The following is a 55,727-nucleotide window of genomic DNA, read 5'->3' on the forward strand; positions in this document are numbered from 1 at the left end:
CGATGACCGCGCCCCCCGCCGGTTCGACCGCGATGACCGCGCCCCCCGCCGGTTCGACCGCGACGACCGCCCGACCCGCTCGTACGACCGCGACGACCGCGACGACCGCGGGCCCCGCCGCCGCGAGTTCGACCGTCCCGGTTTCCGCGACTCCGAGCGTCGCCCGTCGTCGTTCTACCCCGCGAACGACCGCAACGACCGCAACGACCGCAACGACCGCGCCGACCGGTTCCAGCCGGCCGACGACGTCGTGCTCGAGCGCCTCGAGGCCGACGCCATTGCGGCCGAGGCGGTCGACGGCATCCGCTTCGCCGACCTCGGTCTCGGCGGCAACATCGTCCGCGCGCTGAGCGACCTCGGCGCCGAGTCGCCGTTCCCGATCCAGGCCGCGACCATCCCGGTCGTGCTCGAGGGCCGCGACGTCCTCGGCCGCGGCCGCACCGGCTCGGGCAAGACCATCGCGTTCGGCGCGCCGACCGTCGAGCGCCTCATGCAGGACTGGGCCGCCTCGGGCAAGTCGGGCGGCAAGCGCCAGATGGGCCGCAAGCCCCGCGCGCTGATCCTCGCCCCGACCCGCGAGCTCGCCCTGCAGATCGACCGCACCGTGCAGCCGCTCGCCCAGAGCGTCGGCCTCTTCACGACGCAGATCTACGGCGGCGTCCCGCAGGGCCGCCAGGTCGGCGCGCTGCAGCGCGGCGTCGACATCGTCATCGGCACGCCCGGACGTATCGAGGACCTCATCGAGCAGGGCCGCCTCGACCTCTCCGAGGTCAAGGTCACCGTCCTCGACGAAGCCGACCACATGTGCGACCTCGGGTTCCTCGAGCCCGTGCAGCGCATCCTCCGCCGCACCCCTGAGGGCAGCCAGCGGCTCCTGTTCTCGGCGACGCTCGACACCGGCGTGGCCGCGCTCGTCGACGAGTTCCTCGTCGACCCGGCCGTGCACGAGGTCGCGGGCGAAGACCAGGCGTCGAGCACGATCGAGCACCGCGTGTTCGTCATCGACAACCGCGACAAGCGCGACATCGTGGCGAGCCTCGCCGACCGCAACGGCAAGACGCTGATCTTCTCGCGGACCCGCGCGTTCGCGGAGGACCTCACGATGCACCTCGAGGACGCCGGCATCTTCGCCGTCGCCCTGCACGGCGACCTCAACCAGGCCAAGCGCACGCGCAACCTGCAGCAGCTCACGAGCGGCCGGGTCGACGTGCTCGTCGCGACGGATGTCGCCGCCCGCGGCATCCACGTCGACGACATCGACCTCGTCATCCAGGCCGACGCGCCCGACGAGTACAAGACGTACCTGCACCGTGCCGGCCGCACCGGCCGCGCCGGTCGCGAGGGCCGCGTCGTCACCCTGATCCCCCGCAATCGCCAGCGCCGCCTCGCGGACCTCCTCGGCCGCGCCGAGATCGAGGTCGACTTCGAGGACGTGCGCCTCGGCGACGAACTGCTCGCCGACCTCGGCCCGATCCGCACGGCGGCCCCCGCCGCCTCCGCGTCGGCCGACGAGGACGCGCCCGTCGCGTAACGCCGCCCCCGCGGCATCCGCCTGCCCCCACTGACGAAGGCCCCGACCACCCGGTCGGGGCCTTCGTCGTCCTCGCGGCAGAGATGCTCTTCTCAGGATGGCGCGCCGGGCCGCCGCGCGATCGCCGGCGTGTTCTCCTGAGAAGGGTGCGATACGGCCGAACGTTCCTGAGAACGGTGTCGAGGAGCTGAGTGGTGCGGGCTCGACTGGCGATCGAGGCATTGCTCCGGCATACTTACTGACTGAACGGTCGGTTGTGAATGCAGCCGGAACGGATGACGCGGACGCCGCCCGGCGGCGTGCGACGGTCCCGACAGCGCGGTCAGGAGAAGAGCATGGCGGAGGCGTATCTCGTCGGCGGGGTGCGGACCCCGGTGGGTCGGTACGGAGGCGCGCTCGCGAGCGTGCGGCCCGACGACCTCGCGAGTCTCGTCGTCGGCGAGGCGATCCGCCGCGCCGGGCTCGAGCTCGACGCGATCGAGGAGGGCGCGATCGACGAGGTCATCCTCGGCGCCGCGAACCAGGCCGGTGAGGACAACCGCAACGTCGCCCGCATGTCGGTGCTCCTCGCCGGGCTCCCCGACTCGGTGCCCGGCATCACCGTGAACCGCCTCTGCGCCTCGGGCATGTCGGCCATCACGATGGCCGCGCAGGCGATCCGCGCGGGCGACGCCGACCTCATCGTCGCGGGCGGCGTCGAGTCGATGACCCGCGCGCCCTGGGTGCAGGCCAAGCCCGAGAAGCCGTGGGCGAAGCCCGGCGAGGCGTACGACACGTCGATCGGCTGGCGCTTCCCGAACGCGAAGCTCCTCGCCCGCGACAAGGCCACGTTCTCGATGCCCGAGACGGCCGAAGAGGTCGCGCGCATCGACGGCATCACGCGCGAGGACGCCGACGCGTTCGCGCTCCGCAGTCAGCAGCGTGCCGCCGCCGCGATCGACGCGGGCCGCTTCGAGGCCGAGATCGTCGGCGTGCCGACCGCGCGCGGCGAGGTGCTCGTCGACGAGGGCCCGCGCCGCGACACCTCGCTCGAGGTGCTCGCCGGACTCCGCCCGGTCGTGAAGGGCGGCAGCGTGGTCACCGCCGGCAACTCCAGCTCGCTGAACGACGGCGCGAGCGCGATCGTCGTCGCGAGCGCCTCGGCCGTCGAGCGCTACGGGCTCACGCCGCGCGCGCGGGTCGTCGTCGGCGCGTCCGCCGGACTCGCGCCCGAGATCATGGGCCTCGGCCCCGTCCCTGCGACCGAGAAGGCCCTCGAGCGTTCGGGCGTCTCGCTCGACGACATCGGCTCGATCGAGCTCAACGAGGCGTTCGCGACGCAGTCGCTCGCCTCGATGCGCCGACTCGGACTCGACCCCGAGCGGGTCAACGCCGATGGCGGCGCGATCGCCCTGGGGCATCCGCTCGGCTCGTCGGGGGCGCGACTCGTCGTCACCCTGCTCGGCCGCATGGAGCGCGAGGGCTCGCGCTACGGCCTCGCGACGATGTGCGTCGGCGTCGGCCAGGGCAGCGCCCTGATCGTCGAGGGCGTGCGATGAGCGCGCCGGATGTCGCAGTCTCGCCGGACGCGCCGGAGCCGCTGCTCGTCGAGCGCCGCGACGATCGCGTCATCGCAACCCTGAACCGGCCCGACAAGCGGAACGCGATCGACCAGGCCACGATCGATGCGATCCACGCGCTGTGCGCGGAGCTCGAGGACGAGCCGCGCATCCTGATCATCACGGGCACCGACGGGGTGTTCGCGTCGGGCGCCGACATCGCGCAGATGCGCGAGCGCACGGCCGCCGACGCGCGGGCGGGCATCAACGCGAACGCGTTCGTCCGCATCAACGAGCTGCCGATGCCCGTCATCGCCGCGGTCGACGGGTGGGCGCTCGGCGGCGGCGCCGAGCTGGCGTTCGCCGCCGACATCCGCATCGCGACGCCCGACGCGAAGTTCGGCAATCCCGAGACCGGCCTCGGCATCATCCCGGCCGCGGGCGCGACCTGGCGGCTGAAGGAGATCGTCGGCGAGGCGCGAGCTGCAGAGCTGCTCCTCACCGGCCGCATCCTCGACGCGGCCGAGGCGCTCTCGATCGGGCTCGTCACGGCCGTGCACCCGACGGCCGACCTCCTCGCGGAGGCCCACGCGATCGCCGATCGCATCGCGAAGAACGACCCCGCCGCGACCATGGCGACCAAGCGCGTCATGCGCGCGCCGCGCGCCGACCACCCCCACGTCGACCTCGAGGAGCAGGCCGTGCTCTTCGAGAGCCCCGAGAAGCACCGCCGCATGACCGAGTTCCTCGAGCGGCGTTCGGCGAAGAGGAGCGCGAAGTGATGCAGTCGAACGAGCCGGATCTCGAGACGCGCGCGGAGCGCGCTCCTCGATCACCGGGCGCACCCGAGCGGGTCGGCGTCCTCGGCGGCGGCCGCATGGGTGCGGGCATCGCGCACGCGTTCCTGCTCGCAGGCTCGCGCGTCACCGTCGTCGAGCGCGATGCGGATGCCGCCGAGGCGGCCCGCACGCGCGTGCTCGACTCCGTCGCGGCATCCGTGGCCCGCGGCACGACCGACGAGACCGCCGACGCGCTCGCCGAGCGCTTCGACGTCGCGACCGACGTCGCCGACTTCGCCGGCGCCGACCTGGTCGTCGAGGCGGTCCCGGAGGACCTCGGCCTGAAGGTCGACGCGCTCACCCGCGTCGAGGCCGTGCTGGGGGCGGATGCCGCGCTCGCGTCGAACACGTCGTCGATCTCGATCGACGAGCTCGCCGGGCGGCTCGACCGACCGGAGCGGTTCCTCGGCCTGCACTTCTTCAACCCCGTGCCCGCGTCGGCGCTCGTCGAGATCGTGCGCGGCACCTCGACCGACGGGGCGCTCGTCGAAGAGGCGCGCGGCTGGGTCGAGGCGATCGGCAAGGCCCCGATCGTCGTGCACGACGCGCCCGGCTTCGCGTCGAGCCGGCTCGGCGTCGCCCTCGGGCTCGAGGCGATCCGCATGCTCGAGGAGGGCGTGGCCTCCGCGGAGGACATCGACACCGCGATGGTGCTCGGCTACAAGCACCCCGTGGGCCCGCTGCGGCTCACCGACCTCGTCGGACTCGACGTGCGGCTCGGCATCGCCGAGTACCTCGCGGGCGAGCTCGGCGACCGATTCGAACCGCCCGCACTGCTCCGCCGCATGGTCGCGGAGGGCAAGCTCGGTCGCAAGACCGGCGAGGGCTTCCACCTGTGGGACGCGCAGTGAGTCTCGATACGGCGCTGGCGCGCCTACTCGACCACCGGAACGTCCCCACCACCGAACTTCGATGAAGGAGACCCACATGACCGGCATCCTGCCCAGCTACGTCCGCGACGCGTGGTGGACGCCCGACGCGTCGGCCGAGGCATCCGCCACCGAGGTGCGCGACGCGTCGACCGGCGAGGTCGTCGCGCGCGTCTCGACCGAGGGCCTCGACCTCGGCGCCGTGCTCGAGCACGCCCGCACCGTCGGGCAGCGCTCGCTCGGCGAGCTGACGTTCCACCAGCGCGCGGTGCTGCTGAAGCAGATGGCCCTCGTGCTCACCGAGCGCAAGGCCGAGCTCTACGAGCTCTCTTCACGTACCGGCGCGACGAAGCGCGACTCGTGGGTCGACATCGACGGCGGCATCGGCGTGCTCTTCACCTACTCGTCGAAGGGCCGCCGCGAGCTGCCGAATGCGAAGGTCGTCGTCGACGGCCCCGTCGAGCCGCTGTCGAAGGACGGCTCGTTCATCGGCCGGCACGTCTACACGCGCCTGCCCGGCGTCGCCGTGCAGATCAACGCGTTCAACTTCCCCGTCTGGGGTTCGCTCGAGAAGTTCGCGCCCGCGTTCCTCGCCGGCGTGCCGACGGTCGTGAAGCCCGCGACGCCGACCGGCTACCTCGCTGAGGCGTATGTGCGGATCCTCGTCGAGTCGGGCCTCCTGCCGGCCGGATCGCTGCAGCTCGTGTCGGGCAGCGTGCCCGACCTGTTCGACCACCTGCGCGTCGGCGACCTCGTCGCGTTCACGGGGTCGGCGTCGACGGCCGAGCGCCTGCGCGCGCACGACTCGGTGCAGACCGGCGGCGTGCGGTTCACGAGCGAGACCGATTCGATCAACGCCTCGGTGCTCGGCACCGACGCGGTGCCAGGTACGCCCGAGTTCGACGCCTACGTCGCGCAGCTCGTCGTCGAGATGACCTCGAAGGCCGGCCAGAAGTGCACGGCCATCCGCCGGGCGATCGTGCCCGCGGCATCCGTTGACGCGCTCGTCGACGCCGTGCGCGCGCGCCTCGCCGAGAAGGTCGTCGTCGGCGACCCGCGCACCGAGGGCGTCACGATGGGCCCGCTCGCCTCGCTCGCGCAGCGCGATGAGGTGCTCCGCCAGGTGCGTCGGCTGCAGGAGGCCGGCGGCCAGCTCGTGATCGGCTCGACCGACGCGCCCGAGGGCGTCGACGCCGACGGCGCATTCGTTGCGCCCATGCTGCTCTCCTTCACGGATGCCACGGCCGAGGCGGTGCACGAGGTCGAGGCGTTCGGCCCCGTGGCATCCGTCATCGCCTACGACACCATCGACCAGGCGGTCGACCTCGTCGCACGCGGCGGCGGTTCGCTCGTGACGAGCGTCGCCACGCATGATCCGGACGTCGCGGTCGCACTCGCGTCCGGCATCGCCGCGATGAACGGCCGCCTCCTCTTCCTCGACCGCGACGACGCGCGCACGTCGACCGGCCACGGCTCGCCCGTGCCGCACCTCGTGCACGGCGGCCCCGGCCGCGCCGGCGGCGGCGAGGAGCTCGGCGGCATCCGCGCCGTGTACCACCACATGCAGCGGACCGCCGTGCAGGGCTCGCCCGCGATGCTCACCGCGCTCACGGGCGTGTGGCACTCGGGCGCCGCGGCGCGGCCGTACGCGGAGTCGGGCGACGTGCACCCGTTCCGCAAGTCGCTCGCGGAGCTGCGGATCGGCGACCAGGTCGCGTCGCCCTCGCGCACCGTGACGCTGGAGGACATCGAGACGTTCGCGAACTTCACCGGCGACACGTTCTACGCGCACATGGACGAGGCGGCCGCAGCGGCGAACCCGTTCTTCCCGGGTCGCGTGGCGCACGGGTACCTGCTCGTCTCCTGGGCTGCGGGCCTCTTCGTCGACGCCGCGCCCGGACCGGTGCTCGCGAACTCGGGCCTCGAGAACCTGCGCTTCATCACGCCGGTCTCGCCCGGCGACGAGATCCGCGTCGAGCTCACGGCCAAGCAGATCACCCCGCGCGAAACCGACGAGTACGGCGAGGTGCGCTGGGACGCCGTGCTGAAGAACCAGCACGACGAGCTCGTCGCGACGTACGACGTGCTGACGCTCGTCGCGAAGGAGCGGGTGCCGGTTCCGGTCGGATAGGGCCGCTCGCCGCTCGCCGCTCGCCGCTCGCCGCTCGCTGGTTGCGGGTCGCCGTCGCCGGTTGCGGGTTGCGGGTCGCCGGGTTGCCGGTTGTCGGCCCGGTGGTCGGCGCGCCGCGGCGTTGCGCACGGTCGGCGCGCTCTGGGCGAGGTCGATCCGCCTCGACGGTTGCGCTCTGCATGACTCCTGAAAATAAGGACACTCGCCAGAGGGCGGAGTTCCCGGGGTCGCCCGCGCGCGCCTGCGACGGCCCCGTCCTTCGTTTCAGGAGTATCTCGACGCGTCAGCGGTCCTCCGATGAGTCGCTCGGTGGTCGAGGAGCATTCGACAGAGGAGCCGCGTATCGGGACCCGTGCGGGGTCTCGATACGCTCGCTGCGCTCGCTTCTCGACCGCCGAGGGTTCGGTGGGGCCTGGTGGTCGAGTAGCAGCCGACGGAGGAGGCCGCGTATCGAGACCGGTGCGGGTCTCGATACGCTCGCTGCGCTCGCTACTCGACCACCGGGGGTTCGGTGGGGCCTGGTGGTCGAGTAGCAGCCGACGGAGGAGGCCGCGTATCGAGACCGGAGCGGGGTCTCGCTGCGCTCGCTTCTCGGCCTCCGGGGCTCAGCCGCGGAGCGCGAGCGCGAACGGCAGCACGTCGGTCGCGCCGGAGCGACGGAGTTCGCGCGCGGCGACCGTGAGCGTCCAGCGACTGTCGGCGAGGTCGTCGACGAGCAGCACGCCGCCGACGGGCACGTCGAGGCCGTCGGCCGAGAAGCGGTTCCAGACTCCGGCGAGCCGGAACGCGCTGTTGCCGCCCGGGCCGCCGGTCGGCCCGCCGTCGACGGGGGCGAGTTCGCCGAGGTAGGGCAGACGGCCGACCTCGGCGAGGCCGCGCGCGAGGGAGCCGACGAGCTGCGGGTGCGAGCGCGAGGGCACGGATGCCACGGCCACGGGCCGCTCCGCCCAGCCCCACTCGGCGAGCACGCGCACGCACGCGTCGAGCACGCGCGGCGGCAACGGCGCGTCCGGGGCGTTCGGTGCGAAGAGCTCGCGCAGCGTCGAGCCCCAGCCGAGGTCGGTCAGCCGCGCGAGCGCGCGACCCTCGCCGGCCTGCTCGCCGGCCGGGATGCGCCCCTTCACAGGCACGCCGAGCCGATCGGCGCCGGTCGGCCACGCGCGGCGCGGTTCGATCGGCACGCCGACCCGATCGAGCGCGCTCGCGGCCGCGGCCGCGGCATCCGCGTCGACCTCGCCCGGATACCAGGCGCCCGCGCACCGGTCGCAGCGACCGCACGGCGCGGCCGTGTCGTCGTCGAGGGAGCGCTGCAGGAACGCCATGCGGCATCCGTCGGTCTGCTCGTACTCGAGCATGTGGCGCTGCTCGGCCTCGCGCTCCTCGGCGATGCGGCGATAGCGCTCGGCGTCGTAGCTCCACGGCTCGCCGGTCGCGACCCAGCCGCCCTGCACGCGGCGAACCGCGCCGTCGACGTCGAGCACCTTGAGCAGCAACTCGAGCGGGGTTCGCCGGATGTCGACGCGCGCCTCGAGCGCCGGCGTCGAGAGCGGCACGTCGGAGAGCTCGTCGATGACGCGGCGGGCGCGCTCCTCGTCGGGCATGGATGCGGTCGCGAAGTAGTGCCAGATCGCCGGGTCCTCGCGGCCGGGGAGCAGGAGCACGTCGGCGTTCTCGCTCGCGCGCCCAGCGCGGCCGACCTGCTGGTAGTACGCGACCGGCGACAACGGCGCGCCGAGGTGCACGACGAAGCCGAGGTCGGGCTTGTCGAAGCCCATGCCGAGCGCGCTCGTCGCGATGAGCGCCTTGACCTCGTTGCGCTTCAGCAGCCCCTCGGACTCCTCGCGCTCGTCGGGGTCGGTCTGACCCGTGTAGGCGCGGACGTCGTGGCCGCGCTCGCGGAGCACCCGTGCGGTGTCGACGGCCGCCGACACCGTCAGCGCGTAGACGATGCCCGAGCCCGGGAGGTCGTCGAGGTGGTCGATCAGCCACGCGAGCCGGCCCGTCGAGTCGGGCAGGCGCAGCACGCCGAGCCGCAACGAGGACCGGGCCAGCGGCCCGCGGATCGTGAGCACGTCGGTGCCCAGCTGCTCCGCGACATCCGCTACGACTCGACTGTTCGCGGTCGCCGTCGTCGCGAGCACCGGCACACCGGCGGGGATCTCGGCGATGAGGTCGCGCAGGCGTCGGTAGTCGGGCCGGAAGTCATGGCCCCAATCGCTGATGCAGTGCGCCTCGTCGACCACGAGCATGCCGAGCCGGCGCACGAGCGACGGCAGCTGCTGCTCGCGGAACGACGGGTTGTTCAGGCGCTCGGGTGAGACGAGCAACACGTCGACCTCGTCCGCGTCGAGGCGCGCGAGCACCTCCTGCCACTCGTGCGCGTTCGCCGAGTTGATCGAGACGGCCCGCACACCCGCGCGCTCGGCGGCCGCGACCTGGTCGCGCATGAGTGCGAGGAGCGGCGAGACCAGGATCGTCGGGCCGCCGCCCCTGCGCCGGAGCAGCAGCGTCGCGACGAAGTACACGGCCGACTTGCCCCACCCCGTGCGCTGCACGACGAGGGCGCGACGGCGGCCGGCCACCAGCGCCTCGATCGCCTCGAACTGGCCGTCGTGGAACTCGGCGTCGTCGCGGCCGACGAGCTCGCGGAGCGCGGCGAGCGCCTCGGCGCGGAGGTCGGGGTCGAGGTCGGTCGCGCGGTCGGTCGCGCCGTCGGCTGCGAGGCCAGGCGCGCGGTCGGCGACGTCGTCGGGGTCGGGGGAGGGCATGCATCCAGCCTCGCGCATGCGGCCGACAGTCGCCGCACTCGGCCGCGGCGGGACGCTTGACGCGCAAAATGTGAGTCACTAACATTATCGCGTGACCATCGACACGAACCGTCGCCCCTCGAAGCGCGAGCGCACGCTCGCCGCGCTCGTCGAGCACGGCCTCGACCTGTTCGAGCGCCAGGGCTACGACCAGACGACCGTCGCGCAGATCGCGCGGGCGGCGGGCGTCACCGAGATGACGTTCTTCCGGTACTTCCCTGCGAAGGAGCACCTGCTCCTCGACGACCCGTACGACCCGCAGCTCACCGCCGCCGTCGCCGCGCAACCGCGCGACCTTCCGCCGTTCCTGCGGGCCGCACGCGGCATCCGTGCGGCCTGGCGTGCGCTGCCCGAGCCCGAGACGCCGAGCATCCGCCGCCGCGTCCGCATCGCCGCGGGCACGCCCTCGCTCCGCGGGGCCATGTGGCGCAACACCGGCAACACTGAACGCGCGATCGTCGAGCAGCTCGTCGCCGACGGCGCGAGCCCCGACGAGGCGCGGGTCGCCGCAGCATCCGTTCTCGCCGCCCTCGTCGCCGGCCTCTTCCTCTGGGCCGAACAGGAGCGGACCACGCTCGCCGACGCGATCGAGCGCGCGCTCGACGTCATCGAGGTGGGCGCATGAGCGCCGCACTCCGCTTCGAGGCCAGCAGCCTCGCCCGCAACTTCCGCGGTGGCGCGGGCGTGCATGGCATCGACCTCGATGTCGCCGCGGGCGAGATCCACGCGCTCGTCGGCCTGAACGGCGCCGGCAAGACCACGATCATGCGGCTGCTGCTCGGTATGCTGCGACCCGACGCCGGCGCCGTGCGCGTGTGCGGCGTCGAGGTGGGCCGAGCGGATGCCGCGACCTGGTCGCGCGTCGGCCAGCTCGTCGAGCACCCGCTCGCCTACGCCGAGCTCACCGGCCGCGCGAACCTCGAGGTCGCGGCGCGGCTGCACGGCCTCGACCGGGCGCAGGGCGGTGCGGCGGTCGACCGGGCCATCGAGGAGTTCGACCTCGGTCGCTACGCCGGCGTCCGTGCGAGCCGGCTCTCGCTCGGCAACCGCCAGCGCGTTGGCATCGCGGGGGCGCTGCTGCACGAGCCCGAGGCGATCGTGCTCGACGAGCCGACGAACGGGCTCGACCCGGCGGGAGTCATCGTCCTGCGCGAGTCGCTGCTGCGCCGCGCGGCGGCGGGAGCCGGCATCCTCGTCTCGAGCCACCACCTCGACGAGGTCGCGCGCGTCGCCGACCGCATCACGGTCGTCAACGACGGTCGGGTCATCGGATCGCTCGATCCGGGCGGGTTCGACCTCGAGCGCGCGTTCTTCGCGCTCGTCCACGGCGACGACGAGACGCGGAGGGCGGCGGCATGAACGGGGTGCGCACGGGCGGGCGCGGCGGCCCGAGCGGGGTGCGCACGGGCACAGGACGCTGCGGCGTCGGCCCGGTCGGGCCCGGCCCGTTCGCCGCGCGGGGTGCCGGCCTCGGATTCACCCGCTGCCTCGTCGGCCTCCGCGCGGGCGTCGCCGTCGAGGCGCGCAAGGCGATGGCCTCGCGCGTGATGGCCTCGACCACGCTGCTCCTCGTCGTCGGCGTGGGCGTGCTCGCCCTCGGCATGCTGCTGGCCGCGGCATCCGGCGACGAACAGGTGCTCGCCAAGCTCGGCCCGCTCGCGGGCGCGCCGGGGTGGACCGGCCTCGTCGGCGTCGTACTCCAGATCACCGCGGCGGCAGGCGTGCTCGCGTTCGGCGTCGCCCTCAGTTGGATGCTCGGCCGCGAGTTCGCCGACGGCACCGTCGCAGCGCTCTTCGGCCTCCCGGTGTCGCGGCCCGCGATCGCGCTCGGCAAGCTCGTCGTCTACCTCGCCTGGTCGGTGGTCGTCGCGGTCGCACTCACGGGCGTCATCGCGATCGTCGGGTTCGCGATGGGTTTCGGGGCGACGGATGCCGCGGGCGTCCGCGCGCTCGCCCGGATCCCGGTGCTCGTGGTGCTCTCCGCGCTCATCGCCGTGCCGGCCGGATGGGTCGCGACCATCGGGCGGGGTCTGCTGCCCGGGATCGCCGCGACCGTCGGGATCATCGTGGTCGCCCAGGTCTCGGCGATCGCCGATGTGGGCGTATGGGTGCCGCTCGTCGCGCCCGCGCTCTGGGCGATCGCGCCCGACGCGGTGCCGGCGGCCGCGCTGCTCATCGTGCCGACGGTGCCGCTCGCGTTCGGCGCGCTGTGCGCGCTCGCGTGGTCGCGGCTGCAGCTGGATCGCTGAGGCGGCGGCTGCGCTGCCGGCGTCGCGCGGCGCCTCGCGACATCCGACGAACTTGACCGCGCCCGCGTCGCCGGTCACGCTGGACCGCATGCCCCACCAGCACCCGCTCCACGCCGACGTCGACGTGCCGTGCCTCTGCTGCGGGAGCGTGCAGCGCTTCCGGTTCGCGTCGGCGTCCGACCAGGTGGTGTGCGGGCACTGCCGATCGCACCTCGGCCCCGAGCGGGCGGAGCAGCGCGACCGCGAGCACATCGCGCTGTGGTGCGGCATCCTCGAGGCGCACGATTCCGACGCGCGCGACGCGGCCGCGGAGGCGTCGGCCGCCGCGGGGGAGGCGGCCGAACTCGTGGCCCGACTCACCGCGGAGCGTGACCAGTTGCGGGCGGGCGCCATCGACACCGCGAGCGAGGTCGGCGCGGCGCTCCAGGACCAGCTTCGCGACGACCGCGTGCGGCGCGCCGAGCGCGCGACCCAGCTCACCGCGAAGCGCGTCGACACGGCGATGGTCGCACTCTGGCGACTGCAGGCGTTCCACCACCCCGATCCGAAGAAGCCGGGATCGTGCGTGTGCGGCCGCACGCTGCCGACCTGCGGCGAGAGCCGGGTCCTCGAGGCCGTGCGGCAGGAGATGCGCGACTGGGAGCGGCGCAACCTCGAGCTTCTCCGCGCCGGCAAGCGGCACGGGCTGCCGCCCGAGCATCCCGAGGTCGGCGCGGCCGGCCCGGCGGGCGGTGGCGCAGGCGGTCGCTGAGCGCGGGCGACCGGCAGGGTCCGGGCGACGGCGTGGGTTGTCGTCACGATCGGCGGGTGCCGGGCGGGCCCCGACCCGCCGATCGTGACGACGACCGGAACGGGACGGTCGGCGATCAGGGGCGCGGAGCGCCGGGCCGGCGGGAACGCGACGTCGGCGACGGCACGGGTCCCCGGTCGTCCGAACGGACCCGGCGAGTCGCGTCAGGTCGCCGGGGTCGCCGCCCCTTCGCCGGCCCACGCGATCGCGTCGTCGAGGTGCGCGAGGGGGAACGCCTTGAACTGCCCCGGCACCAGCCCGCCGAACGCGACCGCGATCCCGATGAGCACGTCGCGGTCGGTCACGAGCGCCGCGCGGTCCCAGAGTGACAGCGGTCGGCCGATGAGTTTCGCGTCCTCGACCATCGCACCGAGCGAGTAGTGGTCGAACTCCTCGCCGAGGACGATCACGAAGTCGAGCTTGCCCGTCGTCTCGATCGCGGCATCCATCGCCGGATCGAGCACCTCGCGGTAGTCACCCGCGGTCACGGTCCCCACCGCACGGAAGCCGATCACACCCTCGGGCAGGCCGTCGAGCAGTTCGATCATCGGGTCCCCCTTCTCCCGGCGCCAGTCTGGCAGCGGGTCGGGGCGGATGTCACGGCTCGCGTGCGGCATGGATCCGCGTCGCCCGCGGGGCGGGTGCACTCGGTCGCAACCCATCGACGGTCCGACCGCCGCGGCCGGCCGGCTGGCACGCGGCGCGGCGTGGCCGGGCGGCGCCGGGTCGTCGTCACGATCGGCGGGTGCCGGGCCGGCGTGACCCGCCTTTCGTGACGACGACCCGGATGGCGAGCGGCGAGCCGCGTGGCGCGGATGGCGCTCGGCGGCGATCAGGGGCGCGGAGCGCCGGCGGGCACACGCAGGCCGTCGAGCGCGACGGCCACGACGTCGTCGGCCAGCCGCGCGGCATCCTCACGGCCGCCGGGCCGGTACCACTCGACGATCGAGTTGATCATGCCGAACAGCAGGCGCTCGACGATGCGCACGTCGATGTCTGAGCGGAGCGACCCCTCGGTCTGCGCCTCCGCGACGAGCGCCGTGACCCGCTTGTCGAACGCGCGCCGGCGCGCGAGCGCGCGCCGCTCGACCTCGGTGTTGCCGCGCACGCGCAGCAGCAGCGTCACGTACGGGAGCTGGTCGACGAGCACGCGGACCGCGCCGCGGAGCACCCCGTCGAGCCGGTCGGCGGCGCTGCCGCCCGCGGCCTCGGTCTCGTCGAGCACGCCCTCGAGCGAGCCCAGCGCCTGGTCGAGTGCGCGGTCGAGGATCTCGTCCTTCGAGCTGAAGTGGTGGTAGATCGCCGACTTCGAGAGGCCCAGGCGGTCGGCGAGCACGCCCATCGAGGTCGCGTCGTAGCCGTACTCGTTGAAGGCGGCCACGGCGACCTCGAGGATGCCCTGCTGGTCGTATCCCGGGCGGCCTCGTCGGAGCGTGGAGTTCGGTGACATCCGCTTCAGTCTGTCAGGGCCGGGTCTCGATACGGCGCTGGCGCGCCTACTCGACCACCGAGGGGGTGCGGCGCTGGCGCGCCTGCTCGACCACCGAGGGGGTGCGGCGCTGGCGCGCCTGCTCGACCACCGAGGCGGTGCGGCGCCGGCGCACCTGCTCGACCACCCAGGCCGCGCATCACTGCGGCTCGCGCAGGTCGTAGACGCGCTTGTACTTGCCCTCGCTGCGCGGCAGCGTGCCGGGCTCCTCGAGCCGCACGGTCACCGACGAGCCGATGAACTCCTTGATGCGGCCGGCGAGCACGACGGTCGCCGCCCGGCACGCCTCGACCTCGAGGTCGGGGTGGCGCTCGATGCGGACCGTGAGGTCGTCCATGTGCCCGGTGCGCGTGAGCTCGAGGATGAAGTGCGGCGTCAGGTGCTCGATGCCGAGCACGAGCTCCTCGATCTGCGTCGGGAAGAGGTTCACGCCGCGCAGGATGATCATGTCGTCGTTGCGACCGGTGATCTTCTCGATGCGGCGCATGCCGGGTCGAGCGGTGCCGGGCAGCAGGCGGGTCAGGTCGCGCGTGCGGTAGCGGATGACCGGGAACGCCTCCTTCGTCAGCGAGGTGAAGACGAGTTCGCCCTTCTCGCCGTCGGCCACCGGTTCGCCGGTCTCGCCGTCGATGACCTCGGGGAGGAAGTGGTCCTCCCAGACGTGCGGGCCGTCCTTCGTCTCGACGCACTCGTTGGCGACACCGGGGCCCATGACCTCGCTGAGGCCGAAGATGTCGACGGCGTCGATGCCCATGCGCTCCTCGATGCGGCGGCGCATCTCGTTCGTCCACGGCTCGGCGCCGAGGATCGCGACCTTGAGCGACGTCGAGCGCGGGTCGATGCCCGCCTCCTCCATCGCGTCGGCGATCGTGAGCAGGTAGCTCGGCGTGCACATGATGGCGTCGGGCTCGAAGTCGCGGATGAGCTGAACCTGGCGCGCGGTCTGGCCGCCCGACATCGGGATGACGGTCGCGCCGAGCTTCTCGATGCCGGCGTGCGCGCCGAGGCCGCCGGTGAACAGCCCGTAGCCGTACGCGTTGTGCACCTTCATGCCGGGGCGCACACCGGAGGCGCGCAGGCACCGGGCGACGAGCGTCGCCCACCGGTCGAGGTCGTCGCGCGTGTAGCCGACGACGGTCGGGCGACCGGTCGTGCCGGACGAGGCGTGGATGCGCGCGACCTGCTCCATCGGCACGGCGAACATGCCGAACGGGTAGGTCTGCCGCAGGTCGTCCTTGGTCGTGAAGGGGAGCTTCGCGACATCCGCCAGCGTCTGGATGTCGTCGGGGTGCACGCCGTGCTCGTCGAACTTGCGGCGGTAGAGGGGCACGTTCTCGTAGGCGTGGCGCACGGTCCACTGCAGCCGCTCGAGCTGGAGGGCCTCGATCTCGGCGCGGCTCATGCGCTCCTCGGGGTCGAGCTGGTCGAGCGCGGCGGGCACGAGGCCTGAGATCGTGGGCTTGAGGCTGGGGGACTGCGGAAGGGTCGTCGTCGACACGGGAGGTTCCTATCGATCGTGGTGGTCTCGATACGCGGGCTTCGCCTGCTACTCGACCACCGAACGTCAGATGGTGCGGTTGGTGGAGATCGAGCGGCCGCGGAACTCGGCGACGGCGTCGCCCTGCTCGTCGACGACCGTGACGTCGTAAAGGCCCGTGCGACCGCTGCGGGCGCGGCGCACGGCGGTCGCGGTGAGCGTCTGCCCGGCGACCGTGGACTTCAGGAAGGTGATGTCGGCGCCCGCGGCCACGGTGACCCGGTGGTCCTCGTTGCAGGCGATCGCGAAGGCCGTGTCGGCCAGCGTGAAGACGAGTCCGCCGTGGGTGATGGCGAAGCCGTTGGTCATGTCCTCCCGCACGCGCATCGACACGACGGCGTGCCCGGGGTCGTCGCGTTCGACGACCATGCCGAGCATCGCCGAGGCGAGGTCGCGCTGCATCATCTCGCGGTTGAGGCGATCGGATGCCGCGGCATCCGCCTGCTCGTCGGCCGGTCGGTCGCCGCCCTGGCGTTCGGTCGCGACATCCGTCATGCGCTGCTCCTCATCGAGTGCGGGGGAGTCGCCGGCGGCCCTGATTGCCCCGGCGCAGAACCTCAGCATATACTAACTGAACGATCGGTTGGTAAAGTGTTCGACACCGCACCCTCCGGTCCCGAGAGCATTGGAGTCGACGATGACCGCACCCGCCGACCTGACCGTGGTCGAGAACGAAGCCGCGCAGGCGCGCTTCGACGACCTCATCGCGCAGGACTCGCGCATCGAGCCGCGCGACTGGATGCCCGACGCGTACCGCAAGACGCTGATCCGCCAGATCAGCCAGCACGCGCACTCCGAGATCATCGGCATGCAGCCCGAGTCGAACTGGATCTCGCGGGCGCCGAGCCTCAAGCGCAAGGCCATCCTTTTGGCCAAGGTGCAAGACGAAGCCGGCCACGGCCTCTACCTGTACTCGGCCGCGCAGACGCTCGGCATCGGCCGCGAGGAGATGATGCAGCAGCTCATCGAGGGCCGCGCGCGCTACTCGTCGATCTTCAACTACACGACGCCGACCTGGGCCGACATGGGCGCGATCGGATGGCTCGTGGACGGTGCCGCGATCTGCAACCAGGTGCCGCTGTGCCGCGCCTCCTACGGCCCGTACGGCCGCGCGATGGTGCGCATCTGCAAGGAGGAGTCGTTCCACCAGCGCCAGGGCTTCGAGATCCTGCTCGAGCTCATGCAGGGAACCGAGGCGCAGCGCGAGATGGCGCAGGACGCCGTGAACCGCTGGTACTGGCCCTCGCTCATGATGTTCGGGCCGCCCGACGACGAGTCGCCGAACTCGGCGCAGTCGATGGCGTGGAACATCAAGCGCTTCTCCAACGACGACCTGCGCCAGCGCTTCGTCGGCATGCTCGTGCCGCAGGCCGAGGTGCTCGGCGTCACGCTCCCCGACCCGAACCTCGCCTGGAACGAGGAGCGCCAGGCGTACGACATGAGCGAGATCGACTGGACCGAGTTCCACGAGGTGCTCGCCGGTCGCGGCCCCGCGAACGCCGAGCGCCTGCGCCGCCGCCGCGAGGCCCACGAGGAGGGCGCCTGGGTGCGCGAGGCCGCGGCCGAGTACGCCCGCAAGCAGGCCCTGAAGCAGCAGTCCGCCGCATGACGACGTGCGGTGGTCGAGTAGCGCCGCCGAAGGCGACGCGTATCGAGACCGAAGGAGATCATCGATGAGCACCCCCGGCGAGACCGGCACCGAGGCCTGGCCCCTGTGGGAGGTCTTCGTGCGCGCCAACCGCGGACTGAGCCACGTGCACGTCGGGTCGCTGCACGCGCCCGACGCCGACATGGCCGTGCGAAACGCCCGCGACCTGTACACCCGGCGCAACGAGGGCGTGTCGATCTGGGTCGTGCCCGCCGACGCGGTCACGACGAGCGACCCCGACGCGAAGGGCGCGTTCTTCGAGAGCCCCGCGGGCAAGAACTACCGGCACGCGGTGTACTACACGAAGTCCGAAGGGGTGAAGCACCTGTGAGCGCCGAGACGCCCGATCTCGATACGCGGCCTTCGGCTGCTACTCGATCACCGGAGGATCCGCACGGCGAGACCGACCCGCACGGCGACGTCACGGTCGACCGCGTCGCGCTCGCCGAGGAGCTCGCCGGCGAGGCGGCCGGCGCCGGCCACGCGGCATCCGCCGACGTCGCCGCCTACGCGCTCGGCCTCGGCGACGACGCGCTCGTGCTCGCCCAGCGCCTCGGCGACTGGATCACGCGCGCGCCCGAGCTCGAGGAGGACGTCGCGCTCGGCAACATCGCGCTCGACCTGCTCGGGCACGCGCGTTCGCTGCTGCACTACGCGGGCACGTACGACGGCCGCAGCGAGGACGACCTCGCGTACTTCCGCGACGAGCCCGAGTTCCGCAACGCCTGGCTGTTCGAGCAGCCGAACGGCGACTTCGCGCACACCATCGCCCGCCAGCTGGTGGCGTCGACGTACCTCGTCGAGCTCTACCGACGCCTCGAGGGGTCGACGGATGCCACGCTCGCGGCGATCGCGGCGAAGGCGTCGAAGGAGGTCGACTACCACCGCGACCACGCGATCCAGTGGACCCTCCGCCTCGCGGGCGGCACCGACGAGTCGCGCCGCCGCATGCTCCGCGCGGTCGAGCAGACCTGGCCGTACGTCGACGAGCTGTTCCGCGACGACGAGGTCGTCGCCCGGCTCGCCGAGGAGGGCATCGCGCCGCTGCCGTCGTCGCTCCGCGAGACGTTCGACGCCGTGATCGACCAGGTGTTCGCCGAGGCCGAGCTGGCCCGTCCTGAGGGCCGCACCGCGTTCACCGTCGACGGCCGCGGCCGCGAGGGGAAGCACACCGAGCACCTCGGACCGCTGCTCGCCGAGATGCAGGTGCTCGCCCGCGTGCACCCGGGAGCGTCGTGGTGACCGGCGCGCGCGAGGCATCCGTCGCCCGACCCGTGCCGAGCGACCCGGCCGCGCGCGCGGCCTGGGACGTCGCCGCGACCGTGACCGACCCCGAGGTCCCCGTGCTCACGATCGAAGACCTCGGAGTGCTGCGCTCGGTCGCCGTCGACGACGATGGCGGCGTGCACGTCGAGCTCACGCCCACGTATAGCGGATGCCCCGCGATGGACGCCATGCGCGACGACGTCGTGCTCGCGCTCACGCACGCGGGCTACGACGACGTCGACGTGCGGATGGTGCTCGCGCCCGCGTGGACCACCGACTGGATGAGCGAGTCCGGGAAGGACAAGCTCCGGAAGTACGGCATCCAGGCGCCATCGGGCCACGCGCCCGTGCGCGACGCCGGGCCGATCCGCCTGCAGATGGCGGTCAAGTGCCCGCGCTGCGACTCCCTGAACACCCGCGAACTCGCCCGCTTCGGCTCGACCTCGTGCAAGGCGCTCTACGAGTGCCGCGACTGCCTCGAGCCCTTCGACTACTTCAAGGTGCTCTGATGGCCGCGATCAACCTGGGCTCCACGACGACCGGTGGTCGAGTAGGGGCGCAGCCCCGTACCGAGACCCGCGACGCCGCCGGCACCCCCGCCGGCACGCTCGACGCGGATGCCGCGATCGCCGACGCGTTCCTGCAGAGCGCGGTCGGCGGCGACACCGCCCCGAAGCGCCGCCGCGCGCGCTTCCACTCGCTCGAGGTCGCCGAGGTGCGTCCGCTGACGGACGACTCGGTCGAGGTCACCTTCGCGGTGCCCGACGAGCTCGCCGACGACTACGCCTACCTGCCCGGCCAGTACGTCGCGCTGCGGCGCGATTTCGACGGGCACGAGCTGCGCCGGTCGTACTCGATCTGCCGGCCGCCCGTGCGCGGCAGCGTGTCGGTCGCGATCAAGCGCGACCTCGGCGGACGGTTCTCGACGTGGGCGAACAGCGAACTCGCCGCGGGCGACCGCATCGACGTGATGAGCCCGCAGGGCACGTTCACCTCGGGGCTCGACTCGCTCGACGGCAAGCACGTCGTCGGCATCGCCGCCGGATCGGGCATCACGCCGCTCATGGCACTCGCGCACACCGTGCTCGCCCGATCGGATGACGCGCGCTTCACGCTCGTCTACACGAACCGGTCGACGCGCGACGTGATGTTCCTCGAGGAGCTCGCCGAGCTGAAGGACCGCTACCCGGCCCGGCTCGCGCTGCACCACGTGCTCTCGCGCGAGCAGCGCACCGCGCCGCTGCTCTCGGGCCGCATCGACGCCGAGAAGCTCGAGCGCATGCTCGACGCGCTCATCCCGCCGTCGACGGTCGACGAGTGGTTCCTGTGCGGGCCGTTCGAGCTCGTGCAGCTCGCGCGCGACACGCTCGAGGCCCGCGACGTGCCGGTCGGCCGGGTCCGGTACGAGCTGTTCACGACCGACGCCGACCGGGCGACCGAGCCGCGCCACGGCCGACCCGTCACGGTCGAGCGCGGCGAGCCGACCGTCGCGATCGAGTTCACGCTCGACGGCCTCTCGTCGACCGTTGAGAGCCCGGTCAGCGCGAACGAGTCGATCCTCAACGCGGCGCTTCGCGTGCGCTCCGACGTCCCGTTCGCCTGTGCGGGAGGCGTCTGCGGCACGTGCCGCGCGCGCGTCGTCGACGGCAGCGTCAACATGACCGAGAACTACGCGCTCGAGCCCGAGGAGCTCGAACGCGGATACGTGCTCACCTGCCAGTCGCACGCGACATCCGACCGCGTCGTGGTCGACTACGACGTGTGAGCACCTGACCCACCGCCCGATGCGCGCTTTCGCGACGAGTGCGCAGGCCCGAAGTCGCGCACTCGTCGCGATACCGCGCACTCGATGAGGAGATGAAGACGGATGATCGAGCTCGAGATCCACGACGGCGTGGCCGAGATCACGCTGAACGCCCCCGCCAAGCTCAACGCGCTCGGCGAGGCGGCGCTCGCCGAGCTCGGCGAGGCCTACGACCAGGCGGAGTACACGAACGTGCGCGCCCTGGTGCTCCGCGGCGAGGGCCGTGCGTTCTGCGCCGGGCGCGACATCGCGGGCGTCGACCCGCGCGATGACGACGTGCAGGGCTACCTCGGCGGGCGCGTCGAGCCGTTGCTGAAGCGGATGTCGCGCTTCCCGGCGCCCACGTTCGCCGTCGCGCACGGCGCGTGCCTGGGCGTCGGCCTCGGCCTCCTCATCGCGAGCGACATCGTCTACGTCGCCGACACCGCGAAGGTCGGCTCGCCGTTCAAGAACCTCGGCGCGACGCTCGACTCCGGCGGCCACGCGCTCTTCGTCGAGCGCCTCGGCGCGCACCGCACGATGGACCTCATCGTCACCGGGCGGCTGATGTCGGGCAGCGAGGCGGTCGCCGCGGGCCTTTTCTCGCAGGTGTTCCCCGCCGACGAGGTGCTCGAGGCGACCCGCGCAGCGGCGCGGGAGGCGGCATCCGGCCCCACCCAGGCGTTCATCGCCTCGAAGCGGCTCGTCGCCGACCTGCGCGACCACCGGCACGGGCTGTGGGCGTCGATGTCCGACGAGAACCGCGCGCAGGCCGCGCTCTGCGACACGGACGACTACCGCGAGGGCTTCGCGGCGTTCCAGGAGAAGCGCGCGCCGCAGTTCACGGGTCGCGGCTGAGCGTCGGCGCCCGAAGCACGGCCGGATGGGGTCTCAGGCCGACGCGCGGACCAGGTCGGCGATCGCCGACGGCGTCCACCGGGGCCGTGCGCCGGTGAGCGCGGCGAGGTACCGCCCGACGATCGCGGGCGGCCAGCCCCGGGACTCGCGCAGGCCGGTCGCCATCGTCCGCAGGTAGGCGGCGGACGGCGCGGCGACGTCGCGGTCCTGGTCTCCGGTGAGGGTCACCATGGGGATGCCTCGGCGCGCGCCCACGCGGACCAGGGTGCGGTACCGGCCTCGGTCCGAGGCGAAGACGCCCGGTCGCCGGATGCATCCGGTCGAGCTCGATCGCGTGCTCGACCGGCATCCGCGTCTCCTGCGCCACGACGTCGGCGAGCTGGCCGACCGTCAGCAGGTAGGCACGACCGGCGACGCTGCCGCGGGCGTGCGGCTCGAAGGTCGCCATCCCGCTGCCCCACACGCGGGAGCGGCCCCCGAAGAACACCCCACCCGGCACGTCGACGGGCCGGTCCTCGGCGGGCTCCGTGCGGTCGCGGCACCCGACGTACGTGCGGGCGCCGCCCTCGGGTCGGCCCCCGGTCAGGTAGCAGCGGAACCGAGTGGCGGACAGGTTCGACCCGTAGGCGACGTACCAGACGCGATCCACGGTTCCTCCATCGGCACGGAGCGTGCCTCGGGTCGACATTGTGCGCGCCCGTGCCGCTGGCCGCAACGGGGGTCAGCGAGACGCGTCAGCGCGACGGATCCTCGTGCGCGCCGTCGTCCTCCTCCTCGTGCTCGGCGATGTCGCGGCCGAGGTCGTCCTCGATGAGGAGGTCGCGGCGCAGGGCGTCGGTGCGGTAGGCGGCGCGGCCGAGCATGTGCGCGGTCATCGGCTGGGTGAGCAGCTGGAACGTCATGATGAGCACGACCGTCGAGACCACGCCCCACGCCGGCACGCGCAGCGTGATCGCGAGCAGCACGACCGCGAGGCCGAGCACCTGCGGCTTGGTCGCCGCGTGCAGGCGGGTCAGCACGTCGGGGAAGCGCAGCGCGCCGACACCCGCGGCCATCGACAGGAACCCGCTCAGCAGGATGAGCGCCCCGATGCCGATCTCGGCGGGGGTCACGAGCGGTCCTCCTTCCCGATGAACCGTGCGATCGCGATCGACCCGACGATCGCGAAGAGCGCGAGGACGAGGAGCACGACCAGCGTGTCGGTGTGCCGGTTGATCGCCATCTCGGCGGCCAGCCCGCACATCGCGATCGCGAGGAGGACGTCGGTCGCGAGGGCGCGGTCGAGGATGGTGGGGCCGCGGATGATCCGGACGATCGCGGCGATCGCGCCGATGCCGAACATCACGCCGGCGAGGATGCCCATGACGGCCAGTGCGCTCATGCGTCGTCCTCCCGTTCGGCGATCTCCTCCGGCTCGGGGCGCGTGGCGTCGAGCTTCCGCCCGGTTGCCCGACGGTGCCGTCGCGCCGCGCGCACGGCCTCGGCCTGCTCGTGCGTGCCGATGGCGAGCACGATCCGCTCCTCCGTGCCGAGCACCTCGCGCCGCACGCGCTCGAGGTCGGCGGTGGTGCGGGTGCCGAGGGCGTGCAGGTAGAGCAGCCCGCGCTCCCGGTCGATGTCGACCACGACCGTGCCGGGCACGACCGTGATCGCCTCGGCCGTGAGCGTCGTCACCAGGTCGGAGCGCGTGAGGAGCTGCACCGCGATGATCGCATTCATCGGCGTCCACCCCGGCCAGATCGCGCGCGCCGCGACCTGCACCGATGCGACCGTCACGTCGAACATCATGCGGAGGCCGAGCAGCAGCCCGCGCCACGGGTTGAACCGGCCGCTGAGGAGCACGGGCGGCAGGTAGAGCATCCGCGTCACGGCGATCGCGAGGATCACGCCCGTGGTGACGGTGAGCACGTCGACGTGGTCCCAGAGGAAGATCCACAGTGCGACGAGGCCGATGAGCAGGGGCAGCTGCCGCCACACCGCCTGCCACCGGGTGAGGTCCTCGGGTCGGGTCGGCCGGGGCGGGGCCGGTGGGGCCGGCGAGGCGCCGGTGCCCGCGGCCGTCGTGGCCGGGTCGCTCGCGGCATCCGTCATCGCACACCCCCCGGGAAGACGATCGAGACGTACACGCTCGCGTCGCGCAGGTTCTCGGCCGCGCGGCTCGAGAGCTCGAACAGCGGACCCGCGAAGACCGTGAGGGCGAGGGTCAGCGCGACGAGCGCGGCGGTGGCCGCCAGCATGAGCACGGGCGTCGTGCGGGTCGCGACGACCGTGGCGCCCGCGGGGGCCTCCTGCACCGAGTCGATGAGTCGCGAGCGGTACCCCTCGAGCTCGGCCTTCGGTCGCCAGAACGCGAGGTTCCAGAAGCGCGCCAGCGCGTAGAGCGTCACGAGGGAGGTCGCGGCGCCGATCGCGACGACCGTCCAGATGAGCCAGTCGGGGCCCGGCGAGGAGGTGCCGAGGGTCTCGGTCGCGGGGGTTCCGCCCGCGGCATCCGCCCCCGAGACGAACAGGCCCACCTTGCCGAGGAAGCCGGAGAACGGCGGGATGCCGCCGAGGTTCATCGCCGGCACGAAGAACAGCACGGCGAGCATCGGCGACGCGCGCCGGAGCCCGCCGAGGCGCGTGATCGACGTCGACCCGCCGAAGCGCTCGATGAGGCCGGTCGTGAGGAAGAGCGTCGTCTGCACGCTGATGTGGTGGATGACGTAGTAGATCGTCGCGGCGAGGCCGGCGACGCTCGCGAGCCCGATGCCGAAGATCATGTAGCCGATGTGGCTCACGAGCGTGAACGAGAGCAGGCGCTTGATGTCGGCCTGCGTGAGCGCACCGAGGATGCCGACCGCGAGCGTGAGCCCGCCGATCACGAGGAACAGCGTCGACAGGTCGGACTCGGGGAAGAGCACCGTCTCGGTGCGGATGATCGCGTAGACGCCGACCTTCGTGAGCAGGCCCGCGAACACGGCCGTGACGGGGGCGGGGGCGGTCGGGTACGAGTCGGGCAGCCAGAACGACAGCGGGAAGACCGCGGCCTTGATGCCGAACGCGATGAGCAGGAGCAGGTGCAGGATCAGCTGGACGTCCTGCGGCAGCTCGGCCAGGCGCACCGACAGCTGCGCGATGTTCGCCGTGCCCGTCGCGCCGTACACGAGCGCGATCGCGCTGAGGAAGAACAGCGACGACACGAGGCTCACGATGATGTACGTCACGCCCGCCCGGATGCGCTCGCCCGTGCCGCCGAGCGTCAGCAGCACGTAGCTCGCCGACAGCAGGATCTCGAAGCCGACGTAGAGGTTGAAGAGGTCGCCCGCGATGAACGCGTTGAACACGCCCGCCGACAGGATCAGGTAGGTCGGGTGGAAGATCGAGACCGGCGTCTCGCGGTGCTGGTCGGCGATGCCCTGGCCGACGGCGTAGACGAGCACGCCGAGCAGCATCAGCGCCGAGATGATGATCATGATCGCCGACAGCCGGTCGACGACGAGCACGATGCCGAACGGCGGCGGCCACGCCCCCACGGCGACGGCGATGCCCGAGCCCGACGCATCGACCTGCGCGAGCAGCACCGCCGCGATCGCCGCGACCGCGGCGAGCACCGCCGTGCTCACCGCCATCTGCGCGCGCTGGCGGCGGCCGAGCATGAGCGCCACGGCCGCGCCGAGGAGCGGCAGCAGCACCATCAGGGGCACGAGCGCGTCGGTCATGCGCGACCCCCGTCCTCGTCGCTCGCGTCGAGGACGGCCTGCACCGCGCGGTCGTCCTCCTCGGAGCTGCGGTAGAGGTCGGCGGTCTCCTCGGCGTCTTCGGCCATCTCGTCCTCGTCGCCGATGAGATCGCCGCGCTCGCCGAGCTGCGCGAGCCACCAGCTGCGGTAGATGAGCGCGAGCATGAACGCGGTGATGCCGAGGTTGATCACGATCGCGGTGAGCACGAACGCCTGCGGCAGCGGGTCGGACATCGCCTCGGGGTCGACGCCGTCGCCGAGGATCGGGGCGAGCCCCGGCATCCCGCCCATGACGAACATGAACAGGTTCACGCCGTTGCCGACGAGCAGGAATCCGATGAGCACGCGCGTGAGGCTGCGCTCGAGCATGACGGTGATGCCGGTGCCGAAGAGCACCGCGGCGACGATCACGAGCGTGAGGGAGGCGGTCATGCGCGCACCTCCGCGGGGTCGGCCGGTACGGCGTCGGGGCCGGCCTCGTCGATCTGGCGGTCGATCTCGGCGCCGAGCGTGCGCAGGATGTCGAGTACGAGTCCGACGACCACGAGGTAGACGCCGATGTCGAAGAGGGTCGACGTGCCGATCGACAGGGTGCCGAGCACGGGCACGTCGGTCTCGAACCACGACGACTCGAACACGGTGAGGCCGAAGACGAGCGAGGATGCCGCGGTGCCGGCGGCCACGAAGAGGCCCGTGCCGAGCAGCACGCCGGCGTCGACGGGAGCGGCCTCGCCGAGTTCGTAGCGACCGCCGGCGAGGTAGCGCGCGACGAGGGCGAGCCCGGCGAGGAGCCCGCCCGCGAAGCCGCCGCCGGGCGCGTTGTGGCCGACGAACAGGAGGAACACCGAGACCACGATGGCCGGGTGGAAGAGGAGCCGCACGAGCACCTCGATGAGGATCGAGCGGTTGCGCGGCGACAGGGTGCGGCCGGCGATGAGCCAGGTCTGGCGGGTCGCGGCGGCCTCGGCGGCGGCGTCGGTCTCGTGCTCGACCTCGGCGAGCCGGCGGCGTGCCGCGCGCATGCTGTCGGCGGGCTCGGGCACCGGGCGGAGGCGGCGGCGCCGGTCGACGTCCCCGAGGCGCGGCGCACCGCCCTGGCGGCCCGAGACGAAGATGAGGCTCGCCACGCCCGTCGCGACCGCGACGAGCACCGAGATCTCGCCGAGCGTGTCCCAGGCGCGGATGTCGACGAGCAGCGCGTTCACGAGGTTCTTCGCGTGCGCCTCCTCGGCGAGGGCGGGCAGTCCTCCGGCGATGGTCGGCTGCACGCGCGACCCGAGTGCGACCACGCCGACGACGGCCATGACGATGCCGGCGAGGGCGCCGAGCACGATGCGCAGCGGCGCCCGGACGACCGCGCGACGCACCGTCACCTGTCGCGGAAGGCGCCGGAGGACGAGCACGACGACGACGATCGTGATCGTCTCGACGAGCGCCTGCGTGAGCGCGAGGTCGGGCGCGCCGCCCATGCCGAAGACCAGCACCATGCCGTAGCCGGTCGCTCCCACGAGCAGCACGGCCGTCAGGCGCTGGCGCACGACGACGGCCGCCGAGGCGGCGACGATCATGGCGAGACCGATCACGGGCTGCGCCCAGCCGTCGGCGAGGCGGATGCCCGTGGGCCACGTGCCGTTCGCCGCGGCCGCGCCGCCGAGGCCGAGGATGAACACCGCGACGATCACGGCGAGGTAGCCGGGAAGGCCGCCGGACTGGATGAGCGTGGTGACCCGCGCCGCCCCGCGGTCGACCGCGCCGACGAGGCGGATGTATCCGCGCCCGGCGTCGATCGTGTCGGGCACCGCGGCCTGCGCGTGGGCGACGGCCTCGCGCTGCCAGACGAGCAGCGTGCCGACGCCGAAGACGAGCGCCGAGATCGCGAGCGCCGGCTCGAGGCCGTGCCAGAGCCCGAGGTGGTACTCGGTCGGTCCGGGCAGGGCGGTCGCGTACGCGTCGAGCAGGGGCTCCACGAGCGGGAGCGCGAACGCGGTCGCGAGCGAGGCGGCGGCGAGGACGCCGGGCGCGAGCGACATCATGGCGGGTTCGCGGTGCAGCGGCGTCGGCTCGGAATCGCGGCGCGAGCCGAACGCACCCCACACGAACCGCGCGCTGTAGGCGAAGGTGAGCATCGAGCCCAGCACGGCCGCCGCGAGCGCGACCCACGCCCAGGTCGCGTCGGGCCCGCCGGCGGCGCCGGCCTCGAGCTGCGCCGTGAACACCGCCTCCTTCGCCACGAAGCCGAGCAGCGGCGGCAGGCCCGCCATGGAGGCGGCCGCGATCGTCGCGAACGCCGCGAGCCATGGCATCCGTCGCGCGAGTCCCGAGAGCTTCCGCTTGTCGCGCGTGCCCGCGGCGTGGTCGACGATGCCGACCGTGAGGAACAGCGCCGCCTTGAAGAGCGCGTGCGCGAGCAGCAGCGCGGTGCCGGCGAGGGCCGCATCGCGCGTGCCCTGGCCGACCACGAGGATCAGGAACCCGAGCTGGCTCACGGTGCCGTAGGCGAGCAGCAGCTTGAGGTCGGTCTGCCGGAGTGCTCGCCATCCGCCCACCAGCATCGTGAACCCGCCGATGCCGATGACGATCGGATGCCACACCGCGAGCTCCGCGTAGCCGGGCGCGAGCACGGCGACGAGGTACACGCCCGCCTTCACCATCGCGGCCGCGTGCAGGTAGGCCGACACGGGCGTCGGGGCCGCCATCGCGGCCGGGAGCCAGAAGTGGAACGGCACGAGCGCGCTCTTCGAGATCGCGCCGACGAGGACCAGCGCGACGCCGACCTCGGCCGCTGCGCCGGTGACCGGGTCGGCGACGAGCTCGGCGAGCGAGGTGGTGCCGCCCGCGACCGTGAGGATCACGAGGCCGACGAGCATCGCGAGGCCGCCGAACGTGGTGACCGTGAGCGCCTGCAGCGCGGCGCCGCGCGCCTCGCGCTTGGCCGCGTCGTGGCCGATCAGGAGGTACGAGAGCACGCTCGTGGCCTCCCAGAACGTGAACAGCACGAACACGTCGTCGGAGGTGACGAGGCCGAGCATGACGCCCGCGAATCCGAGCAGCAGGGCCGCGAAGCGGCCGAGCGACGGTTCGTCGTCGCGGAAGTACCAGGTGCAGTAGAGCAGCACGAGCGCGCCGATGCCGGTGACGATCAGCGCGAGCAGGAGCGAGAGGGGATCGAGCCGGAACGAGAGCGCGATGTCGAGCGCGCGGATCCACTCGATGCGCTCGGTCACGACCTCGCCGCCCGCCACGGCCGGCACGAACGTCAGCAGCCAGGCGAACACGACGGTCGGCACGAGCGCGATGACCGGGAAGATGCGGCGACCCATCACCCCTGCGGCGAACGGCGTGACCAGGGCCACCGCGGCGAACGCCAGCAGGGAGAGGATCATCCGTGCTCCCCCCGCGTGCGTCTCGACCGTCCGTCCAGTCTAGGCGAGCCGCAGGACGGGCCCCGGCCCGGGGCCGCGCCTCGACGGGGTGCGCACGGCGGGCGGATGCCTCGTCGCGACGGGGCTGCGAGGATGGGGCGCATGCCGATCCTCATCGACCCGGTCGAGCTCGCCGCGCGCCTCGACGCCGAGCGCGACGAACCCTCCGGCTCGCCCCGCACGCGGGTGCTCGACGTCCGATGGACGCTCGCCGAGCCCGACGGCAGCGGCGCATACCGCACGGGGCATGTTCCCGGGGCCGTGTACGTCGACCTCGACACGGAGCTCGCCGACCATTCCGCGGCGGGGGAGGGGCGGCATCCGCTCCCCACCGAGGCGGCGTTCGAGCGCGCGATGCGACGCTGGGGCCTTCGCGACGGCGACGCGGCGGTCGTCGTCGACGACGCGGCCGGGATGTCCGCGGCCCGCGCCTGGTGGCTCCTCCGGCACGCGGGGTTCGGCGACGTCCGGATCCTCGACGGCGGACTCGGCGCCTGGCGCGCGGCCGGCCTGCCCCTCGAGCAGGGCGACGTCGTGCCGCAGCCGGGCGACGCGAGCGCGCACTTCGGCGCGATGCCCGTGATCGACCTCGACGAGGCCGACGCGCTCGGTGCGGCCGACCGCGGCGTGCTGCTCGACGCGCGCGCCGGCGAGCGCTACCGCGGCGAGGTGGAGCCGATCGACCCCAGGGCCGGGCACATCCCCGGCGCCGTCTCGGCGCCGACGGCCGGGAACCTCGACGCAGACGGGCGGTTCCGTCCGGCCGACGCGCTCCGCGCGCGGTTCGCGGCGCTCGGCGTCGACGCCGAGCACCCGGTCGCGGCCTACTGCGGGTCGGGCGTCACCGCCGCGCACGCGGTCGCCGCACTCGAGATCGCGGGCGTCGAGGCGGCGCTGTACCCGGGGTCGTTCAGCCAGTGGTCGAACCACGCCGAGCGGCCGGTCGCGCTCGGGGCGTCGCCCGACGGCGAGGACGGCCGACCCTAGCCCGCAGCGGGCTCGGGCTCCGCCGTCTCCGGCCGGTGGCCGATCCCGATGAGCGTCGTGATGTCGACGGATGCGACGTCGCGCTCGCCGACCGCCGCGAGGTACCGCTCGCGCACGCCGTCGACCGCCTCGTCGTCGAGGTCGCCGAGCATCGCGCGCATCCCGGTCCCGACCACGAGCGCCCACGCCACGTCCGGCGTGAGCTCGAGATGCCGGGGCACGGCCTCCGCACGCACGTCGACGAGCCCCCGCTCGGCGAGCCAGTGCGCGAACCCGCCCGCGGTGCCGGCGCCCGGCATCACCGGACCGTCGTCCTCGTCGAAGGCCGGAACGCGCGGGTCCTCCGCGGGCAGCGCCGACGCGAGCAGTTCGGGCAGCGGCTCGAACGCGCCATCCGCCCAGACCGTCACGGCGACCCGCCCGCCCGGGCGGGCGCACTGCACGAGGTGCTCGAGGCCCGCGGCGACGTCGTCGAAGAAGAACACGCCCAGGACGCACTGCACGACGTCGTAGCCCGTGTACGGCCAGGTCGTCGCGTCGGCCTCGTGGACCCGCAGCCACGGCATGTGCGCGCCCGCGCGCTCGCGGAGGGTCGTGAGCATCGCCTCGGAGCGGTCGACCGCATCGACCAGCCCGCCCGGCCCGACGAGCTCGGCGGTCGGCAGGGCCGACGCGCCCGCGCCGGCGCACGCGTCGAGCACGCGCTCGTCGAATCGCGGCGCGGCGCGCAGCACCGTCGCTCGCGAGATCGGATCCCACAGCACCTCGTCGAGCTCCGTGAACGTCGGCGCCGCGTCCGTGAACACGGCCGCGACGTCGGGCTCCGCCCCTGCTTCCCCCATGTGCACATTGTGACCCGCACCGGCGCTTTCGTGAAGACTCAGGGAATCGAGACATCCGGCATGCAGACTTGTGGTTCACGTCTGCTTTCGAATCTGAAACGAGTACCCCTCCATGAATCGTGCCCTGCGTCGTGGCGCGCCCATCGCACTCGCCTCCGTGACCGCCCTGCTCCTGGCCGGATGCGCCGCCGGCGGCGAGACGCCCGAGCCCACGTCGACGGATGCCGCGGCCGCGTGCCTCGAGGTCGAGGCCGGCGAGCAGAGCGACGCCATCGAGGTCTCGGGCGACTTCGGCGGCACCCCGACGGCGACCTTCGAGGCGCCGCTCGAGGCCGAGGAGCTCCAGCGGACGATCGTGACCGAGGGCGACGGAGACCCGACCGCTCCCGGCGACCAGGTCAGCGCCCAGGTGACCGCGTTCTCGGGCAGCACCGGCGAGCAGCTCTTCTCGCAGCCGGCGACCCTCGAGCTCGTCGAGGGCACCCTGTACGACGGCTTCCGCGCAGGCGCCGACTGCGTGCCGGTCGGATCGCGCGTCGTCACCGTCGCACCCGCGTCGTCGATCTACGGCGACGAGGGCAACGAGGGCATCGGCGTCGCGCCGGGCGAGACGCTCGTGATCGTGACCGACGTGCAGGAGCTCGTCGAGCTGCCCGTGCCCGGCGAATGGACCGAGGACGTCCCGACCGTCGAGTACGACGCCGACGGCGCCCCGACCGTGACGATCCCCGACGCCGAGCCGTCCGACGAGCTGCTCGTGGCGGTCCTGGAGGAGGGCGACGGCGACGTGGTCACCGAGAACGACACCGTCACCGTCGACTACCAGGGCGTCGTGTGGGAGACCGGCGAGGTCTTCGACCAGAGCTTCGGCAACACGCCCGTGCCGTTCTCGATCTCGGGCGTCATCCCCGGCTTCGGCGCGGCGCTCGTCGGCCAGCCGGTCGGCACGAAGCTGCTCGTCACCATCCCGCCGGCCCTCGGCTACGGCGAGGAGGAGTCCTCGAACGGCCTCGGCGGCCAGACCCTTGTGTTCTACGTCGAGATCACGGAGACCCGCACCGGCGACTGATCCGGACCGCACGCGCCGCGCCCGCGGCATCCCCCATCGAGGGCGGATGCCGCGGGCGTCGTCGTTCTCCGACCCGGCGTGCCGCGCCGCGCCGTGCCCCTTCTGGCGCGTGGAGCGGGCGGGCCGGCGACGCCCGGGAATGCCCAGATCAGCGCGCGTGTTGTACCTGTATCCGGCACCCCTATGGCCGGACGGAATGGAGGACGAGTGGGCATCAGCTACGTCGAGTTCGAAGACGATGCCGGCATCCTGCGCCGCTACCGCAAGCACGTGAACGGTCGCGGGCTCGTGGCGACGACCGCGAAGGTGGATGCGACGGCGTTCGTCGACCCGACCGCATACGTCGATCCGGGCGCGGAGGTGCAGCGGGGCGCGACCCTGTCGCACGGCGCCTGGGTGGAACAGGACGCGATCGTCGCGGAGAACGCGACGATCGGCGTGAACGCGCGCGTCGGCCGCGGAGCCGTCGTCGGTCGCTTCGCCGTCGTCGGGCCCTACGCGGCCGTCGGTGCCGGCGCCCGCGTGCAGAACGGTGCGCGCGTGCCGCGCGAGGCGACCGTCCCCGAGGGCGCCGAGCACCGCGCCTCGGGCGACGACCTGCGCCGCCTCGGCCTCGCGGCCTGAACCGCACCGCAGCAACGGATGCCCCGGGCGCACGCCCGGGGCATCGTCGTGTCCGGCCGTCCCGACGGATCCGCGCGAACGCGACTCGCACCTTCGGCGGATGACGCGGCGCGCGCATCCTGCGAGGATCGGGGGCATGGCGAACGCACGCGAGCCCAGGCATCCGTCGACCGCCCCGGACTGGTGGAAGTCCGCCGTGGTCTACCAGGTGTACCCGCGCAGCTTCCAGGATTCCGACGGTGACGGGATCGGCGACCTCCGCGGCATCCTGCAGCGGCTCGACCACCTCGAACGCCTCGGCGTCGACGTGGTCTGGCTCTCGCCGATCCACCGCTCGCCGCAGGCCGACAACGGGTACGACATCAGCGACTACCGCGACATCGACCCGCCGTTCGGCACGCTGGAGGACTTCGACGCGCTGGTCGCGGCGATGCACGAGCGCGGCATCCGGCTCGTCATGGACCTCGTCGTGAACCACACCTCCGACGAGCACCCGTGGTTCGTCGAGTCGCGCTCGAGCCGCGAGAACCCCAAGCGCGACTGGTACTGGTGGCGCCCGCCCCGCGAGGGCACGCACGGCGGCGACCCCGGCGCCGAGCCGACCAACTGGGAGTCGTTCTTCTCGGGCCCGACCTGGGAGTGGGACGAAGCGACCGGCGAGTACTACCTGCACCTCTTCGACGTCAAGCAGCCCGACCTCAACTGGGAGAACCCCGAGGTGCGGCAGGCGGTCTACGAGATGATGCGCTGGTGGCTCGACCGCGGCGTCGACGGCTTCCGCATGGACGTGATCAACCTCATCTCGAAGCATCCGCACCTGCCCGACGGCCCGGTGCGCTCGGGTCGGCGCTACGGCGACGGCGGCGCGGCGTACACGAACGGGCCGCGCCTGCACGAGTTCATGCAGGAGATGCACCGCGAGGTGTTCGCCGGGCGCGAGGGCCTCATCACGGTCGGCGAGACGCCAGGCGTGACGATCGACGAGGCGATCCTCTTCACCGACCCGGCCAGACGCGAGGTCGACATGGTGTTCCAGTTCGAGCACGTCGGCCTCGACCACGGCGCGACGAAGTTCCACCCGCGCACCCTCGCGCCCGGAGAGCTCGCCGCGTCGCTCGCGAAGTGGCAGGAGGGGCTCGCCGACCGCGGCTGGAACAGCCTCTACCTCGAGAACCACGACCAGCCGCGTTCGGTGAGCCGCTTCGGCGACGCCGAGGCGCACTGGTACTCGTCGGCGACGGCGCTCGCGACCATGCTGCACCTGCAGCGCGGCACGCCGTACGTCTACCAGGGGCAGGAACTCGGCATGACGAACGCGCCGTTCGGCACGCTCGACGAGTACCGCGACGTCGAGTCGCTGAATGCGTACGCCGAGGCCGTCGCGAGCGGCACCGCCGTCGCCGCCGCGCTCGACGGGCTCAGCCTCATGAGCCGCGACCACGCCCGCACCCCGGTGCAGTGGGATGCGACGCCCAACGCGGGCTTCACGACCGGGATCCCGTGGCTCGCGGTGAACCCGAACCATGCGACCATCAACGCGGCTGCGCAGGTCGGCGACCCGGGCTCGGTCTTCGAGTACCACCGGCAGCTCATCGCACTGCGCCACGAACGACCCGTGGTCGCCCACGGGTCGTTCGAGCGGGTGGATGCCGGGCACCCGGCGATCTTCGCGTTCGAGCGCGTGCTCGACGAGGACCGGCTGCTGGTCGTGGTGAACCTCTCCTCGGCCGAGCACGACCCGGTCTTCGGGTCCGCGGTCGCGGACCGGTGGCGGGATTCGCTGCCGGTGCTCACCAACACGCTGCCCGACGCGCCCGGCGCGTTCGACGCGCCGCTCGGGCCGTGGGAGGCGCGGGTCAGCTCGCTCGGCTGACCCGCGCCCGCGCGCGCGTCAGCCGCGCGGAGCCGGGGCGCCGCCGCCCGTGCCCCCGCCGGGGCCGCCCATGCCCGACACCTGCTCGCCGGCGACGCCCGAGCCGACGGTCGAGCCGTTCGCCGTGACCGTGTAGGTCTCGCCGTTGACGAGGTCGGCGTTCGAGACCGCGAGCGAGCCGACGGACTTCGCGGCCGTGTAGGTCGCGACGACCGTGCCATCCGAGGCCACGACCTGGAGCTCGGTGCCCGCGGCCACCTGCTGCGAGAACGCGACGAGCACCGACGCCTGCGCGGCATCCGCCGAGGGCGCGACGGCCATGCCCGACGAGCCGCCCGCGACGAGCGTGCCGCCCGTGATGTCGAAGCCGCCGTCGACGTCGAGCGCGCCGTTGCCCTGGCCGGTCGGGCCGTTCACGACCACGTCGCCGCCCGACATCGCGATGGTGCCGTTCGAATCGAGGCCGTCGCCCTCGGCGTCGACCACGAGCTCACCGCCCGAGATCTCGAGCGAACTGCCGGCGTTGACGCCGTCATCCGACGCCGTCACGGAGGTGTCGCCGCCCGCGATCGCGATGGCGTCGGCCTCGAGCGCCTCGTAGGAGGTCGTCACGTCGAGCGTGCCCCCCGAGACCGTCAGCGCGACCTCGGCGTGCACGCCGTCGTCGCCGGTCGCGAGCGTGATCGAGCCGTTCGCGAGGTGGGCCGTGTTGTCGGTGTGGATGGCGTCGTCGGCCGCGTCGACCGCGACCTCGCCGCCGTCGACGATCACCGAAACGGCGCCCTTGACGCCCTTGGTCGAGGTGTCCTCCGAGACGGACGAGCCCGCGCCGCCGCCCGCGGTGACGTCGAGCGTGCCGCCCCAGATCACGACGTCGGTCGCCGCGTCGAGGCCGTCCCCGCCGGCGTCGACCGTGACGGTGCCGCCCGCGATCGCGATGTAACCGCGGTCGGCCTCCTCGGCGTTGTCGGCCTTCAGCCCGTCGCCGCCGGCGGTGACCGTGACGGTGCCGCCCTCGATCACGACCTCGTCCTTGCCTCGGATGCCGTCGTCGACCGCGTCGACGGTGATCTCGCCGCCGGAGACGAGCAGGCCGTCCTTCGACGCGATGCCGTCGTTGCCGTTGCCCTGCACGGTCAGCGAACCGCTGCCGGCGATCTCGAGATCGGCCGAGCTGAACAGCGCGGCGTTCACGTCGGCGTCCTCGGCGTAGCTCGACGTGTCGGCGAGCGTGTTCTCGCTGCCGTCGGCGAGCACGACCTGCGCGCGGTCGGCGTTCACGATCGCGAGGGCCGCGGTCGAGTCGCTCGTGATGTCGACGCCGTCGAGGATGATGCGCACGAGTCCCTCGTCGGCGGTGTCGACCACGACCTGGCCGGCCAGTTCGCCGCTCAGGCGGTAGGTGCCGGCGGCCGTGATCGTCACGGTGTCGCCGTCGACGCTCACGCCGGTGGCGTCGGCGCCGTCGGCGACGGTCGCGGTGGTGCCGTCGAGCGAGATCGCGACCTCGTCGGCGGTGTCCCACGTGTCGTCGCCGTCCTCGCCGGGCGGGTCCTCGTTCTCGGCCATGGCCTCGGCGGCGGTGACGCCGGGGTCGACGGATGCCGTGGCCGCGAGCGACACGGTCGAGTCGCCGCTCGACGAGCCGTCGTCGGTGGCCGCGGTGTTCGTGGCGGTGCAGCCGGCGAACACGAGCGTGCCCGCGAGCACGATCGGCGCGACGCGTGCGGCGGCGAGCCAAGGGCGGCGGGCGGTCGCGGCGCGCGGGGCGGCGGTGTCGTCGGCGGGTGCGGAGGCGGAACGGGGGAAGCGGAAGGGGGTCATGGTGCGGTCCTTTCAAGAGGGGTCGAAGCGGTGCGGAAGTGGCGGTCGAGGACCCGCGTCCAGCGGTTGGCGGGCAGGTCGGGGCGGATGGCGGCGAGCCCCGTGGCGTACTTCGAGACGCGCGTCGGGCGGTGGCCCGCCGACCAGAGCAGTCGGTCGACGGCGCCCGCCTGCGAGCCGGACTTCGTCTCGACGATCGCCGAGCCGGGGGTGCGGAGCACCCGGCCGAACCGGCCGTCGACGCCGCGATCGATCCAGGCGAGGTCGACGTCGATCGTGGCGCGGCTCGCGGGCCGGCCAGGCTCCGCCGGGAGCAGCAGCGTCGCGCGCCGGTACGAGGTCGTGAGCACGGGGTCGAGGCTCGCCCGGCCGAGTTCGCCGATGCCGGCCTCGGCGAGCACATGGTCGGCGTACGCACGGGCCTCGCCCGAGAGCGCGTCGGTCGCCGCCGGGTCGACCGCGATGCGGTCCTTGACCGTGAGCGCCCGCCCGCCGCGCGTCTTCACCTCGAGGAAGCTCGCCTCCGACTCGACGTAGGAACGCGTGCGGATCTTGAAGCGACGGCGGCGCGCGTGCGCCGCGAGGCGGAAGCTCGTGAGCTCGGGGGTGTCGAAGTACACCGACTCGTACGCGCTCGCCCGGGTGCCGTCGAGGTCGAGCACGCGGACGCCGTCGGGCAGGCGCTCGAGGATCCCCGGCAGCGCCCCGATCGGGAGCATGTACTTGCGGTCGATGCGGGTCTGCAGCTCAGCCTCGGCGTTCAGGCCCTCGAGGTCGATGCCCTCGACCGAGTCGAGCAGCGCCAGCGGCGCCGGGGTGGCGGATGCCGCGTGCCGCGCGGTCATCGCCCCGCGCCCTCGTACTGGGCCGCGCCCTCGAACCGGGCCGTGCGGGCGTCGACCTCGACCGGGACGCCGGCGCGGTCGGCCTCGAGCGGCTGCGCGGGACGCCGTGCCGCGGCATCCGCTCGGTTCGACCGGGGCGCGTCGAAGCGCACCGTCACGGTCGTCGAGTCGTTCACGAGGTCGAGCTCGTCGACGCGCGCCGAGCGGATCCGGGCGCCGAGCAGCACGCCGAGGTGGTCGCGCAGCTCGCGCTCGTCTGCGAAGGCCCGGTCGAGCACGAGCACCTGCTGGCGCGCGCGACGGAACAGCGCCGGGTGGTCGCCGACGACGAGCACCGCGAGCACGAGGGCCATGAGCCCGATGGTCAGCCAGCCGAAGCCGCTGCCCAGCCCGCCGAGGAGCCCGATCGCGAGCGCGGCGAAGTAGTACGCGACCTCGTGCTGCTCGATCTCGCTCGAACGCAGCCGGATGATCGAGAGGACGCCGAAGAGGCCGAGGCCGAGCCCCGCGCCGATCGTGCTCGATCCGAGCACGAGCGACACCGCCAGCACCCCGACGTTGACCGTGAGGTACGCGACCACGAGGTCGCGTCGCCGGTGGCGGGGGAAGTACAGGGCGAAGGTGAGCAGCGCGACCGCGACGAGGTCGGCGGCGATGAGGAGGGTCTGGTCCATGTGGGGGCTCCGAACGTGTGTTGGGAGTACCCATGAAGCCGGATGCCCCGTTCCGGATCCTGTGGCGAACCGATGACCTTCCTATGAGCGTCGTGCGGGTCGGCTGGAAGCCGACGAGGCGTCCCGGCCGAGCCGGGACGCCTCGTGCGAACGAGCGGGGGATCAGTCGTCGTCGGCGCCCTCCGCGTCGTCGTCCTCGACGGACACGACGTCGAACGCCTCGTCGAGCGAGATCTCGACGTAGCTGCCGGAGTCGAGCTTCACGTCGACCTCGTAGGCCACGCCCGGGTCGTCCTCGCGCTCGGCGTCGACCACCTCGCCGCCGCCGGCCTCGGCGAGGGCCGCGTCCGTCGCCTGCTCGAGGTCCTGCCCGGTGAGCTGCTCGTCCGTCTCGGACTCCTGCGTCGAGCCCGCCGGCTCCTCCGTCTCGAAGCCGTCGGTCGCGGCGTACGCGATCGCGGTGCCGCCCAGGGCGAGCACTCCGGCCGCCGCAGCGGACGTGATCCAGATGGTGCGCTTCTTCATGGTCCTGCCTCCAGTTCATCGGTTCGCGACCAGACTGGCGAGCGGGCGCTGAAGCCAGCCTGAAGCGCCCTGAACGCGATTTCAGCGAGCGCGTCAGCGAGCGGATGCCGCGGCCGGCAGTTCGACGCGCAGTCGCGCGCCGCCCGACGGGGCGTCCTCGATGCGCACCTCGCCGCCGTGCGCGCGCGCGACCTCGCGGACGATCGACAGCCCGAGGCCGCTGCCGCCCGTGGCGCGCGCCCGTGCGTCGTCGAGCCGGACGAACCGGTCGAACACGCGGTCGCGGTCGGCGGCCGGGATGCCGTCGCCGTCGTCGTCGACCGTGACCACGGCGCCGCCGTCGGCGGGTGCCACCGCGAGCGCGATCCCGGCGCGCGCGTGCCGTGCCGCGTTGTCGACGAGGTTGCGGGTGAGCTGCGCGAGCAGCGCGGCGTCGCCCCGCACCCGGGTCGCCCGCACGCCGGACGTGTCGACCGCGATCGCGCCGGCGCCGCGGATCCGAGCGGCTTCGACGAGCAGCAGGTCGTCGAGGTCGACGTCGACACGGTCGAGGCGCAGCGCACCCTCGTCGGCCCGGGCGAGTACGAGCATGCCCTGCACGAGTCGTTCGAGGCGTGCGCCCTCCTCGAGCACGACCTCGCCGAGCTCGCGCTCGTCGACCCGTTCGGGGTGGGCGCGGGCGAGCTCGGCGTACTGGCGCAGGGTGGCCAAGGGCGACTTGAGCTCGTGCGACGCATCCGAGATGAACCGTCGCTGCGTCGTCTGCGCCGACTCGAGTCGGCCGAGCATGCCGTTCAGGGTGTGCGCGAGCCGTGCGATCTCGTCGCCGGTGGCCGGTTCGTCGAGCCGGTCGGCGAGCGTGGTCGCGGTGACGGCATCGACCTGGCGGCGCATGCGCTCGACGGGTGCGAGTGCGCGGCCGACGACGATCCAGGTCGTGAGTGCGACGAGGGTGACGAGCAGGGGCACCGAGACGGCGAGCAGTGAGGCGACCGTGCCGAGCGTCTCGTCGACGGGCTCGGTGCTGCGACCCACGACCGCGGCGATCTCGCTGCCGTCCGCCGCGTCGGCGTCCTCGCGTGCGATCACGTACGTCTCGTCGTCGACGCGGACCGCGGCGCCGTCGCGGAGGTCGGCCGCCGTCCGCGGTGCGTCCTCGCTCGCGGCGACGATCGCCCCATCGGCCCCGACGACCAGCACGATGCGGTCGTCGTCGAGTTCGCCGAGGTCGCCGAGCGACGCCGTGCCGGCCGCCTCGACCTGCGACGCCAGGGCGGCCGCATCCTGCTCGGCCGACGCCCGAACGCCCTCGAGGAGCGACGCACGCAGCACGAACCAGAAGACCACCGCCCCGAGCACGAGGGCGGCGGCGACGACGGATGCCGCGGCGAGCGTGATGCGCCGGCGGATCCCCGTGCGGCGCCGGGGGCGCGAGCCCGTGGCATCCGCTCGGCCCTGCACCTCACCCACCGTCGACCGCCAGCCGGTACCCGGCGCCGCGCAGCGTCTGGATGCCCTCGCGCCCGAACGGACGGTCGACCTTGTTGCGCAGGTGCCGGACGTACACCTCCACGATGTTCGGGTCGCCGTCGAAGTCGAAGTCCCACACGCCCTCGAGGATCTCGCGCTTGGCGACGACCTCGCCCGCGCGGCGCATGAGGAACTCCAGCACCGCGAACTCGCGCGCGGTGAGCTCGACCGCGGTGTCGCCGCGTCGCACCGCGCGCGTGGCGGGGTCGAGCTCGAGGTCGCCCGCCGAGAGCACCGCGGGGCGCGGCGCCGCGCCCCGCCGGATCAGCGCGCGCACCCGGGCCACGAGCACGGCGAACGAGAAGGGCTTGGTGAGGTAGTCGTCGGCGCCGGTGTCGAGTGCCTCGACCTGGTCCCATTCGCCGTCCTTCGCGGTGAGCATGAGCACGGGCGTCCAGTCGTCGGCGTCGCGCAGCGCGCGGCATACGAGGTAGCCGTTGAGGCCGGGCAGCATGATGTCGAGCAGGATCGCCGCGTACCGGTTCTCGCGCGCGAGCCAGAGCCCGTCGGTGCCGTTCGCCGCGACGTCGACCGCGAAGCCCTCGGCCTCGAGCCCGCGCTTCAGGCCCTCGGCGAGGCGAGACTCGTCCTCGACCACCAGCAGCCGCATCGATCACCGTCCTCCGTCGCGCCCATCCTCGCCGACGCGCGCTGAAGCGTCGCTGAAGCGCGCCTGCCGGATGGATCCGATCACCAAGTGAGGTTTCTGCGTCCGAGTGCGTTCCGTGAACCTTCTCAGACCCGGAAACCTCACTTCGATGCGGTGGGGTGCGCTGCCGTGCGCCGCGCGGACCTACGCGGCGATGCGCTCGGCGAGCAGCTCGAGCGTGCGCACGCGGCCGGGCGCGGCATCCGCCGGCTCGTCGGCACGCGCGCCCGCGATCGGCGCGACCATGACCTCGTCGATGCTGTGGCGCTCGGCGAGGGCCCGAACGGCGGATGCCGCGACATCCGCCTCGCCGATGACCCAGCGCGTGCGCATGCGCGAGATCACGTCCTCGGCGTCGGAGTCGCGCGGTGCGGCCTGCGCCTCCTCGATCGTCTCGAGCGGGCGCATCGGGCGGTTCAGGCGCAGGCGCGCCATCGCGCGCAACTGGGGGAGTGCGCGGGCCTCGGCCTCGTCGACCGTGTCGGCGACGACCGCGTTCAGCGTGAGGATCGTCTGCGGCGACGGATGGCGCTCGCTCGGCCGATAGCCGGAGCGGTAGAGCTCGAGCGCGCGCTCGAGGCCCTCGCCCGAGAAGTGGTTGGCGAACACGTAGGGCAGCCCCAGCTCGGCGGCGAGCTTCGCCGAGTAGTCGGAGCTGCCGAGCAGCCACAGCTCGGGCACCGCGGTCGCCGCGGGCGTCGCCTGGATCGCGTACTCGCGTCCGCTCGTCAGGCGCAGCGTCGCACCGTCGGGCGAGAGGAGGCTCTGGATGTCGGCGACGTGGTCGGGGAACCGGTCGACGTCGGCCGTCGGGCCGCTGATCCGCAGAAGCTGCGTGATCACGGGATCGCTGCCGGGCGCGCGACCGATGCCGAGGTCGATGCGGCCCGGCGCGAGCGCCTCGAGCGCCGCGAACTGCTCGGCCACGACGAGCGGGGCGTGGTTCGGCAGCATCACGCCGCCCGAGCCGACCCGGATGCGCTCCGTGCGCGCGGCCGTCGCCGCGATGAGCACCGGCGGCGTCGTCGACGCGACCGAGGGCATGTTGTGGTGCTCGGCGAACCAGTACCGGGTGAAGCCGAGCCGGTCGGCGGCCTGCGCGAGGGTGACGGATGCCGCGACGGCGTCGGCCGACGACTGGCCGCTCCGCACGGGGATGAGATCGAGGACCGAGAGGCGTGGCGAGAGAGACATCCCAAGCTGCAACCGGGCGCGCGGGCGGGCTATTCCGGGCGGCCGGGCGGGACGCCGGACCTCGCCGGAAGCGCGGGATAACCCTGAGCTGATCGGCGGGATCCTCCTGATCCCCGAGGGACTCCGGGCCCGTTGGATGGAACTCGTCGTGAGCGCCCCCGGTCATCCGGGCGGCCGTCGGACCTGGCCTGGACGGCCGCCGCCCGGCCCGCGACCATACCCCGTGAAAGGACCACCAGTGAACCCGCTTGCCTCCGAGACCGTCGCGGCCGAGACCGCGGCGGCCACCGACACCACCACCACGACCGGCTCGGCCGCTCCCGCCGCTCCCGCCCTGTCGCTCCGCGAGTCGTTCGCGCTCCTCGCCGAGCGCCTCGACGGCCGGCTCTCGCTGCCGGGCGAGCCCGGCTACGACGCCGACCGCCTCGCGTGGAACCTCGCCGTCGACCAGCGCCCCGCGGCGGTCGTCGTCGCGGCATCCGTCGCCGACGTCGCCCGCACCGTCCGCGCCGCACGCGAACTCGGGCTCGCGGTCGCCCCGCAGGCCACCGGCCACAACGCCGGACCCCTCGTCGAGGGCCACGGCCTCGCCGACGCGATCCTTCTCCGCACGCACGAGCTGCGCGCCGTCGAGATCCGCCCGACGCAGCGCCTCGCGCGCGTCGAGCCGGGCGTGCTCTGGGGCGACGTCGTCGCCGCGGCCGCACCGCACGGCCTCGCCGCGCTCGCCGGCTCCTCGCACGACGTCGGCGTCGTCGGCTACACGCTCGGCGGTGGCGTCTCGTTCCTCGGACGCGCGCACGGCCTGGCCGCCAACCACGTCACGGCGGTCGAGCTGGTGACCGCCGACGGCGAGTTCCGTCGGGTCGACGCGCAGCACGACCCCGAGCTGTTCTGGGCCGTGCGCGGCGGCGGCGGCGACTTCGGCGTCGTGACGGCGCTCGAGTTCGGGCTCTTCGAGATCGACCAGGTCGTCGCGGGCGCGCTGTTCTTCCCGATCGAGCGCACCGAGGAGGTGCTGCAGGCGTGGGCCGAATGGACGCGCTCGGTGCCCGACACGGTCACGTCGGTCGGCCGCGTGCTCCGCTTCCCGCCGATGCCCGAACTGCCGCCGTTCCTCTCCGGGCAGTCGTTCGTGCTCGTCGAGGCCGTCGTCCAGGAGTCGCCCGAGCGCGCCGACGCGCTGCTCGCGCCGCTGCGCGCACTCGGTCCCGCGATGGACAGCGTGCACCCGCAGTCGCCCGCCGAGCTGCTGCAGCTGCACATGGACCCGCCCGGCCCGACCCCGGGACACGGCGACGGCATGATGCTCGCCGACCTGCCCGCCGAGGCCGTGCGCGCGTTCGTCGCCGCGGTCGGCCCCGACGCCGACACCGCGCTGCTGTCCGCAGAGATCCGCCACCTCGGCGGGGCGTTCGCGCCGTCGGCGGCGCTCGAGGTCGCCGCCGATCGCGGGCTGCCGCTCCCCGGCGCCGTCGGCGGACTGGAGGCCGAGTACCTCGTCTACGGCGTCGGCATCGCCGTGCCCGAGACGATCGAGGCCGTCGTCGCCTCGCTCGGCCGGCTGCTCTCCCGCATCGAACCCTGGCGCGCCTCGGTCGAGTACCTGAACTTCGTCGAGCGGCAGACGACGGGTTCGCGGTTCTTCGGCGACGACGGCCGCCTCGCGCGGCTGCGCGCGATCAAGCAGGTCGTCGACCCCACGGGCGTCATCCGCTCGAACCACCCGGTCGGCCGCTGAGCGACCGACGCATCCGACGGGCCCGGCCATCCTGCCGGGCCCGTTCGGTGTGCCGGCCTCCGCCCGATGGACGAATGGGTCTGTCGGTTCCGCGCCGAGGTTCCTAGGCTGGGGGACACGCGACGACGTCGTCGCCGGACCTGGGGGAGGGACGTATGACGGTTCACCACGAACTGCCCACCACGACCGATTTCGCGACACTGGCGGGTGAGCACCACCCCGCGATCACGATCTACGCGGCCACGTCGCCCGTGGTCAGCGAGCGCGAGCGCTCCGAGGTCGCAGTGAAGAGCGCGTTCGACGAGGCCATCGACCGGGTCCGCACCGACGGTGCCGAGGCGACCGAGGTCGACGCCCTCAAGGCCGGCCGCGACGCCGTGCTCGCCGACCGCTCGATCTGGGCGGGGCTCTCGCGTTCGCTCGCGATCTTCGTCGCGCCGGGCTTCACCGACGTGTACGTGCTGCCGAACCGCCTCGACGACGCGGTCCACGTGGGCTCGCACTTCGTGCTCGGGCAGCTGCTCCGGGCGCCCAGCCAAGACCAGGAGGCCTTCGCGGTCACGCTGTCCTCCAACGAGTGGGCGCTCTGGCACGCGCTCCCCACCGCCCGTGCCGAGCAGATGCCGCTCGACCCCGAACTGCCGCGCAACCTCGACGACGCCGCGAACCGCGAAGCCGGCGAGGGCCTCCGACGCCGCGGCGGCGGGCACGGCGACCGCGGCACGAACGAGGGCGACCGCCGCCCGGAGATCCACGACATCTACGCCAAGCGCGTCGCCGACGCCGTCTGGCGCGAGCTCCAGGAGCACGACCCGGATGCGAAGGTGCCGCTGTTCGTCTTCGCGGCCGAGCCGCTGCTCAGCTCGTTCCTCGACCGGGCGCACAACGGGCGCCGCGTGGTCGGCGTCCAGGGCGGTCCCGACCGGCTCGGCGCCGCCGAGATCGACGGCGAGCTCCGCCAGCAGCTCGCCCAGCTCAACGTGAACGAGGCCAAGAGCGCGCTCACGGGCCTCGCCGACGGCAGTGCCGGGCGCGTCGAGCGCGACCTCGCGGCGATCGGGCGACTCGCCGCCGACGGCGCCGTGGAGCGGCTCTGGTTCGACTTCACGACCTCGGTCAACGGCACCCTCGACCACGAGTCGGGTGCGATCGAGTTCGCGACCGACCACGGCAACGGCGACGCCCTCTCCGACGGCCGACACGCCGGCGACCTCCTCCCCCAGCTCGCGATGCTCGTCATCGCGCGCGGCGGCAAGGTGGTCACGGTGCGCGGCGACGACCTCGAACACGCGGTCTGGACGGGACCCGCGATGGCGGAACTGCGCTTCGCGCTCGCCTGATCGGGCTCCGGCGCCGGTCGAGACGGCCGGCGCCGGCGGCTCCGCCGTCATGGGCGGCGGGCTGCGGAGGCGGCGAGCCCGCGTCAGAGCGCGAACGCGCGCGCCGGAGGGTGAGCGTGCGTCAGACGGCGAGCGCGAACCGCGGGGTGAACCCCGCGAACCGGTCGCGCAGGGCGTCGACCGCCCGCCGCGCGGCATCCGTCATCGCATGCGCGCCGACCGGCAGCGCATGACCCGCGACGCCCGCGCGTCGACGCGTGGTCGCGCGCGCGCCCGCGCCGAACGAGTCGTCGGCCTCGAGGACCGGCAGCACGACGGCGGGCTGGCACTCGAGGTGCACCTCGACCTCGTGCGTGCGCTCGTCCTCGATGATCGCCTCGAACGGCACGCGGACCGCGCGGAACCGCCCACGACGACGCGGCGGGGCCGACTTCAGGCCGATGGCGAGGCGTCCGGCCGGCGTTCCGCCGAACGGCGTGCGCGCCACCGCGACGACGTCGACGCGCCACAGTTCGCTCGGGCACGTCGCGACACCCGAGAGGTGGATGACGCGGATGCCGCCGCTCGTGACCGCGACGGCGGCGAGGTCGTCGACGAGGACATGCGCGTGATCGATCGTGTGGGCCATGTTCGCCGACGGTACGGATGTCAAGGCCGGCCGACATCAGTGCTGACGCTGAGATCGCGACCGTAGGCTGGCCCGATGCGATTCGGATTCTTCGTTCCCCAGGGCTGGCGTCACGACCTCGTCGGCATCGAGCCGGCCGACCACTGGTCGACCATGCACGGCCTCGCCGCGTTCGCGGACCGCGACGGATCGCCGTGGGAGTCGATCTGGGTCTACGACCACTTCCACACCGTGCCCGTGCCGAGCGAAGCCGAGGCGACCCACGAGGCGTGGTCGCTCATGGCGGCGTACGCCGCCTCGACGTCGCGCGTGCGACTCGGGCAGATGTGCACCTGCGTCGCGTACCGCAACCCGGCGTACCTCGCGAAGGTCGCCGCGACCGTCGACGTCATCTCGGGCGGCCGGGTGGAGATGGGCATCGGCGCCGGATGGTACGAGCACGAGTGGCGCGCGTACGGGTACGGGTTCCCGCACGCGCCCGAGCGGCTCCGGATGCTGCGCGAGGGCGTCGAGGTCATGCACCAGGCGTGGACCACGGGCCGGGCCACGCTCGACGGGGAGTTCACGCAGGTGGACGGTGCGATCGTGCAGCCCCAGCCGCTGCAGAAGGGCGGGATCCCGATGTGGGTCGCCGGGGGCGGCGAGAAGGTGACGCTGAAGATCGCGGCGAAGTACGCCGCGTACACGAACTTCTACGGCAGCCCCGAGGAGTTCAGCCACAAGAGCGAGGTGCTGCGCGGCCACACCGATCGCCTCGGCCGCGACTTCGGCTCGATCGTCCGCAGCGCGAACTTCAACACGGTCATCGGCGAGACCGAGGCCGACGTGGAGCGGCGGCTCGAGGCGATCGAGGCGCGCGTGGCCGGCTCGGCCGGCCCGAAGGTCGCGGAGAAGTTCATCCACGACTTCCAGTCCGACGCGGCGATCGCGGTCGGCACCCCCGAGCAGGTCGTCGAGAAGCTGCTCGACATGCGTGCGCGCGGCCTCGGCTACGCCATCCACTACTTCCCGGAGGCGGCGTGCGACCGCTCGGGTCTCGAGCTCTACGAGCGCGAGGTCATGCCGGCCCTCGCCTGAGCGCCTCGGCGCTTCGGGTCGGCGCGCGTCGGCGCGCAACGACGAACGGTCGCAGATGACGGGTGCGAACCGCCATCTGCGACCGTTCGGCGCTCGTGTGTGTGCGACTGCGAGTGCGAGCGTGCCCGCGGGTGCGTCTCGAGCGGATGCCGCGGCTCAGGCCGCAGCACCCTCCGCGACCGCGTCGAGCTTCGCGCCGAGCTCGGAGTCGGTGGGCTCGGTGAGGTGCGTGCCGTCGGGGAAGACGACGACGGGGATGTTCGTGCGACCCGAGATCGCCTTCGCGCGGTCGGCGCCGTCGGCGACGACCATCAGGTCGACGTACTCGTAGTCGACGCCGCGGCGGTCGAGCAGCGCCTTCGAGCGGCGGCAGTCGCCGCACCACTCGGCGCCGTACATCGTGATGCGGGCAGGGTTGAGGTCGGTCGCGGGGGAGGTCATGTGAATAACCTACGTGGGTATCCTGTGTGGCATTCCCAGCCTGCGACCGGTCGACGGGTCGCCCCGGGGTCGGCGGTCGGGCGGATGCCTGGGCGGGGGTTCCGCGGCGACCGCGCGGGTGCGAGGCTCGGGTGCATGCAGTTCGAGACCACGATGTCGCAGACGGGGAACAACACCGGGATCGAAGTGCCGGCCGAGGTCGTCGAGGCGCTCGGCGGCGGGCGGCGGGCAGCCGTCGTCGTCACCGTCAACGGCTACGAGTACCGGAGCACGCTCGCCGTGATGGGCGGGCGGCACATGATCCCCTTCAGCTCGGACAAGCGGGCGGCGACCGGGATCGCCGGCGGAGATCCGATCTCGGTCGAGCTCGAGCTCGACACCGCGCCGCGGACGGTCGAGCTGCCCGAGGACTTCGCGACGGCGCTGGATGCGACGCCCGGCGCACGGGAGGCGTTCGACCGGCTCGCGCCCAGCCATCGGAAGGCGCACGTGACCGCGATCACCGAGGCGAAGGCGCCGGAGACGCAGGCACGGCGCATCGCGAAGGCCGTCGAGAAGCTCGTCGGCGGCTGACCGGCCCCGATCAGCCGACCGGCTCGCGCTCCCAGGCGGGCAGTTCGACGCCGACGAGCCGCGCGAACGCGCTGAGCTGCGCGACGCCCTGCGGCGTGCGCGGCAGCGCGTCGAGCAGGCCCGGCGAGTGGATCAGGTAGGCGGCGACCTGCGCGCGCGAGATCGCGACATTCAGGCGGTTCTTGAGCAGCAGGAATTCCACGCCGCGCGGGGCGGCCGCCGCCGACGACGCGGCGAGCGTGACGATCGCGACCGCGGCCTCCTGCCCCTGGAACTTGTCGACCGTGCCGACCGGGACCGCGGTGTACCCGGCGCGGTCGAGCGCCTCGCGCACGACGGCGAGCTGCGCGTTGTACGGCGTCACGACGATGATGTCGCCCTGCTCGAGCGGTCGTGGCCGGGCGCGCACCGGATCGCCCTCGCCGTGCGCGATGCCCGTGAACGCGCGTCCGAGGAGCGAGCCGACGATGCGGACGACCTCCGCGGCCTCCTCGATCGACTCGGTCGTGTTGCCCTCGTGCTCGATCGGAACGGCGGTCAGGCCCGGCTCGACGCCCTCGATGCCGCGCAGTGCGGCGGACGGGTGCGACGCGAGCTCGCCCTCATACGACAGCGCCGAGACGGATGCCGCGAGCGCCGGGTGCATCCGCCGGCTCTCGGCGAGGAAGTACCCGAACTCGGGCGGTAGCACGTCGTGGCCGTCGGCGATCCATCCGAGCGCGGACATGTCGACGGGCTCGGGGTGCGTGCCCTGGCTCACCTGCGGCAGCTGCTGCGGGTCGCCGAGGAGCAGCAGCCGGCGCGCGGCGACCGAGGCTGCGATCGTGGAGGCGAGCGAGAACTGCCCGGCTTCGTCGACGACGAGGACGTCGAGCGCGCGCCGGCCGACGCGGTCGGCGTTGGCGAAGTCCCACGCGGTGCCGCCCACGACGAACCCGGCATCGCGGTTCGCGGCGATGAAGGCCGACATGCCGTCCTTCTCGATCGCGGTCCAGCCGCGCACGGCGTCGTCGTCACGGCTCTTCGGCGCCTTGGCGATGCGGCGCGGGTCGAGTCCGGCGCCCACGACCGCGTCGAGCAGGTGCTCGACGACCGCGTGCGACTGGGCGACGACGCCGACCTTCCAGCCGTGGTGGCCGACGAGTCGCGCGATGACGTGTGCCGCGACGTAGGTCTTGCCCGTGCCGGGAGGGCCCTGCACGGCGAGGTAGGAGTCGTCGAGGTCGCCGAGGGAGCGCACGACCGCACCGACGTACTCGTGGTCGGGCAGCGGCGCGAGCGCACCCGAGCGCGTGCGCGGCGGGATGCGCCGCAGGAGGTCGACGGCGGCGTCCTTCGGCCACGCCGGGTGGCGGTCGACGATCGGCCGCGCCCATTCGGCGATCGCGGCCTTCTGGCGACCGGCGGGCGGCGGGTTGCCCGGCACGAGCGCGAACGGCAGGTCGCGCCACGTCTCGTCGACCGTCGACCGTTCCTCGATGCGCACGCCGTCGGGGGTCGCTTCGAGCACGGTCGCCTTCGCCCAGGCTCGCGAGCCGGGTCGCCGCGAGAACGACGGGAACGGCGCCGGCCAGTCGTAGAGCAGGTAGAGCTCGGCGCCCGCGCTGAACCGCGAGCCGGGCGCGATGCGCCCTCGGAGGAGGAGCTCGCGTCGGTCGAACTGCTGCCGGCCCTCGCGGTACCAGTCGTGCAGCACGACCGTGCGCGCCGGGTCGACGACGAGCACGTCGCGGTGGTCCTCCCACGCCTCGAGAGGCTGCTCGACGCGGAAGAAGTGGCCCCACCAGAACGTCTTGAGCTCGCGCTCGTGGTAGTCGATCGCGGCGGCGGCGAGGGCGAGCGCCGTGCGGTCGGGGTCGTCGCGACGCTCGTCGGCGCTGCCGGCGAGGGCCGACAACTCGGTCGCGAGGGGGCTCGCCGAGTACTGCTTCGCGGTCGGCTCGACGAGCAGGAGCGCCGGCACCGGAGCGACCCCGTGCGCCCGCGCGAGGCCGAGCAGCCAGTCGCGGAGCCGGAGCGTGGAGACGCAGTCGTACTCGTTGTACTCGGCGAGGTCGTCGAGCACGAGCTGCGCGGCCTCGGCATCGCCCGTCGCCGCGAGCTCGCGGGCCCGCACGTACTCGAGGATCGAGTCGCCGCCCGACTTCACGTCGGCCTCGCGCAGCTTCTCGCCCATGTAGAGGGGCTCGAGCTTCTTGATCGAGTACGAGCGGCTGCCGACCCGCACCGCGCGCTTGACGATCGGGTAGAGGTCGACGAGCACGCCGTCGGCCAGCAGCTGGTCGACCTCGGCCTCGCCGACGCCGTGGCGCGCGGCGATCGAGGTGAGGTGCGTGCGCTCGTAGCTGGCGTAGTGGTAGATGTGCAGGTTCGGGTGGCGCTCCCGCCGCTCCTTCACGAACGCGAGGAACCGCACGAGCGCCTCGCGCTCCTCGGCGAAGCTGTGCGCCCAGATCGGCGTGAACGTCTCGTCGACGTCGATCGTGCCGAACAGGTAGTCGAGTCCCCACTCGGTCGCCGCGCCCTCGGTATACAGCGGGTCGCCCTCGAAGTCGAAGAACAGGTCGCCGGCGTCGGGCTCGGGGATCGCCGCGAGCGCGCCCGGCTCGCGCACCTCGACCGGCGGCGGCAGCGGCGGGTCGTCGGGCGAGCGATCGCCGGATGCCTCGGCGGCGCGCGCCTCGGCCTCGGCGGCGAGCTGGAGCCGCGCCTGCACGCGCAGGCCCTCGAGCGTCGCCTCCATCACGCCATCGACCGGCCCGGCGGAGGCTGCGAGCTCGTCGATCGTCGTGAGGCCGGCGGCGTGGAAATGCGCGCGCTGCGTGATGCGGAGCCCGGCGACGAGGAGCAGGTCGCGGTTGGCCTGCACCTCGAGGTCGCACGTCGGGCAGCGCCCGTCGAGCGCGTAGCGCGGGTCGCCCCACTCGACCGGGCCGTCGGCGGCGACGCGCTCGTCGACGAGCTGCCGGAGTCGCTCGCGGCGGAGCAGGAACACCGGCTCGATGTCCTCCAGCCGGTGGGTGCTCGTCGTGCCGTCGCCGAGCAGCAGCTCGACGGTGTCGGCCCGCGGCACGCCGATGCGGTCGAGCTGCGCGGCGTACGCCGCGAGCTGGAGCAGCGCCGTGACGCGCGCGCGACGCGCGAGCTTGGAGTCTTGGACGAGGTAACGCCCGTCGGGCTGCCGCACGATGAAGTCGGCGAAGCCGACGAACCCGTCGTCGACGAAGGTCGCCTGGAACACGACGGGCGCACCCGACTCGAACGCGGTGCGGGTGGCCGCGACCGCGGCCTCGAGTTGCGCCGCATCGCGGAGGTCGGGGCGGTCGATCTCGACGACGCCGTCGCCGAACTCGGCGCGGTAGCGGTCGAGGATCCGCAGCTCGTGCGCGTCGCCCATGCGCCCGGCCCGCTCGAGCATGGCGTCGGCCACGGGCTCGAACAGCGTCTCGCGCCCGAGCTTCACGTCGAGCTCGCGCAGGAATGCGAACTCGCAGTCGGAGGCCTTCTTGAGGTCGCTCGCGCTCGTGACCACCGTGCCATCGGCCAGGTACATCGGGCTCCCTCCGCCGCTTCGATCGAGACCACCGTAGCCGCGGCATCCGACATCGACCGGCGGAGCGGGGCGGCAGGGCGGCCCGTTCCGGACGGCCGTCGCCGGCGCGCACCGTGCGGCGTCGGGTGGCGCACATGGTCGAGTGGGAGGACTGGCTCGCACGCCACGCCGACTGATCCGCGGGGTCAGTCGTGAGCGGCGAGCGCGCCCCGCTCGAGTCCGAGCATGCCCTCGACGGCGCCGTGGATCATCGATCCGCGTGCGCTCGCATCGCCCCATCGCACGAGCGCCTGCGCGTTCAGTCCGTCGATCATGCCGAGCAGCTGCCAGGCCGCGGCCGCGGCATCCGTCGTCTGGAAGCCCGCGGTCGCCGCGCCGTCCTCGATGACGCCCTGCACGACGGCCTGCCAGGCGTCCATCTGCTCGCGGACGGATGCCGCGAGCGCCTCGTTGCGGCGGCCCATCGCCCAGGCCTCGACCCAGACGATCGTCACGTCGTCGCGCGTGCCGTCGAGGAGGGTGTCGAGCAGTGCGCCGAGCCGCTCCCGCGGGCCGGGACGGGCGGCGAGGAAGGCGGCGACCTCGTCGATCTCGTCGGCGACGATCGTCGCGAACGTGTCCGCGACCAGTGCGTCCATGCTCGGCTGGTAGTGCGCGACGAGCGCGGGCGCGACGCCGGCGCGGGCCGCGATCGCCCGCAGCGTGACGGCCGTCAGGCCCTGCTCGAGGGCGAGCACGCGCGCCGCCTCGGCGATCTCGGCGGATCGCTCGGCGGGGCTCTTGCGAGCGGCGCGGGTGCGGACGGGTGTTGACATCGTCAGGCCAGTCTAGGTAGTCTCCCACGTTATTGATCGCATGATCAATATATCGATCCGCTCGATCGAACATCCCGCCGTCGAACGATGAGGTTCCGCACATGAGCATCCAGACCCCGGAGGAGATCCGCGCCGACGTCGCCGCGACGCCCTCCGCGCCCGCCGCGCCCGCGGCATCCGCCCACGCCCCTGCCCACGCCGCCGCGGCCGCCGCCCCCGCCGCCCCGACCGCCGACCGCGTCGGCCACGTCGAGCAGCACGGCACCGAGCACGTGCCCGCCTCCGAGCGCCACGGCCGCCCCTCGAGCCTCTTCTGGGTGTGGATGTCGGCCAACGTCGGCTACCTCTACTTCGTCGTCGGCGGCGTCCTGATGCTCCTCGGCCTGCCGCTCTGGGAGGCGCTCGCGATCACCGTCGTCGGCAACCTCTGGTGGGCGCTCGTCGGCTGGCTCGCGGTGAGCGGCCCGGTCTCGGGCTCGCCGAGCGTGTCGATCATGCGCGCCATGTTCGGCATCCGCGGCAACAAGGTCTTCGGCGCGGGCCTCGGCGTGCTGATCGGCCTCTTCTACGAGATCATCAACGTCGCGTTCGCGACGCTCGGCGCGATCGCCCTGCTCGCCCACTTCGGCATCGGCCTGCCGGCCGGGGGCGAGTGGATCGTGCTCGCCGTCATCGGCGTCCTGAGCTTCGTGATCGGCGTCTACGGCCACGCGACGATCCTCGCGCTCGCGCCGTGGTTCTCCGCCGCGCTCGCCGTGGTGTTCGTCGTGCTCGCGGTCTTCGTCTTCGGCGCGGCCGACTGGACGTACGAGGTCGAGCCGCTGCCCGTCGCCGACCACTGGGCGCTCGTCATGCTCGGCTTCGCGATCGTCGCCTCGAGCCCGCTGTCGTGGGGCATCGGCGCCGACTACGCGCGCTACCTGCCGGCGGATGTCTCGAAGAAGGCCGTGGCCTGGTACACGGCGCTCGGCGGCTTCGTCCCGGCCGTGCTCATCGGTGCGCTCGGCGTCGTCGCCGGCACCGCGATCGACATGACCGACCCCGAGCTCACGATCGGCGAGATCGTGCCCGCGTGGTTCACGCCGCTCTTCCTCGGCATGATCGTGCTCTCGAGCATCACGAACAACGTGCTCGTCGCCTACTCGACCGGCTTCTACGCGCAGGCGCTCGCCGAGCGCATCTCGCGCGCCGCGACCACGATCGTCACCGGAATCGTCGCGACGGCCGTCGCGGGCTGGGTCCTGTTCCTCTCGCCGAGCTTCCTCGACGCGCTGAGCGCCTCGCTCGAACTCGCGGTCACCGTGTTCGGCCCCCTCGTGTCGATCTACGCCATCGACATCGTGCTCCGCCGCAACCGCTACGACGGCGCCGCGCTCGACGACACGCGTCGCGGCGGCCCGTTCTGGTACCGCGGGGGCGTGTTCCTCCCGGGGGTCGTCGCGATGGTGACCGCCATCACGATCGCGGTGCTCTCGGCCAACACGACGCTCTACGTCGGCCCGATCTCGAACGCCCTCGGCGGCGCCGACCTGTCGGCCCTCGTCGGCCCGGTGCTCGGCGCCGGCATCTACGCCCTGCTGTGGCTGACCACCGACCCGTACCGCGACCCCGCGAAGCGTCCCGGCGCGGCATCCGGTGCGCCCGAGGCATCCGTCGCTGCCGCACCCGCTGCCATCATCGAGACGGATGCCGCGGCATCCGCCCGCACGAACGGAGACCACGCATGAGCTGGCGCATGCCCGCCGAGACGGCCCGCCACGAGCGCACCTGGATGGCGTTCCCGAGCGGGGGCCCGACCCTCGGCGAGACCGCCGCCGAGCGCGAGGAGGCGTACGCGGCGTGGACTGCGGTCGCCCACGCGGTCGCCGAGTTCGAGCCGGTGACGATGCTCGTCGACCCTGGCGAGCGCGAGCGCGCCGCACGGATGCTCGGCGACGGCGTCGCCCAGGTCGAGGCGCCCGTCGACGAGTACTGGATGCGCGACCACGGACCCACGTTCGTCGTCGACGACGAGCGCCCGGGCGTGCTCGGCGCGGTCGACTGGACGTTCAACGGCTGGGGCGACCACGCGTGGTCGGAGTGGCGGAAGTCGGCCGAGCACGCCCGCATCATCGCCGAGCTCGTCGGCGCCGAGCTCGTCTCGAGCGCGCTCGTGAACGAGGGCGGCGGGATCCACGTCGACGGCGAGGGCACGGTGCTGCTGACGGACACCGTGCAGCTCGATCCGCGGCGCAACCCGTACGCCGACCGCGCCCGCGTCGAGGCCGAGATGGCCCGCACGATCGGCGCGACGAAGGCCGTCTGGCTGCCGCGCGGACTCACGCGCGACTACGACGAGTTCGGCACGAACGGGCACGTCGACATCGTCGCGACGCTCGCCGCGCCGGGCCGCATGCTCCTGCACCGCCAGGACTCGGCGGAGCACCCCGACTTCGAGGTCACGCGCGAGCTGCGCGAACTGCTCTCCGAGCAGACGGATGTCACGGGCCGGCGCTTCGAGATCCTCGACCTGCCCGCGCCCGCCGCCGTCCGCGACGACGATGGCCTCGTCGACTGGAGCTACGTGAACCACCTGGTCGTGAACGGCGGCGTGATCGCCTGCGGCTTCGGCGATGAGCGAGCGGATGCCGCGGCGCGCGACATCCTCGAAGCGGCCTACCCCGGGCGCCGAGCCGTGACGGTCGACGCCCGGCCGCTGTTCGCCCGCGGCGGCGGCATCCACTGCATCACGCAGCAGCAGCCGGAGGTGGCACGATGAGCTCCGCCGCGACCAGCCGTGGGTCGAGTAGCAGCGACGCAGTCGCCGCGTATCGAGACCCGGACGCTGAGGGCCTCGATACGGGCGCTCCTGCGTCGCGTCCTACTCGACCGACGGGAGCCTTCGACGTCGTCGAGGCGTCGATCGCCGACCTGCGCGCCGCGCTCGAGTCGGGTGCCGTGACGAGCGTCGGCCTGCTCGACGCGTACCTCGCGCGCATCGCGGCGTACGACGCGCCCGGCACCGCGACCGCGCTCAACGCGCTCGTCGTCATGAACCCCGAGGCGCACGCCGACGCGGAGGCCTCCGACGCGCGCCGCGCGCGCGGCGAGGTGCTCGGCCCGCTCGACGGCATCCCGTACACGGCGAAGGACAGCTATCTGGCTCGCGGCCTCACGGCGGCGGCGGGTTCGCCTGCGTTCGCCGACCTCGTCGCCCAGCGCGATGCTTTCACGATCGAGCGCCTGCGGGCCGGCGGCGCCGTGCTCATCGGGCTGACGAACATGCCGCCCATGGCGAACGGCGGCATGCAGCGGGGCGTCTACGGTCGCGCCGAGTCGCCGTACAACGCCGAGTTCCTGACCGCGGCGTTCGGGTCGGGTTCGTCGAACGGTTCGGGCACGGCGACCGCTGCGTCGTTCGCGGCATTCGGCCTCGGCGAGGAGACCTGGTCGTCGGGCCGCGCTCCCGCCTCGAACAACGCGCTCTGCGCGTACACGCCGTCGCGCGGCGTGATCTCGACGCGCGGCAACTGGCCGCTCGTGCCGACGATGGACGTCGTCGTGCCGCACACGCGCACCATGGCCGACCTGCTCGAGGTGCTCGACGTGATCGTCGCCGACGACGCCGAGAAGCGCGGCGACTTCTGGCGCGTGCAGCCCTGGGTGTCGATCCCGCGTTCCTCCGAGGTGCGGCCGGAGTCGTACGTCGGGCTGGCGCCCGCGGACCTCGTCGGCACCCGCATCGGCATCCCGCGCATGTACGTGAACGCCGACCAGCTCGCCGGCACGGCCGAGCCCGGGGCATCCGTCGGCATCGGCGGCCCGACCGGGCAGCGCATCGAGACCCGGCAGTCGGTCGTGGACCTCTGGGAGGCCGCGCGTCGCGACCTCGAGGCCGCCGGTGCCGAGATCGTCGAGGTCGACTTCCCGGTCGTGTCGAACTACGAAGGCGACCGTCCCGGCGCACCCACCGTGTTCACGCGCGGGTTCGTCACCCCCGAGTACCTCAAGCGCGAGATCGTCGACCTGTCGGCGTGGGCATGGAACGACTTCCTCGACGCGAACGGCGACCCGGCGCTCTCGTCGCTCGTCGACGTCGACGGGGCGACGATCTTCCCGCACCCGGCCGGCGCGCTGCCCGACCGGTACACCGGGTTCGACGACGACATCGCCGAGTACCCCGGCTGGGTGCGGTCGCACCCCGGCGCGACGTTCGACGACATGCCCGAGCTCGAGGAGGGCCTGCGCGGCCTCGAGGAGACGCGCCGCGTCGATCTCGAGCAGTGGATGGGCGGGCTCGGCCTCGATGCCGTCGTCTTCCCGGCCGTCGCCGATGCGGGGCCCGCAGACATGGACGTGAACGAGGCATCCGCCGATCTCGGCTGGCGCAACGGCGCGTGGGTCGCGAACGGCAACCTCGTGCCCCGTCATCTCGGCATCCCGACCGTGACCGTTCCCATGGGCAC

Annotated in this window: 50 protein-coding genes (1 of these 50 running past the window's edge); 26 read left to right on the forward strand and 24 right to left on the reverse strand. The window is 73.1% G+C overall.

Annotated features, from left to right (window positions below; genetic code table 11):
- The 5 genes from GJ743_RS04905 to paaZ all read left to right on the forward strand — a co-directional run.
- On the forward strand, positions 1-1,531 hold a 1,531-nt coding region (locus tag GJ743_RS04905), incomplete at its 5' end, for a DEAD/DEAH box helicase (RefSeq protein ID WP_230386508.1).
- 335 nt (positions 1,532-1,866) lie between these two features.
- Positions 1,867-3,069 (forward strand): thiolase family protein, encoded by a 1,203-nt coding sequence (locus GJ743_RS04910; RefSeq protein WP_155050816.1) that lies wholly within the window; start codon positions 1,867-1,869, stop codon positions 3,067-3,069.
- Entirely contained in the window at positions 3,066-3,851 is a 786-nt protein-coding gene (locus GJ743_RS04915) for an enoyl-CoA hydratase/isomerase family protein (protein WP_155050817.1), read from the forward strand. Before GJ743_RS04910 ends, GJ743_RS04915 begins: the two co-directional genes overlap by 4 nt.
- Positions 3,851-4,759 (forward strand): 3-hydroxyacyl-CoA dehydrogenase family protein, encoded by a 909-nt coding sequence (locus tag GJ743_RS04920; RefSeq protein WP_155050897.1) that lies wholly within the window; start codon positions 3,851-3,853, stop codon positions 4,757-4,759. Before GJ743_RS04915 ends, GJ743_RS04920 begins: the two co-directional genes overlap by 1 nt.
- Positions 4,760-4,835: 76 nt before the next feature.
- Positions 4,836-6,908: a phenylacetic acid degradation bifunctional protein PaaZ gene (gene paaZ / locus GJ743_RS04925; RefSeq protein ID WP_155050818.1), complete on the forward strand. Its 2,073-nt coding sequence runs from the start codon at positions 4,836-4,838 to the stop codon at positions 6,906-6,908.
- Positions 6,909-7,513: 605 nt separating this feature from the next.
- On the opposite strand, the gene GJ743_RS04930 is transcribed toward paaZ, so the two are convergent.
- Positions 7,514-9,676: a RecQ family ATP-dependent DNA helicase gene (locus tag GJ743_RS04930; RefSeq protein WP_155050819.1), complete on the reverse strand. Its 2,163-nt coding sequence runs from the start codon at positions 9,674-9,676 to the stop codon at positions 7,514-7,516.
- 91 nt (positions 9,677-9,767) lie between these two features.
- Here GJ743_RS04930 and GJ743_RS20100 point away from each other — a divergent pair, with 91 nt between their 5' ends.
- From GJ743_RS20100 to GJ743_RS04950, 4 genes are all read left to right on the forward strand, one after another.
- A complete protein-coding gene (locus tag GJ743_RS20100) occupies positions 9,768-10,340 on the forward strand; it encodes a TetR family transcriptional regulator (RefSeq protein WP_328288808.1) in 573 nt (190 codons plus the stop codon).
- A complete protein-coding gene (locus GJ743_RS04940) occupies positions 10,337-11,074 on the forward strand; it encodes an ABC transporter ATP-binding protein (protein WP_155050820.1) in 738 nt (245 codons plus the stop codon). The genes GJ743_RS20100 and GJ743_RS04940 overlap by 4 nt, the downstream gene beginning before the upstream one ends.
- The gene (locus GJ743_RS04945) at positions 11,071-11,964 is read left to right on the forward strand and encodes an ABC transporter permease (RefSeq protein WP_230386510.1); all 894 of its coding nucleotides are present in this window, start codon (positions 11,071-11,073) and stop codon (positions 11,962-11,964) included. The genes GJ743_RS04940 and GJ743_RS04945 overlap by 4 nt, the downstream gene beginning before the upstream one ends.
- Positions 11,965-12,052: 88 nt before the next feature.
- Positions 12,053-12,715: a hypothetical protein gene (locus tag GJ743_RS04950; protein ID WP_155050821.1), complete on the forward strand. Its 663-nt coding sequence runs from the start codon at positions 12,053-12,055 to the stop codon at positions 12,713-12,715.
- 203 nt (positions 12,716-12,918) lie between these two features.
- Here the strand turns inward: GJ743_RS04950 and GJ743_RS04955 are convergent, their stop codons facing one another.
- From GJ743_RS04955 to paaI, 4 genes are all read right to left on the reverse strand, one after another.
- On the reverse strand, positions 12,919-13,302 hold the full coding sequence (locus GJ743_RS04955) for a SpoIIAA family protein (RefSeq protein WP_155050822.1): 384 nt from the start codon (positions 13,300-13,302) through the stop codon (positions 12,919-12,921).
- 284 nt (positions 13,303-13,586) lie between these two features.
- The gene (locus GJ743_RS04960; RefSeq protein ID WP_155050823.1) at positions 13,587-14,204 is read right to left on the reverse strand and encodes a TetR/AcrR family transcriptional regulator; all 618 of its coding nucleotides are present in this window, start codon (positions 14,202-14,204) and stop codon (positions 13,587-13,589) included.
- 178 nt (positions 14,205-14,382) lie between these two features.
- The gene (paaK, locus tag GJ743_RS04965; RefSeq protein WP_155050900.1) at positions 14,383-15,645 is read right to left on the reverse strand and encodes a phenylacetate--CoA ligase PaaK; all 1,263 of its coding nucleotides are present in this window, start codon (positions 15,643-15,645) and stop codon (positions 14,383-14,385) included.
- Positions 15,646-15,807: 162 nt separating this feature from the next.
- The gene (paaI, locus tag GJ743_RS04970; protein WP_328288809.1) at positions 15,808-16,344 is read right to left on the reverse strand and encodes a hydroxyphenylacetyl-CoA thioesterase PaaI; all 537 of its coding nucleotides are present in this window, start codon (positions 16,342-16,344) and stop codon (positions 15,808-15,810) included.
- A 73-nt stretch (positions 16,345-16,417) separates the two neighbouring features.
- On the opposite strand from paaI, the gene paaA reads away from it, so the two are divergent.
- From paaA to GJ743_RS05000, 6 genes are all read left to right on the forward strand, one after another.
- On the forward strand, positions 16,418-17,389 hold the full coding sequence (paaA, locus tag GJ743_RS04975; RefSeq protein WP_155050825.1) for a 1,2-phenylacetyl-CoA epoxidase subunit PaaA: 972 nt from the start codon (positions 16,418-16,420) through the stop codon (positions 17,387-17,389).
- Positions 17,390-17,453: 64 nt separating this feature from the next.
- Complete coding sequence (gene paaB / locus GJ743_RS04980) at positions 17,454-17,759, forward strand: 1,2-phenylacetyl-CoA epoxidase subunit PaaB (RefSeq protein ID WP_067948099.1); 306 nt, start codon at positions 17,454-17,456, stop codon at positions 17,757-17,759.
- Positions 17,756-18,670, forward strand: a complete 915-nt coding sequence (gene paaC, locus GJ743_RS04985) for a 1,2-phenylacetyl-CoA epoxidase subunit PaaC (RefSeq protein ID WP_328288810.1) — start codon at positions 17,756-17,758, stop codon at positions 18,668-18,670. Before paaB ends, paaC begins: the two co-directional genes overlap by 4 nt.
- Before the next feature lie 32 nt (positions 18,671-18,702).
- Positions 18,703-19,203: a 1,2-phenylacetyl-CoA epoxidase subunit PaaD gene (gene paaD, locus GJ743_RS04990; RefSeq protein WP_328288822.1), complete on the forward strand. Its 501-nt coding sequence runs from the start codon at positions 18,703-18,705 to the stop codon at positions 19,201-19,203.
- Positions 19,203-20,459: a 1,2-phenylacetyl-CoA epoxidase subunit PaaE gene (gene paaE / locus GJ743_RS04995; RefSeq protein WP_155050826.1), complete on the forward strand. Its 1,257-nt coding sequence runs from the start codon at positions 19,203-19,205 to the stop codon at positions 20,457-20,459. Before paaD ends, paaE begins: the two co-directional genes overlap by 1 nt.
- 102 nt (positions 20,460-20,561) lie before the next feature.
- Positions 20,562-21,335, forward strand: coding sequence for an enoyl-CoA hydratase/isomerase family protein (locus GJ743_RS05000; RefSeq protein WP_155050827.1), 774 nt, complete (start codon positions 20,562-20,564; stop codon positions 21,333-21,335).
- 33 nt (positions 21,336-21,368) lie between these two features.
- On the opposite strand, the gene GJ743_RS19425 is transcribed toward GJ743_RS05000, so the two are convergent.
- The 7 genes from GJ743_RS19425 to GJ743_RS05035 all read right to left on the reverse strand — a co-directional run bounded on the left by GJ743_RS19425 (position 21,369) and on the right by GJ743_RS05035 (position 28,439).
- The gene (locus tag GJ743_RS19425) at positions 21,369-21,566 is read right to left on the reverse strand and encodes a hypothetical protein (RefSeq protein ID WP_230386512.1); all 198 of its coding nucleotides are present in this window, start codon (positions 21,564-21,566) and stop codon (positions 21,369-21,371) included.
- A 503-nt stretch (positions 21,567-22,069) separates the two neighbouring features.
- On the reverse strand, positions 22,070-22,447 hold the full coding sequence (gene mnhG, locus GJ743_RS05010) for a monovalent cation/H(+) antiporter subunit G (RefSeq protein ID WP_328288811.1): 378 nt from the start codon (positions 22,445-22,447) through the stop codon (positions 22,070-22,072).
- Positions 22,444-22,716, reverse strand: coding sequence for a monovalent cation/H+ antiporter complex subunit F (locus GJ743_RS05015; protein WP_230386514.1), 273 nt, complete (start codon positions 22,714-22,716; stop codon positions 22,444-22,446). The genes mnhG and GJ743_RS05015 overlap by 4 nt, the downstream gene beginning before the upstream one ends.
- The gene (locus GJ743_RS05020) at positions 22,713-23,426 is read right to left on the reverse strand and encodes a Na+/H+ antiporter subunit E (protein ID WP_155050828.1); all 714 of its coding nucleotides are present in this window, start codon (positions 23,424-23,426) and stop codon (positions 22,713-22,715) included. Before GJ743_RS05020 ends, GJ743_RS05015 begins: the two co-directional genes overlap by 4 nt.
- On the reverse strand, positions 23,423-25,036 hold the full coding sequence (locus tag GJ743_RS05025) for a Na+/H+ antiporter subunit D (protein WP_155050829.1): 1,614 nt from the start codon (positions 25,034-25,036) through the stop codon (positions 23,423-23,425). Before GJ743_RS05025 ends, GJ743_RS05020 begins: the two co-directional genes overlap by 4 nt.
- A complete protein-coding gene (locus GJ743_RS05030) occupies positions 25,033-25,488 on the reverse strand; it encodes an NADH-quinone oxidoreductase subunit K (protein ID WP_155050830.1) in 456 nt (151 codons plus the stop codon). The genes GJ743_RS05025 and GJ743_RS05030 overlap by 4 nt, the downstream gene beginning before the upstream one ends.
- Complete coding sequence (locus GJ743_RS05035) at positions 25,485-28,439, reverse strand: Na+/H+ antiporter subunit A (protein ID WP_155050831.1); 2,955 nt, start codon at positions 28,437-28,439, stop codon at positions 25,485-25,487. Before GJ743_RS05035 ends, GJ743_RS05030 begins: the two co-directional genes overlap by 4 nt.
- 141 nt (positions 28,440-28,580) lie before the next feature.
- On the opposite strand from GJ743_RS05035, the gene GJ743_RS05040 reads away from it, so the two are divergent.
- Positions 28,581-29,465 carry a sulfurtransferase gene (locus tag GJ743_RS05040; RefSeq protein WP_155050832.1) on the forward strand — a complete coding sequence of 295 codons (885 nt, stop codon included), beginning with the start codon at positions 28,581-28,583 and terminating at the stop codon, positions 29,463-29,465.
- Here the strand turns inward: GJ743_RS05040 and GJ743_RS05045 are convergent.
- Positions 29,462-30,307, reverse strand: coding sequence for a methyltransferase domain-containing protein (locus tag GJ743_RS05045; RefSeq protein ID WP_155050833.1), 846 nt, complete (start codon positions 30,305-30,307; stop codon positions 29,462-29,464). The genes GJ743_RS05040 and GJ743_RS05045 overlap by 4 nt on opposite strands.
- Before the next feature lie 112 nt (positions 30,308-30,419).
- Between GJ743_RS05045 and GJ743_RS05050 the strand changes: the two genes are divergently transcribed.
- From GJ743_RS05050 to GJ743_RS05060, 3 genes are all read left to right on the forward strand, one after another.
- A complete protein-coding gene (locus GJ743_RS05050; protein WP_155050834.1) occupies positions 30,420-31,376 on the forward strand; it encodes an FKBP-type peptidyl-prolyl cis-trans isomerase in 957 nt (318 codons plus the stop codon).
- 207 nt (positions 31,377-31,583) lie between these two features.
- Positions 31,584-32,000, forward strand: coding sequence for a transferase (locus GJ743_RS05055; protein WP_196216924.1), 417 nt, complete (start codon positions 31,584-31,586; stop codon positions 31,998-32,000).
- Positions 32,001-32,136: 136 nt separating this feature from the next.
- Positions 32,137-33,873 carry an alpha-glucosidase gene (locus GJ743_RS05060; RefSeq protein ID WP_155050836.1) on the forward strand — a complete coding sequence of 579 codons (1,737 nt, stop codon included), beginning with the start codon at positions 32,137-32,139 and terminating at the stop codon, positions 33,871-33,873.
- Between the two features lie 18 nt (positions 33,874-33,891).
- On the opposite strand, the gene GJ743_RS05065 is transcribed toward GJ743_RS05060, so the two are convergent.
- From GJ743_RS05065 to GJ743_RS05095, 7 genes are all read right to left on the reverse strand, one after another.
- Positions 33,892-35,697 (reverse strand): carbohydrate-binding domain-containing protein, encoded by a 1,806-nt coding sequence (locus GJ743_RS05065; RefSeq protein ID WP_155050837.1) that lies wholly within the window; start codon positions 35,695-35,697, stop codon positions 33,892-33,894.
- Positions 35,694-36,542 (reverse strand): polyphosphate polymerase domain-containing protein, encoded by an 849-nt coding sequence (locus GJ743_RS05070; protein ID WP_155050838.1) that lies wholly within the window; start codon positions 36,540-36,542, stop codon positions 35,694-35,696. The genes GJ743_RS05065 and GJ743_RS05070 overlap by 4 nt, the downstream gene beginning before the upstream one ends.
- Positions 36,539-37,216 carry a DUF4956 domain-containing protein gene (locus GJ743_RS05075; RefSeq protein WP_155050839.1) on the reverse strand — a complete coding sequence of 226 codons (678 nt, stop codon included), beginning with the start codon at positions 37,214-37,216 and terminating at the stop codon, positions 36,539-36,541. Before GJ743_RS05075 ends, GJ743_RS05070 begins: the two co-directional genes overlap by 4 nt.
- Positions 37,217-37,378: 162 nt before the next feature.
- Positions 37,379-37,741: a PepSY domain-containing protein gene (locus GJ743_RS05080; RefSeq protein WP_155050840.1), complete on the reverse strand. Its 363-nt coding sequence runs from the start codon at positions 37,739-37,741 to the stop codon at positions 37,379-37,381.
- Positions 37,742-37,834: 93 nt separating this feature from the next.
- Entirely contained in the window at positions 37,835-39,211 is a 1,377-nt protein-coding gene (locus tag GJ743_RS20105) for a sensor histidine kinase (protein ID WP_328288812.1), read from the reverse strand.
- Positions 39,204-39,881, reverse strand: a complete 678-nt coding sequence (locus GJ743_RS05090) for a response regulator transcription factor (protein ID WP_155050841.1) — start codon at positions 39,879-39,881, stop codon at positions 39,204-39,206. Before GJ743_RS05090 ends, GJ743_RS20105 begins: the two co-directional genes overlap by 8 nt.
- 183 nt (positions 39,882-40,064) lie before the next feature.
- A complete protein-coding gene (locus GJ743_RS05095; protein ID WP_155050842.1) occupies positions 40,065-41,114 on the reverse strand; it encodes an LLM class flavin-dependent oxidoreductase in 1,050 nt (349 codons plus the stop codon).
- Positions 41,115-41,352: 238 nt separating this feature from the next.
- Between GJ743_RS05095 and GJ743_RS05100 the strand changes: the two genes are divergently transcribed.
- The gene (locus GJ743_RS05100) at positions 41,353-42,855 is read left to right on the forward strand and encodes an FAD-binding oxidoreductase (protein ID WP_328288813.1); all 1,503 of its coding nucleotides are present in this window, start codon (positions 41,353-41,355) and stop codon (positions 42,853-42,855) included.
- Between the two features lie 155 nt (positions 42,856-43,010).
- Positions 43,011-44,195: a hypothetical protein gene (locus GJ743_RS05105; RefSeq protein ID WP_155050844.1), complete on the forward strand. Its 1,185-nt coding sequence runs from the start codon at positions 43,011-43,013 to the stop codon at positions 44,193-44,195.
- Between the two features lie 121 nt (positions 44,196-44,316).
- Here the strand turns inward: GJ743_RS05105 and GJ743_RS05110 are convergent, their stop codons facing one another.
- Positions 44,317-44,823, reverse strand: a complete 507-nt coding sequence (locus GJ743_RS05110) for a hypothetical protein (RefSeq protein ID WP_155050845.1) — start codon at positions 44,821-44,823, stop codon at positions 44,317-44,319.
- Between the two features lie 75 nt (positions 44,824-44,898).
- Here GJ743_RS05110 and GJ743_RS05115 point away from each other — a divergent pair, with 75 nt between their 5' ends.
- Positions 44,899-45,900 (forward strand): LLM class F420-dependent oxidoreductase, encoded by a 1,002-nt coding sequence (locus GJ743_RS05115; RefSeq protein ID WP_155050846.1) that lies wholly within the window; start codon positions 44,899-44,901, stop codon positions 45,898-45,900.
- A gap of 156 nt (positions 45,901-46,056) precedes the next feature.
- On the opposite strand, the gene GJ743_RS05120 is transcribed toward GJ743_RS05115, so the two are convergent.
- A complete protein-coding gene (locus GJ743_RS05120; protein WP_155050847.1) occupies positions 46,057-46,341 on the reverse strand; it encodes a glutaredoxin family protein in 285 nt (94 codons plus the stop codon).
- A 135-nt stretch (positions 46,342-46,476) separates the two neighbouring features.
- Between GJ743_RS05120 and GJ743_RS05125 the strand changes: the two genes are divergently transcribed.
- Positions 46,477-46,914: a YdeI/OmpD-associated family protein gene (locus GJ743_RS05125; RefSeq protein WP_155050848.1), complete on the forward strand. Its 438-nt coding sequence runs from the start codon at positions 46,477-46,479 to the stop codon at positions 46,912-46,914.
- A gap of 10 nt (positions 46,915-46,924) precedes the next feature.
- On the opposite strand, the gene GJ743_RS05130 is transcribed toward GJ743_RS05125, so the two are convergent.
- Together GJ743_RS05130 and GJ743_RS05135 are read right to left on the reverse strand one after the other, a co-directional pair.
- On the reverse strand, positions 46,925-50,467 hold the full coding sequence (locus tag GJ743_RS05130) for a TM0106 family RecB-like putative nuclease (RefSeq protein ID WP_155050849.1): 3,543 nt from the start codon (positions 50,465-50,467) through the stop codon (positions 46,925-46,927).
- A 185-nt stretch (positions 50,468-50,652) separates the two neighbouring features.
- Positions 50,653-51,282, reverse strand: a complete 630-nt coding sequence (locus tag GJ743_RS05135; RefSeq protein WP_155050850.1) for a TetR/AcrR family transcriptional regulator — start codon at positions 51,280-51,282, stop codon at positions 50,653-50,655.
- 101 nt (positions 51,283-51,383) lie between these two features.
- On the opposite strand from GJ743_RS05135, the gene GJ743_RS05140 reads away from it, so the two are divergent.
- The 3 genes in view from GJ743_RS05140 to GJ743_RS05150 are tightly spaced (each overlapping or abutting the next) and all read left to right on the forward strand, a layout consistent with a single transcriptional unit that may run on beyond the window.
- Positions 51,384-53,009, forward strand: coding sequence for a purine-cytosine permease family protein (locus tag GJ743_RS05140; protein ID WP_155050851.1), 1,626 nt, complete (start codon positions 51,384-51,386; stop codon positions 53,007-53,009).
- Positions 53,006-54,040, forward strand: a complete 1,035-nt coding sequence (locus tag GJ743_RS05145; RefSeq protein ID WP_155050852.1) for an agmatine deiminase family protein — start codon at positions 53,006-53,008, stop codon at positions 54,038-54,040. Before GJ743_RS05140 ends, GJ743_RS05145 begins: the two co-directional genes overlap by 4 nt.
- On the forward strand, positions 54,037-55,727 hold the 5' portion of the coding sequence (locus tag GJ743_RS05150) for an amidase (protein WP_155050853.1). The gene runs 142 nt beyond the window's last position; only the first 1,691 of its 1,833 coding nucleotides appear in the window; its start codon is at positions 54,037-54,039; its stop codon lies beyond the right edge, outside the window. The genes GJ743_RS05145 and GJ743_RS05150 overlap by 4 nt, the downstream gene beginning before the upstream one ends.

This window comes from Agromyces bracchium (assembly GCF_009709675.1).
GTDB classification, from domain to species: domain Bacteria; phylum Actinomycetota; class Actinomycetes; order Actinomycetales; family Microbacteriaceae; genus Agromyces; species Agromyces bracchium.

What these genes read in the sequence shown, in the direction of transcription:
- GJ743_RS04910 (WP_155050816.1), top strand. Translation starts at nt 1,867, where the DNA reads ATGGCGGAGGCGTATCTCGTCGGCGGGGTGCGGACCCCGGTGGGTCGG.
- GJ743_RS04915 (WP_155050817.1), top strand. Translation starts at nt 3,066, where the DNA reads ATGAGCGCGCCGGATGTCGCAGTCTCGCCGGACGCGCCGGAGCCGCTG.
- GJ743_RS04920 (WP_155050897.1), top strand. Translation starts at nt 3,851, where the DNA reads ATGCAGTCGAACGAGCCGGATCTCGAGACGCGCGCGGAGCGCGCTCCT.
- paaZ (WP_155050818.1), top strand. Translation starts at nt 4,836, where the DNA reads ATGACCGGCATCCTGCCCAGCTACGTCCGCGACGCGTGGTGGACGCCC.
- GJ743_RS04930 (WP_155050819.1), bottom strand. Translation starts at nt 9,676, where the DNA reads ATGCCCTCCCCCGACCCCGACGACGTCGCCGACCGCGCGCCTGGCCTC.
- GJ743_RS04940 (WP_155050820.1), top strand. Translation starts at nt 10,337, where the DNA reads ATGAGCGCCGCACTCCGCTTCGAGGCCAGCAGCCTCGCCCGCAACTTC.
- GJ743_RS04945 (WP_230386510.1), top strand. Translation starts at nt 11,071, where the DNA reads ATGAACGGGGTGCGCACGGGCGGGCGCGGCGGCCCGAGCGGGGTGCGC.
- GJ743_RS04950 (WP_155050821.1), top strand. Translation starts at nt 12,053, where the DNA reads ATGCCCCACCAGCACCCGCTCCACGCCGACGTCGACGTGCCGTGCCTC.
- GJ743_RS04955 (WP_155050822.1), bottom strand. Translation starts at nt 13,302, where the DNA reads ATGATCGAACTGCTCGACGGCCTGCCCGAGGGTGTGATCGGCTTCCGT.
- GJ743_RS04960 (WP_155050823.1), bottom strand. Translation starts at nt 14,204, where the DNA reads ATGTCACCGAACTCCACGCTCCGACGAGGCCGCCCGGGATACGACCAG.
- paaK (WP_155050900.1), bottom strand. Translation starts at nt 15,645, where the DNA reads ATGAGCCGCGCCGAGATCGAGGCCCTCCAGCTCGAGCGGCTGCAGTGG.
- paaI (WP_328288809.1), bottom strand. Translation starts at nt 16,344, where the DNA reads ATGCTGAGGTTCTGCGCCGGGGCAATCAGGGCCGCCGGCGACTCCCCC.
- paaA (WP_155050825.1), top strand. Translation starts at nt 16,418, where the DNA reads ATGACCGCACCCGCCGACCTGACCGTGGTCGAGAACGAAGCCGCGCAG.
- paaB (WP_067948099.1), top strand. Translation starts at nt 17,454, where the DNA reads ATGAGCACCCCCGGCGAGACCGGCACCGAGGCCTGGCCCCTGTGGGAG.
- paaE (WP_155050826.1), top strand. Translation starts at nt 19,203, where the DNA reads ATGGCCGCGATCAACCTGGGCTCCACGACGACCGGTGGTCGAGTAGGG.
- GJ743_RS05000 (WP_155050827.1), top strand. Translation starts at nt 20,562, where the DNA reads ATGATCGAGCTCGAGATCCACGACGGCGTGGCCGAGATCACGCTGAAC.
- GJ743_RS19425 (WP_230386512.1), bottom strand. Translation starts at nt 21,566, where the DNA reads ATGGTGACCCTCACCGGAGACCAGGACCGCGACGTCGCCGCGCCGTCC.
- GJ743_RS05015 (WP_230386514.1), bottom strand. Translation starts at nt 22,716, where the DNA reads ATGAGCGCACTGGCCGTCATGGGCATCCTCGCCGGCGTGATGTTCGGC.
- GJ743_RS05020 (WP_155050828.1), bottom strand. Translation starts at nt 23,426, where the DNA reads ATGACGGATGCCGCGAGCGACCCGGCCACGACGGCCGCGGGCACCGGC.
- GJ743_RS05025 (WP_155050829.1), bottom strand. Translation starts at nt 25,036, where the DNA reads ATGACCGACGCGCTCGTGCCCCTGATGGTGCTGCTGCCGCTCCTCGGC.
- GJ743_RS05030 (WP_155050830.1), bottom strand. Translation starts at nt 25,488, where the DNA reads ATGACCGCCTCCCTCACGCTCGTGATCGTCGCCGCGGTGCTCTTCGGC.
- GJ743_RS05035 (WP_155050831.1), bottom strand. Translation starts at nt 28,439, where the DNA reads ATGATCCTCTCCCTGCTGGCGTTCGCCGCGGTGGCCCTGGTCACGCCG.
- GJ743_RS05040 (WP_155050832.1), top strand. Translation starts at nt 28,581, where the DNA reads ATGCCGATCCTCATCGACCCGGTCGAGCTCGCCGCGCGCCTCGACGCC.
- GJ743_RS05045 (WP_155050833.1), bottom strand. Translation starts at nt 30,307, where the DNA reads ATGGGGGAAGCAGGGGCGGAGCCCGACGTCGCGGCCGTGTTCACGGAC.
- GJ743_RS05050 (WP_155050834.1), top strand. Translation starts at nt 30,420, where the DNA reads ATGAATCGTGCCCTGCGTCGTGGCGCGCCCATCGCACTCGCCTCCGTG.
- GJ743_RS05060 (WP_155050836.1), top strand. Translation starts at nt 32,137, where the DNA reads ATGGCGAACGCACGCGAGCCCAGGCATCCGTCGACCGCCCCGGACTGG.
- GJ743_RS05065 (WP_155050837.1), bottom strand. Translation starts at nt 35,697, where the DNA reads ATGACCCCCTTCCGCTTCCCCCGTTCCGCCTCCGCACCCGCCGACGAC.
- GJ743_RS05070 (WP_155050838.1), bottom strand. Translation starts at nt 36,542, where the DNA reads ATGACCGCGCGGCACGCGGCATCCGCCACCCCGGCGCCGCTGGCGCTG.
- GJ743_RS05075 (WP_155050839.1), bottom strand. Translation starts at nt 37,216, where the DNA reads ATGGACCAGACCCTCCTCATCGCCGCCGACCTCGTCGCGGTCGCGCTG.
- GJ743_RS05080 (WP_155050840.1), bottom strand. Translation starts at nt 37,741, where the DNA reads ATGAAGAAGCGCACCATCTGGATCACGTCCGCTGCGGCGGCCGGAGTG.
- GJ743_RS05090 (WP_155050841.1), bottom strand. Translation starts at nt 39,881, where the DNA reads ATGCGGCTGCTGGTGGTCGAGGACGAGTCTCGCCTCGCCGAGGGCCTG.
- GJ743_RS05095 (WP_155050842.1), bottom strand. Translation starts at nt 41,114, where the DNA reads ATGTCTCTCTCGCCACGCCTCTCGGTCCTCGATCTCATCCCCGTGCGG.
- GJ743_RS05105 (WP_155050844.1), top strand. Translation starts at nt 43,011, where the DNA reads ATGACGGTTCACCACGAACTGCCCACCACGACCGATTTCGCGACACTG.
- GJ743_RS05110 (WP_155050845.1), bottom strand. Translation starts at nt 44,823, where the DNA reads ATGGCCCACACGATCGATCACGCGCATGTCCTCGTCGACGACCTCGCC.
- GJ743_RS05115 (WP_155050846.1), top strand. Translation starts at nt 44,899, where the DNA reads ATGCGATTCGGATTCTTCGTTCCCCAGGGCTGGCGTCACGACCTCGTC.
- GJ743_RS05120 (WP_155050847.1), bottom strand. Translation starts at nt 46,341, where the DNA reads ATGACCTCCCCCGCGACCGACCTCAACCCTGCCCGCATCACGATGTAC.
- GJ743_RS05125 (WP_155050848.1), top strand. Translation starts at nt 46,477, where the DNA reads ATGCAGTTCGAGACCACGATGTCGCAGACGGGGAACAACACCGGGATC.
- GJ743_RS05130 (WP_155050849.1), bottom strand. Translation starts at nt 50,467, where the DNA reads ATGTACCTGGCCGATGGCACGGTGGTCACGAGCGCGAGCGACCTCAAG.
- GJ743_RS05135 (WP_155050850.1), bottom strand. Translation starts at nt 51,282, where the DNA reads ATGTCAACACCCGTCCGCACCCGCGCCGCTCGCAAGAGCCCCGCCGAG.
- GJ743_RS05140 (WP_155050851.1), top strand. Translation starts at nt 51,384, where the DNA reads ATGAGCATCCAGACCCCGGAGGAGATCCGCGCCGACGTCGCCGCGACG.
- GJ743_RS05145 (WP_155050852.1), top strand. Translation starts at nt 53,006, where the DNA reads ATGAGCTGGCGCATGCCCGCCGAGACGGCCCGCCACGAGCGCACCTGG.